Raw genomic sequence first — 56,875 nt, forward strand, 5'->3', positions numbered from 1 at the left:
CCATTGTCTACAGCCATCAGTCCCGGGGCACGCCCGAGCAGGGCGAAAGCTGGCTGCGCGAGTACGTACGCCATTACCCCGACCACAGCCTGGCCTGGCAGCGGCTGCAGCAGATTCTTGAGAACACTCAGCAGTTTCGCAAGGAAGCCGAAATCTGGGCAGAGATGGATAGTCGCTTTGGGCTGACCAATGCTCAGCGCCTGAGCTGGGCAGAGGCCTACTGGCAGCTGTTTGATGTGGCTTCGGCTTACGCGGTGCTTGAGGCCGTTGATGATCCGCAGGCAGCTGGCCCCGAGTACTGGCTGCTGCGCGGTGACCTTGCCTGGGAGCTGGAGCGCGACGACGAGGCTCTTGATGCCTATGAACATCTTCAGGCTTTCGACCGGCCGCTAAGCAGCACCGCCGAGGAACGCCTGATCACGCTGTACTCCACCCGGTCGCCGAATAAAGCGCTGAAACTGCTGACTGCCAGCTGGCAGCGTAGCCATGATCCGCAGCGCTTGAGTAGTGCACTTTACCTGGCCGAGCAACTGCAGGACTGGGCCGCATTGCAGGCGTTGGTCGAGCAGGCGCAGGCCACGCCAGGCGGCGAGCGCATCGCTCCACTGCTCAGTGCCCGCGCTCTGTTAGCCACCCGGGCCGGTGACAATGCCGAGGCAGAGCGCCTTTATAAACAAGGCCTGAAGCAATTTCCGTCGCAGGGCGTATTTCGCCAGGGCTTGCTCTGGCTGTACGTAGAGCTTGGCCGCCGTGAGGAGCTGCCTGCGCTCTTGCAGCGCTGGCAGCGTATCGCTCAGCAGGACAGCGGGTTGTGGCTGCCGTTTGCCGCCGCCAATCAGCAGCTCAATCGTTCCGGGCAGGCATTGGCCTGGTTCCGACTGTATCTCGACTCGAACCCACGTGACTGGCTGGTGCGGGCCGCCTATGCCGATGCCTTGGAAAACGCCGGCTATGCAGACAAGGCAATGCGGCTGCGTAACGACCTGCTCAAACATGCCAAACCGCAACCAGGCGCAGTAGTCGAGCGCTACAGCATGTACCTGCGCCTGATCAGCAGCGCGCAGTCACCGCTTAAAGCAGGCCGTCAGGCAGTGCGCTGGCAGGATGGCTCGCAGCCGATGCTGCAGGTTTGGTTCGAGCAGTTCATGGGGCAACTCGATAGCAACAACCAGCAGGCTGTGAAAGACCAGTGGCTGGCATGGGCGCGCAAGAAGGGGCTCCAGGTCAGCGAGTATGAGCAGTTGCAGGAGGCCTTGCGAAACCAGAACCGCGGTGTGCTGGAAAAGCTTCTGGCCGGTGGCGGTCTTGACGACGCCCAGCATGTCGAAACGCTGACTCGTCTGGGGCGCAGCGGTGAGGCGCTGGGCCTGGGGCTGGCGAGCCTGTCAGACGAGCAGCCCGCCGTGGTGCGTCAGCAGTTACTTAGACAGACAGTCGAACTGCACGAGCGGATGCCTCAGGGCATTCAGGTTGGCTGGCAGAACCGTGACTTTGGCGGTCTCGACGTTAAGGGTTCGGAAATAGAAGTTGCCAGACATCTGGGCAACGACTGGTACGCCAATCTGCACCTGAGCCAGGTTCGTTATGACGCGCAGACGCTCGACGACAAGGTTCTCGGGTCTGAGCGCAATGCACGTCTGACCCTGCAGCGTGAGGTTGCTGATGGCGCTTACGGCCTCACGCTCGATAGCAGCTGGCGTGACGACAAGGACCGGCTGGGCTTCGGCCTGTCTCGCACAGTGCAGCTTTCCTCCCGAGATGAGGTGCAGCTGGCGCTCGACTGGCACCGCGAAGCTGACACGACCGGACTGATGCGTGCGTTGGGTATGCGCGATGGCCTGTCCATCGCGGGCCGGCACAACCTGACGGCACGTGATCAAGTCATCTGGTCGGCGGCGCATAACCGATACGCAACCCGCCAGGGCGATGCGCTTGGCAGCGGGCAGCAGGTCAATGTCGAGCTTAACCATACCTTGCAGTTTGAAGGGCCAACCTGGCAGCTGCGCAGCGGCCTCAGCTATCAGCGCAATAGCGTGAACGCTCGTCTGGACGAGAGCCTGCTTTCTTCGCGCTTTGAGGCGGATGCCGATGGTGACGAGGTGATCACCCCGTTGGGCGGGGCGCTGCGTGTGCAGGATGGAACACCGGCCACGCTGCTCCAGGATCGCTATGGCGAACTGTATGTCGGCAGTAGCTGGCGGCGCGGTCTGCCGGGAGCCCTCAACCGAGGGAAGCCCCAGTACACCTGGTTGGTCGATACGCTGGCCGGCTGGCAGTGGCAGGAAAAGACGTTCAACTACGCGATCAACACAGGCCTCGGTATCGAGGTGCTTGGCAACGATGAATTGGCGTTCACCGTGGGGTATCAGTCGGCACCACAGAGTGGTGATGGCGAACCTGGCGGAACACTAGGCGTGACATACAGCACCCGTTTCGGGCGCTGATCGGGAATCAACAGAAGGAGCGGACGATGTTAGCCATACGATGTGTGACTCTGGTAGTCATTGGCCTGCTGGTCGCAGGCTGTTCCAGTTTTACCCAGGAAAATTCCACGGCCTTGCCGCGTGGTGCCCAGTGGGGGCTATTGCCGCTGGTGAACTATTCGCAGGCGCCGCAAGCCGGAGAACGCAGCGAGCAGATTCTGCTCAGTGTGCTGTCAGAAGAAGGGTTGCGACCACGCGTCTATCCGGTAGTCGCGTCCGTGGACGTGGCATTGCTCGATGACCGCGAGCGCTTCAATCAGGCGCTCTCGTGGGCGCGTGAGCAGAAGCTGGATTACGTCGTCAGCGGTAGCGTCGAAGAGTGGCAATACAAAAGCGGGCTGGACGGTGAGCCCGCGGTAGGTATCAGCCTGCAGATCATCGAGCCGGCTACCGGTCGTGTTCTCTGGAGCAAAAGTGGCGCGCGCGCCGGTTGGTCTCGTGAAAGCCTGGCGGGCACTGCGCAGAAAGTCCTGCGCACGCTTGTTGGCGATTTGTCTCTCGAGTAATGGCCATGGATTCTGCGCACAAGGATTTTACCCTTGCACCCCGTGCCACGGGGCCTGTGTCCTGGCTGGAAACCTTGGGGCTCAGCGGCCTGGCGCTTGGCCTGGGCTACTGGCTGTCGCCGCAGGATCCGCTGCTGGTCAACGAGACGTTCCCCTGGCTGGTTCTGGCGCCGCTGCTATTGGGCATGCGCTACGGTTTTCTGCGTGGTTTGATCAGTGCTGTATTGCTGGTGCTGGCGCTGTTCATCTACCGCAGCAGCGGCCTCGAGGCGTACCAGGAGGTTCCGGCGTCATTCATCGTCGGCATGCTGATCGCTGGCATGTTGGTCGGCGAGTATCGTGACATCTGGGTGCGCCGCCTGGAGCGCCTGGACATGGCCAATGACTACCGTCAGCTGCGTCTCGATGAGTTCACCCGCGCTCACTACATTTTGCGTATATCCCACGATCGGCTGGAAAAGCGCGTGGCGGGCAACGACCAGAGTCTGCGCAGTTCGCTGCTTGATCTGCGCAGTAAACTGCGCGGGTTGCATCAGGGCGACGACGCTCTCGCGGCGCTGTCTGAGCCGATACTCAACCTGCTGTCGCAATACGGGTCATTTCGAGTCGCAGGCCTTTACCCGGTTTCTCCAGGTGCGAAAGTGGGAGTGGCACCGCTCAGCGCGCTGGGTGCGTGTAAGCCGATGCAGGTCGATGATCTGCTGGTGCGCCTGTGCCTGGAGCGTGGCGAACTGGTTAGTGTTCGGGAAACTCTGCTGGAGCGTGATGAGCATCGCGAGCACACGCAATTCCAGGCCTGCATCCCGCTGATCGATACCGAAGGGCGTGCACTGGCAGTAGTGGGCGTGGAGCAAATGCCGTTCTTCTCGTTCAATGAGCGGACGTTAAGCTTGCTGACCATTCTTGCAGGCCATATCGCCGATCTGCTGTCCAGTGAGCACCACGTGCTGCGTCTCGATGACAGCGATGCTCAGCATTTCAGCCAGCATGTGAAACGCTGCCTGATCGACGCCCGTAGCCATACGCTGGATGCCGTGCTGTTCGCTTTCGAAATTAGCCCGTCCGCCCATGCCAATGAGTTGCAGCGGCTTATCGAGGACAGCCAACGCGGCCTCGATTTGCAGCTCAAGGTGACCAGCGCACGAGGCGCCAGCGTGCTGGTGCTACTGCCCCTGACATCCCCGGACGGAGCCCAAGGTTATCTGCAGCGCCTGCACGGGCTGGTGAGTGAGCGCTTCGGGCTGGAACAGAGCCTCGAACTCCTTGGCGTACGAACCCGCAGCTACGACATCGGAGCGAGCAGCGATAGCGCTGCGTTGCGCCATTTTCTATTCAACGAGTGCGCGTTAAATGATCAGCAAGTGGCTATTTAGCGGCGCGTTCCTCTTTGAAATTGGCAGCTGGGCGGCGCTTTTCAATCAAGTGCCCGATAGCCAGTCGACGCTTCTGTTTGTATTAGCTCATACGCTCAGCAGCGTAATGCTCACTGCTGGCGTGTGGCTGCTGCTGCCCAAGCGCTACAAGTATCCGCTGCCATGGAGTGCCGTATTCGTTTTCAGCATCGCCTTCTTCATACCGATGCTGGGTGCGATCGGCGTTGCGGCAGCCGTATTTCCTGCGCTCTACATGCCGAGAAAACAGCATGAGCAGGTGTGGAACTCGATGGGTATACCGGACCTGCCGTTTCAGCCGCAGGAAAAAAATCACAGCCTGATGTTTCATGACGGCGGATTGCAGGACGTGCTGCGCCATGCGCCTAGCGCCGAAATGCGTGCCACTGCGCTCTTCGCGACGCGCCGCATGGTCAGCAAAGATGCTGTACCGATACTCAAATTGGCCCTGCGCGATCCCGTGGACGATGTACGGCTGCTCGCCTACTCGATGCTCGATCAGAAGGAAAGCCGGATCAATCAGCGTATCGAGATCGCCCTGCACCGGCTTTCCACGGCAATGGATGCGGAGAAGCCCGCCCTGCACACCACCTTGGCCCGCTGGTACTGGGAACTTGCCTATCTGGGGCTGGCCCAGGGCAGCGTTCTCGATCACGTACTCGAGCAGGCCCGCAGCCACGCTGACACGGCACTGGAGCTCGGAGCGGGCGACGGTACCTTCATATTGGCCGGACGCATTGCCATGGAACTCGGCAGCCTTGATCGCGCCTTGGCTCATTTCAATAGCGCGCAGGCTGCGGGGATCGATGAGGAAAAACTGATCCCTTACCGTGCAGAGATAGCCTTTTTGCAGGGGCGTTACGAGGCCATTGCGGAGCAGCTGAACCAGCTCTCCGCGGACACATTGCAGCGGCCGCCATTCGCGGCGCTGGCGAGATACTGGTTATGAATACGCATTCCTCCGAACCTGTCGCCGACATTTGTCTTCTGCTCGAAGGCACCTGGCCTTATGTGCGAGGCGGGGTATCCAGCTGGGTCAACCAGTTGATCCTTGGTCTGCCTGAGCTGACCTTTTCAGTGTTTTTCATTGGTGGCCAGCGCGAAAGCTACGGCAGCCGGCATTACGCGATCCCGGCCAATGTCGTGCATCTTGAAGAGCATTTCCTGGAGAGCGCCTGGCGTCCCGGCGATGGCGTAGTGGCAGCCAAACGGGAGGGGCCGCGGCAAGTGATGCGTGAGCTGCACGCGTTTCTCCATCACCCGGAAGAGCCGATGGCAGAACAGGGCGAGCGGGTGCTCAAGCATCTGGTGAGCGGTGCGGCCAGCCTGGATGACGTTCTGCACAGTCGGGCGAACTGGGAAGCCATCACCGAGGGTTACGGCAGCCATTGCAGCGATCCGTCCTTCATCAACTATTTCTGGACACTGCGCACCATGCAGGCGCCGCTGTTGATGCTCGCCGAGGCCGCCCGAAAGATGCCCAGAGCACGGGTTTTGCACTCGATATCCACCGGGTATGCAGGGCTACTCGGGAGCATGCTGCAGCAACACTGGCAGTGCGCCTATCTCATTAGCGAACACGGTATCTACACCAAAGAGCGCAAGATCGACCTGGCCCAAGCCAGCTGGATTTCGGAAAGCCCGGATGAGGCGTTGCGTACCGGCCTGGACGCCGAGGTCAGTTATATCCGCCGCTTGTGGATCCGTTTTTTCGAGCGTATCGGGCTGCTCGCCTATCGCTCTGCCGATCCGATCATCTCGCTGTATAGCGGTAACCGTGATCGCCAGATCGCCAGATCGCCGATGGCGCCGACGCCAGTCGTACCCGAGTGATTCCCAACGGTATTCCCCTGCAGGCCTGGTCTGACGCACTGAATCAGCGGCCCGAGGGGATTCCCAAGGTCGTAGGTCTGATTGGCCGCGTGGTGCCGATCAAGGACGTGAAAACCTTTATCCGGGCCATGCGCAGCGTTGTGACGGCCGTGCCGGATGCCGAGGGGTGGATCGTGGGTCCCGAGGATGAGGACCCGGATTACGCAGCCGAGTGCCATCACCTGGTTGTGAGCTTGGGGCTCGAGGGACGGGTCAAGTTTCTCGGCTTCCGAAAAATCGATGAGGTACTGCCACAGCTCGGGGTGACTGTACTCACCTCGATCAGCGAGGCACAGCCGCTGGTCATACTCGAGGCTTGGGCGGCAGGAACGCCAGTCGTCAGCAGTGACGTCGGTTCTTGCCGCGAACTGATTGAGGGCGCACCGGGTGAAGATCGCTTGCTCGGCAATGCCGGCGAGGTGGTCGCGATCGCCGATCCGCAGGCGACTGCACGGGCGATCATCGGCCTGCTGAGCAGTCCGCAACGCTGGCAGTCTGCCCAAGCCGTTGGGCTTGAGCGGGTCAGCCGGTTCTATACCGAAACATTGATGCTGGAGCGCTACCGCAACTTGTACCGCGAAGCCATGAGGAGCATTTGATATGGCCGGTATTGGCTTCGAATTACGCAAGATACTGGCGCATGATTCCTACACGGCGACGCTGCGTGCCTATGTGTACGCAGGGCTTATCAGCTCGGGGCCCTGGGTGTTGTCGATCATCAGCGTGATGCTGATTGGGGTGATGAGCCTGGGTGTGGTGGTGCCGGATATCATCGTGAGGCAGTTTCTGGTCACCGTGACCTACCTGATGGCCTGCTCGTTGATCTTTACCGGCGGCGCTCAACTGTTCTTCACGCGATTCATTTCCGATCGTTTGTTTGAAAAGAAGAGCGATCGTATTTTGCCGAACCTGGTAGGCATCCTGACGATCGTTACCCTCTCCTCGGGCATTCTCGGGGCGCTGGTAATGGCTCTGTTGTTTGATGAGCCGTTTGCCTACCGCGTCTTGGTGCTGGCCAATTTCGTAGTGCTGTGCAATCTGTGGCTGGTAATCATCTTTCTCTCCGGGATGAAGGCCTACAACCGCATTCTGCTGGTGATGCTCACTGGCTACAGCGTGATGGTTGGCAGCGCGCTGGCGCTACGGTTTATGAAAATGGATGGCCTGCTGCTGGCGCTGCTGATTGGTCATGCCAGCCTGTTGTTCATATTCCTGTTCGATATTCTGCGCGAGTACCCTGCCAAGCAGCTGGTCGCGTTCGACTTTCTCAAGCGCCGAGACGTGTTCATCAGCTTGCTGGCGACTGGCTTCTGCTACAACCTGGGAATCTGGATCGACAAGTTCATTTTCTGGTTCAACCCCGTCACGTCCAGCCAGGTTATCGGCCCATTGCGTGCGTCGATCCTTTATGACCTGCCGATCTTCCTCGCCTATCTGGCAATCATCCCGGGCATGGCGGTTTTTCTGGTCCGCATCGAAACGGATTTTGCCGACTGGTACGAGCGGCTCTACGCGGCCATTCGTGGCGGGGAGACGTTGCAACACATTGGGCAACTGAAAATGCAGATGATCCTGGCGATTCGTCAGGGGCTCTTGGAAATCTGCAAGGTGCAGGGCCTGACAGTGGTGCTGTTGTTTCTGTTGGCGCCGCAGTTGCTGGCCTGGCTGGGGATTTCGTCCTACTACTTGCCGCTGTTCTACGTCGACCTGATTGGTGTCAGCATTCAAGTGGTGTTCATGGCCCTGCTCAACGTGTTTTTCTACCTCGACAAGCGCGCAATCGTATTGGCGCTGTGCTTGCAATTTGTGGCGCTCAACGCGGGGCTGACATTGCTTAGTCAGTACATGGGGCCAAGCTTCTACGGGTATGGCTTCACCTTGTCGTTGTTGATTTGCGTCCTTGTGGGGCTGAAACGACTTACCCGGTCTTTGGACGACCTGGAGTATGAAACCTTCATGCTGGGCCGCTGAGCCAGTGCTCGGTGCCGGGCTTTGCATTGCAGTCCGTTCGCGTAGTGTTAGAGCGTCTTTGGCGCACGCAGCCAGCTTGGAATGCGCCGCTCCAGGTAATAACCAGGCTGGCGCGGCGTGCCGTCGACGAAGCCGACATGGCCGCCCCGGGCGTGCAATTCGAAGGTGATGCAGGGCGCCAGTTCGTCGGCTTCCGGCAGGCTGTGCGGGTATACGAACGGGTCGTCGCTGGACTGGATCAGTAGCGTCGGCGTTTCGATGCGCCCCAGGTAATAGCGGCTCGATGAGCGCCGGTAGTAGTCCTCGGCATTCTCGAAGCCGTGCAGCGGCGCGGTGATACGGCCGTCGAAATCCCAGAAGGTACGCATGCCATCCAGCGGACCGAGCTTCTCCAGGATCGACAGGCGATCGGCCTGGCCCTGGTGAGCGAACAGGCGCTGCTTGTCCTTCACGTAAGCGACCATGGCGCGCATGAAGTGGGCCTGGTAGACCCGCGAGAAACCGACGCCAATGCGGTCCGCACACTGATCGAGCCGAAACGGCACCGACGCCGCCGCAGCGCCCTGCAGTCCGCTGTCGGCACCGCTCTCGCCGAGGTACTTGAGCAGCACATTGCCGCCCAGCGAGTAACCCACCGCATACAACGGCGCCATCGGCCGTTTGGCGCGCAGGTGGCGGACGGTTTCGGCGAGGTCTTCGCTGGCGCCGGAGTGGTAGCCGCGCGGCAGCAGGTTGGGCTCGCCCGAGCACCCCCGCCAATTGAGCGCCACGCTGGCCCAGCCCTGGAGGCCGAGCTGGCGTTGCAGGCCGAGTACGTAGTGGGAGTTCGACGAGCCGGTCAGGCCATGCAGCACCAGCACGACCGGTGCGTGCGCTTCATGAGGGCCGTACCAGTCGAGGTCGAGAAAGTCGCCGTCCTCCAGCCACAGGCGCTCGCGTTGGCGATCGAGGCTGAACGGGCGGCGACACAGCGAGCCCCAGAGCGTTTGCAGGTGCGGGCCTGGCAGCCACCAGGCGGCTGTGAAGTGCGGCGTGCTGGTCATCGGCAGGCCCCGGTTGTGCTCATTACCAACCGAACTCTTCGGCCAGCGACTGCGCCGTGCCGCGCTCACCCAGTATCGGCAGCAGGGCATCGATCAAACGGTCTCGGTGCACCGGGTTGACGCTGAAGTCGTCGAGAAAGATGTCTTCGCCAGCGCTGCGCCAGGTGGCGTCGAAGCAGGCAAGACAGGCGATCATCTGTTCGAGGTCGCTAAACAGCGGTGCCGGCTGCCAGGTGCCGCCGCCGTGGCGGTCATGCAGCACCCTGCCGCTGCTGATTTCGAAGATGAACGGATCACCGCCCTGGTCGGCCACCACCAGCCAGTCGTCGTGCCAGTCCGCCAGCCGCTCGCCGCTGATGCCATGCCAGCGGTAGCCGGCCTGCAGCCGCCACAGGCGGCTCAGCGAAGGAATGAAGAAGGGGTTGCCCGCGGTCTCCAGGTTGCAGTTGTCCGGGCCGATCTCACGGTAGAACCGCGCGACATCGGCAGGCAAAGGGATATCGCCTGGCCACTCCCCGGCATCCTGCGTGCGCAGGCTCAGGCTCAGGCTCAGGCCCTGGTCGACGAGGAACTGGCGCAGCGCCTGAGTGGAGTCATGCATGGCTGCGTTGCCACAGCGCGTAATGCACCTGGCCGGCTTTCTGCTCGCGGTGCAGGCGCCAGTTGCCGGGCATGCCCAGGCTCGACGGCGGCTGTTCACTCTCGGTGTAAACCCAGGCGTCATCGGCCAGCCAGCCGCGCTGCTCGAGCAGCTCGCAGGCCGGCAGCAGCAGGTTTTGGCTGAACGGCGGATCGAGAAACACCAGGTCAAACGGCGTGACGGGTTGGCTTTGCAGGTAGGTGAGCGCGTCGCTCTGCAGCACCTGGCCGTTGTCGCAGCGCAGGGTCGTCAGGTGGCCGCGCAGGCTTGTCACGGCGGCTGGGTTGAGGTCCAGCGCCAGGGCGCTGCCGGCGCCGCGCGACAGGGCTTCGAGAAACAGCGCACCGCTGCCAGAGAACGGGTCGAACACCTTCGCAGCTTCGACGTAAGGCGCCAGCCAGTTGAAAAGGGTTTCCCGCACGCGGTTAGGCGTGGGGCGTAGGCCGTGGGCCATGGGGAAGCCGAACTGGCGGCTGCGCCATTGCCCGGCGATGATGCGCAATTGCCCGTCGCCACTGTGGGCGGCTGGGATCTTGGCAGAAACGGGTCGCTTGGCCATTAGTGCTCCGGGACGCCGGTCGGTTGTTCGGCGGGTTTGTCGGTTGGCGGTGGCAGCTCTTTCTGCGCGACTTTCGGCCCGGCGGTGACGATCACCAGCGCCTCGGGGTCGAGGTGCTTGGCCATGGCGGTTTTAACCTGCTCGACGCTCTGCGCTTGCACCTGAGCCATGAAGTCTTCCAGGTAAGTCAGCGGCAGGTCATAGAAGCCGATAGCGCCCAGCTGGCCGACGATCGCCGAGTTGCTGGCGGTGGACAGCGGGAAGCTACCGGCCATTTCGCGTTTGGCCGCGTCCAGTTCTTCCTGGGTCGGGCCGTTGGCGATGAATTCTCCGAGCAGGTCTTTGACCAGCTGCAAGGTGCCGTCGCTGAGTTCGGCGCGGGTCTGCAGGTTGATCAGGAATGGGCCGCGCGCCTGCATGGCTGTGAAGCCCGAGTAGACGCCGTAGGTCAGGCCGCGTTTCTCGCGCACCTCGGTCATCAGGCGGGTGCCGAAGCCGCCACCACCGAATACCTGGTTACCCAGGTAAAGCGCCGCGTAATCGGGGTCGCGACGGTCGATGCCGAGCTGAGCGATCAGCAGGTGAGTCTGATTGGACGGAAAGTCGATGTGGGTCAGGCCAGCCTTGGGTGCGTCCGGTTCGATGGTCTTCGGCAGTGCCGGGCCCTTTGGCAGCGCCGCGGAAACTTCGGCAGCCATGGCCTCGGCTTCTTCGCGGGATAGGTCGCCGACCACCGCGATCACTGCGTTGCCGGCGGCATAGGCCTTGGCGTGGAAAGCCTGCAGTTGTTCACGGCTGATGCCCGGAATCGATTGCGCGTTGCCTTCGCTGGGGTGGCCATAAGGATGCGTACCGTACAGTCGCTCGAACAGCTCCAGGCTGGCCAGCTTGCCGGGGTTCTGCTTCTGAAACTCGAAACCCGCGAGGACCTGATTCTTGATGCGCACCAGGGAGTCGGCGGGGAAGGTTGGCTGGCCAATCACCTGCTCGAACAGCTTCAGGGCCGGCTCGCGCTGCTCGGCAGCGCTGAGGCTGCGCAGGCTGGTCACCGCCATGTCGCGGTAGGCGCCGTTCTCGAACTGGGCGCCGAGGCTTTCGAAGCCGGCGGCGATAGCGCCGACATCCTTGCCGGGCACGCCTTCGTTGAGCATGGCGTTGGTCAGCATCGCCAGGCCCTGTATGTCGCCATCCTGGCTGCTGCCCGCAGCGTAGGTCAGGCGCACGTCGAACATCGGCAGCTCGCGGGCTTCCACGAACAGCACCTTGGCACCTTCGGCGGTCTGCCAGCTCTGGATATCCAGCTTGCGGCGCGCGGGCGCTTTGCCGTCCAGCTCGGCCAGCGACTGCAACTGGGCGTCGTCAGTTTTCGGCGCATCGGCGGCGGCCGGGGCGGCATCGGGGTTGCGCTGCACAGTGAAGGTCAGGGCCACCAGCAGGGCAATCAGGAACAGCCCCAACAGGGCGTAGCGCGGGCCGTTACGCTTACTCATCGCGCTTCTCCTCGGGCAATACATGGGCGACGCTGAGGCGATCGCGGGTGAAGTAGGTCTTGGCGGCGTTCTGAATATCGGCCGGGGTCACGGCTTCCAGTTCGGCCAGTTCCTGATCGATCAGTTGCCAGGACAGGCCAACGGTTTCCAGCTGGCCAATGGCGGTGGCCTGACTGGTGATCGAGTCACGGTCGTAGACCAGCTCGGCGATCACCTGGGCGCGCACGCGGGCCAGCTCTTCGGTCGATGGCGCGTTCTTTTGCAGGTCCTGCAGCTCGCGCCAGATACCTGCTTCAGTCTGCTCCAGGGTTTTGCCGGTCTGCACGTTGGGCGTGGCCGAGACCATGAACAGGCTGTCGCCGCGGGTGTAGCCGTTGTACCAGGCGCCTGCCCCGGAAACCAGTTCCTCGCCGCGCTCCAGGCGGGTGGCCAGGCGCGCGCTATAGCCGCCGTCGAGCAGGGCGGCGATCAGCCGCAGGGCATGCACGTCGCGTGGCGACTTGGCGGTGGCCAGGCCAGGCACGTTGAAGCCCATCATCAGGCTCGGCAGCTGGGTCTTGAGGTACAGGGTGATCTGCCGCTCGCCGGGCGCCGGCAGCTCCAGCGGGATTTTGGCAGCCGGGACGTTGCGTTTTGGAATCGCCCCGAAATAGCGCTGCGCCAGGGCCTTGACCGCGTCTGGGGTAACGTCGCCGACCACCACCAGGGTGGCGTTATTGGGCACGTACCAGGTCTGGTACCAGTGGCGCAGCTCGTCCACGCTCATGCGGTCGAGGTCGGCCATCCAGCCAATGGTCGGGATGCTGTAGCCGCTGGCCGGGTAGGCCATGGCCTTGAAACGTTCGAAGGCCAGGCCCGAGGGTTTATCGTCGGTACGCAGGCGGCGTTCTTCCTTGATCACCTCGATCTCGCGGGCGAACTCGTCGGCTGGCAGGCGAAGGCTGGCCAGGCGGTCCGCTTCGAGTTCGAAGGCGACGCCCAGGCGATCGCTGGCGAGCACCTGGTAGTAAGCGGTGTAGTCATCGCTGGTGAAGGCGTTCTCTTCGGCGCCGAGGTCGCGCAGCACGCGAGAGGCTTCGCCCGGGCCAAGCTTGCGGCTGCCCTTGAACATCATGTGCTCGAGCGCATGGGACAGGCCCGTCTGACCAGCGGTCTCGTAGCTCGAGCCGACCTTGTACCAGAGCTGGGACACCACCACCGGCGCACGGTGGTCTTCGCGGACGATGACCTTTAGGCCGTTGTCGAGCGTGAATTCGTGGGTCGGTTGGGGCGCCGCAGCCTGGGCTGCCAAGGGCAGGGCGCAGGCTAACAGCAGGCCGGCGAGATGGCGGGCAACTGAAATGGACAAACCTCTCTCCTCGTAGAACCACGTGAACGTGGCGATGGCGACGACGGCTGGGCCGCGGTCGTGCAGCAGGTACCGCGCAGCGCCAGTTGGGCTGCTTGGCTTAGCCGTGGCATGTGCGGAGGTGCTAGGATACGCATCCGTTTTACTGGCGACCACGTCTGTGCAGCGATGGTGTGCGAATCCCCTGTGCACCTGCCACTCTGCACCGCCCTCAGCCCCATCGTGCGAGGGCCTTGGCGTTCGCCCCTCTGAGATAGCCGTCCTTCATGTTTGGTTCAAAAGACGACAACAAGACCCCGGCCCCCGACGCCAGCGCCGAGCAGGGCACAGAGAAAACCACCGAGAAGCGCGGCCTGTTCGGCTGGCTGCGCAAGAAGCCTGCAGAGCCCGCGCCCGCCGCGCCAGAGGCGCAAGTGCCGCAGAGCGCGCCTCAGCCTGAGCCAGTGGAGCCCGTCGTGGCTGATCTGCCTGCGCCCGTCGAGCAGCCGGTCCGTCTCGAGCCTGAGCCTGAGGTAGAGCCCGAACCGGCCGTTATCGACCCAGAGCCGACCCGTCATGGCCCCGAAGCGTTGGCCGAGCCCGTCGCCGAGCAGCCGGCGGCGACTCTCGAACATCCTGTCGACCTCGCCACCGGCAGTGACGTGCACCACGCCGTGCCGGCGACCCCGGCTGCCGTGGTCGCCGCGCCGATCGAAGTGCCCGCGACGGTGGTCGAGCAGAACAAACCGTCGGACAACAAGGGCGGCTGGTTCGCCCGTCTGCGTCAGGGCCTGTCGAAGACTAGCGCCAGCCTGGGCGAGGGCATGGCCAGCCTGTTCCTCGGCAAGAAGGCCATCGACGATGACCTGCTCGACGAGATCGAGACCCGCCTGCTCACCGCGGATGTGGGTGTGGAAGCCACCACGGCGATCATCGGCAGCCTGACCCAAAAGGTCGCGCGCAAGCAGCTGACCGACAGCGAGGCGCTGTACAAATCCTTGCAGGAAGAACTCGCTGCGCTGCTGCGCCCGGTCGAGCAGCCGCTGCACATCGACAACGGCAAGCAGCCGTTCGTGATTCTGGTGGTCGGCGTGAACGGCGCCGGCAAGACCACCACCATCGGCAAGCTGGCCAAGAAGCTGCAGGGCGAAGGCAAGAAGGTCATGCTCGCCGCTGGCGACACCTTCCGCGCCGCTGCCGTGGAGCAGCTGCAGGTGTGGGGCGAGCGCAACAAGATTCCGGTGATCGCCCAGCACACCGGCGCCGACTCCGCTTCAGTGATCTTCGATGCCGTGCAGGCGGCCAAGGCCCGCGGCATTGATGTGCTGATCGCCGATACCGCTGGGCGTCTGCACACCAAAGACAACCTGATGGAAGAGCTGAAGAAAGTGCGCCGGGTGATCGGCAAACTCGACGACACTGCGCCCCACGAGGTGCTGCTGGTGCTGGACGCCGGCACCGGGCAGAACGCGATCAACCAGGCCAAACAATTCAACCAGACGGTGAACTTGACCGGGCTGGCCCTGACCAAGCTGGATGGTACGGCCAAGGGTGGTGTGATTTTCGCCCTGGCCAAGCAGTTCGGCCTGCCGATTCGCTACATCGGCGTTGGCGAAGGCATCGACGATCTGCGCACCTTCGAGGCCGAACCCTTCGTTCAGGCGCTTTTCCAGCAACGGGAGCAGTGATGATCCGATTCGAGCAGGTCGGCAAGCGTTACCCCAACGGTCATGTCGGGTTGCATGAGTTGAGTTTTCGCGTGCGTCGCGGCGAGTTTCTGTTCGTGACCGGGCACTCCGGCGCCGGCAAGAGCACGCTGCTGCGCCTGCTGTTGGCCATGGAGCGCCCGACGTCGGGCAAGTTACTGCTCGCCGGTCAGGATCTGTCGCAGATCACCAACGCACAGATTCCCTTCCTGCGTCGGCAGATCGGCGTGGTGTTTCAGAACCACCAACTTTTGTTCGACCGCAGCGTGTTCGACAACGTGGCGCTGCCGATGCAGATCCAGGGTCTGTCGAAGACCGATATCGGTCGCCGCGTCGGCGCGGCGCTGGAGCGTGTGTCACTGAGCGACAAGGCCGAGCTGTATCCCGGCGACCTGTCGACCGGGCAGCAACAGCGCGTCGGCATCGCCCGCGCTATCGTTCACCGTCCGGCCCTGCTGCTGGCCGACGAACCCACCGGTAACCTCGATCCGCGTCTGGCGGCGGAAATCATGGGCGTATTCGAAGACATCAACCGCCTCGGCACCAGCGTGCTGATCGCCAGTCACGACCTGGCGCTGATCGCCCGCATGCGCCACCGCATGCTCACCCTGCAACGCGGTCGCCTGATCGGCGATGGGGAGGCTGCAGAATGAGCGCCTCACGCGTTCCACCACCGCAGCCGGCCCAGCGCGTCGGCGCGGCGCCGAAGAATGCCGAGCCCCAGGGCCCGAACAATGAGCCGGATTTCCGCACCCTGACCCACGCCTGGCTGGAAAGCCACCGTGCCAGCCTGGTCGATAGTTTGCGCCGCCTCGGTAAGCAGCCGATCGGCAGCTTCTTTACCTGCCTGGTAATGGCCGTGGCATTGAGCCTGCCCATGGGCCTGTCGCTGCTGCTCGGCAATGTCGAGCGTCTTGGCGGCACTTGGGAGCGCGCCGCGCAGATTTCGGTGTTCCTGACCATTGACGCCAGTGACAGCCAGGGCCAGGCCCTGCGCGAAGAAATCGCCGGCATGGACGACGTTGCCGAAGCCGAATGGATCAGCCGCGAGAAAGCGCTCGAGGAGTTCCAGCAGCAATCCGGGCTGGGCGAAGCACTCAAGGAGCTGCCGGATAATCCGCTGCCTGGCGCTGTGCTGGTCACGCCAAAGGAAGTCGACAAGGCAACGTTGGAGGCCTTGCGCTTGCGCCTCGCCGAACTGCCTAACGTGCAGCAGGCGCAGCTGGATCTGGTCTGGGTCGAGCGCCTCAGCGCGATCCTCAAGCTGGGTGATCGCTTCGTCTTTGGCCTGACCGTTTTGCTGATCATGGCGCTGTTGTTGGTCATCGGTAACACCATCCGCCTGCACATCGAGAACCGTCGCACCGAGATTGAAGTGATCAAGCTGGTCGGCGGCACTGACAGCTACGTGCGCCGGCCCTTCCTTTATATGGGTGCGCTGTACGGCCTAGGCGCCGGTGTGCTGTCCTGGCTGGTATTGGCCTTTGGGTTGAACTGGTTGAACGATGCCGTGGTGCGCCTGTCCGGATTGTATGGCAGTGATTTCGCACTGGCCGGTGTGCCGTCGGGCGACGGCTTCTCGCTCTTGCTGGGAGCCGTGCTGTTGGGGTATATCGGTGCGTGGCTGGCGGTGGCAAGGCATCTAAGGGAGCTTGCTCCGCGCTGAAGCGCAGAATTGACGCTTCGCCAAGTTATTGATTTGGTTAATATTGACTATTGATCGGTGAACCAGGATGGTGGCTTCCGGTCATATTGCGCAGTGCTACACTGGGTACGTTTCGTGAATCGGAGGATTCAAATGTCCACTTCTTTGCAACCTGTTCATGCTCTGGTTCCAGGCGCAAACCTGGAAGCATACGTGCATGCGGTCAACAGCATTCCGCTGCTGACGCCCGAGCAGGAGCGTGAACTGGCCGGTAATCTCTTCTACAGCCAGGATCTTGAGGCCGCCCGCCAGATGGTGCTGGCCCACCTGCGCTTTGTCGTGCATATCGCGCGCAGTTACTCCGGCTACGGCCTGGCACAGGCTGACCTGATTCAGGAAGGCAACGTCGGCCTGATGAAGGCGGTCAAGCGCTTCAACCCGGAAATGGGTGTGCGCCTGGTGTCGTTCGCCGTGCACTGGATTCGTGCCGAAATTCACGAGTTCATCCTGCGCAACTGGCGCATCGTCAAGGTCGCGACCACCAAGGCGCAGCGCAAGCTGTTCTTCAACCTGCGCAGCCAGAAGAAGCGTCTGGCCTGGCTGAACAACGACGAAGTCAACGCCGTGGCCGAGAGCCTGGGTGTCGAGGCGCGTGAAGTGCGCGAGATGGAAAGTCGCCTGACCGGTCATGACATGGCCTTCGATCCGGCTGCTGATGCCGATGACGAAAGCGCGTTCCAGTCGCCGGCTCAGTACCTCGAAGACGATCGTTACAACCCGGCCAAGCAGATGGAAGACGAGGACTGGAGCGATACCTCGAGCGCCAATTTGCACGAGGCGCTGGAAGCGCTCGACGAGCGCAGCCGCGATATTCTCCAACAGCGCTGGCTGGCGGAAGAGAAGGCTACGCTGCACGAGCTGGCGGCCAAGTACAACGTTTCGGCGGAGCGTATTCGCCAGCTGGAAAAGAACGCGATGAACAAGCTCAAGGGCTCCATCGCGGCCTGATTCCGCTACGCAGCACCAGAAACGCCCCGACTCTGTTCGGGGCGTTTTCGTGTCTGCAGTATTTTCCCTGGGTATCGCTGCGCTCAACCGCAGGCTACCGGGATGGGCTCAGACGTAGCGTGAACAACGCTGTTTTTGTCCACCATTGCGATGGTAGAGCGGTGGGCGGGTGAAGCGTCGTCCACCCTACGACAGGCCTCTACGCCCTTATGCAGCTCATTGAGAGAGCGCAAATCCCGGGAGCGACTATTTACTTGGGCCGCTAGTTTGGGCGCGGCGCCTCAAGCTGGTTCAGGTAGTGGCTGCCGCCGAGCTGGCGCATCTGTCGGCGGATCCAGCTGGCGCGCTGGTTGACGTAACCGCTGGGACGGCCGGCATCGAGCTGCAGCGGGTTGGGCAGCACAGCTGCCAGCAGGCTGGCCTGGCGCGCCGACAGGTAGGAGGCGCCGGTGTTGAAATGATGCTGCGCCGCCGCTTCCGCACCAAACACGCCATCAGCCCATTCGGCGCTGTTGAGGTAGACCTCAAGGATGCGCTGCTTGGACCAGAGCAGCTCGATCAGCCCGGTGAACCAGACTTCTATGCCCTTGCGCAGCCAGCTGCGGCCCGACCAGAGAAACAGGTTCTTGGCCACTTGCTGGCTCAGGGTGCTGGCGCCGCGCACTGAACCGCCCTGCTGATTGTGCGACACCGCAGCCTTGATCGCGTCGACGTCGAAGCCCCAGTGCTGTGCGAATTTCTGGTCTTCGCTGGCGATCACCGCGATTTTCAGGTCGTCCGGCAACTGATCCCAGGAACGCCAACTGCGCTGCAGGTCGATGGGCTTGCCATCGATCCAGGATTCGATCTTGCGCTCGACCATCAGTGCCGTGCCTGGCGGCGGAACCCAGCGCAGGGCGAGCACCAGCAGGAACGATCCGGCGATGAACCAGAACATCAGCTTCAGCAGGAGGCGGCGAATGGAGCGGAGCATGCGCAGGGAGCCAGGCTGGGTTGGCCGGCCATTATACGGTTCCCGGCGCCTTTGCGGGCAAGGCTACACATGAGTGCGGCAATCGTGAGCGCGCACCGGCGTATCTGTAGGCGTAAACTGGCGCATCCATTGCTGTGAACGGTGCTGAACGATGGTTCGTCTGTGGTTGCTGCTATCGGCTTTCGCTGGCTTCTCCGGTGTCGCGTTGGGTGCCTTCGCGGCGCATGGATTGAAGAGCAGGCTGAGCGCCGACTACCTGGCGGTGTTTCAGACCGGCGTCCAGTACCAGTTGATCCATGCGCTGGCGCTGCTGGGGGTGGCCATTCTTGCTCTGGTTGCACCTGGCCGGCTGGTCAATCTGGCCGGCGGTTTCTTCGCCGTCGGTATCCTGCTGTTTTCCGGCAGCCTCTATCTGTTGACCCTCAGCGGCATCAGCAAGCTGGGTATCGTCACACCCTTCGGCGGCCTGGCTTTGCTGGCCGGCTGGGCCTGTCTCGGGCTGCTCGCCTGGCGCATGGCCTGAGACGAATGGCCGGCCTGCGCCTTGGTCATCGCTGATGATCGGGCTAGAATGCCGGCCCTTTCTCCTGTTGTGACGTGTTGCCATGCATATCCAGTTGAACGGTGAACCCCTTGAGCTGCCCGATGGGACCAGTGTTGCGGACCTGATCGAGCGTCTGGAGCTGACCGGTCGCCGCGTGGCGGTCGAGCGCAATCTCGATATCGTCCCGCGCAGCCAATACGCGACTACCGCCCTGGCCGAAGGTGATCGTCTCGAAGTGGTACACGCCATCGGCGGCGGTTGAAGCCCTGCGCCGCATCCACCCCATCTCTTGTGCAGAGGAACTCCAATGAGCCACGTTGTCAGCGACAAGCCCTTCACCCTGGCCGGCCGTACCTATCAGTCCCGCCTGCTGGTCGGTACCGGTAAATACAAGGATCTCGACGAGACCCGCGCCGCCATTGAGGCGTCGGGCGCTGAGATCGTCACAGTGGCCGTGCGACGGACCAATATCGGCCAGAACTCAGGCGAGCCCAACCTGCTCGACGTGATTTCGCCTGACCGTTACACCATCCTGCCCAACACGGCTGGTTGTTACGACGCCGTCGAAGCCGTGCGCACCTGCCGCCTGGCGCGTGAGCTGCTGGACGGCCACAAGCTGGTCAAGCTGGAAGTGCTCGCCGACCAGAAGACTCTGTTCCCCAATGTGATCGAAACCCTCAAGGCCGCCGAAGTGCTGGTCAAGGAAGGTTTCGACGTGATGGTGTACACCAGCGATGACCCGATCATCGCCCGGCAACTGGCGGAAATGGGCTGCATCGCGGTGATGCCACTGGCTGGATTGATCGGTACCGGGCTGGGTATCTGCAACCCTTACAACCTGCGCATCATTCTCGAGGAAGCGACCGTTCCAGTGCTGGTGGATGCCGGCGTGGGTACCGCGTCCGACGCCACCATTGCCATGGAGCTCGGCTGCGAAGCGGTGCTGATGAACAGCGCCATCGCCCACGCCCAGCACCCGGTGTTGATGGCCCAAGCGATGAAGTACGCCATCGAAGCGGGCCGTTTGGCCTACTTGGCCGGGCGCATGCCGAAGAAGCTCTATGCCAGCGCCTCGTCGCCCCTCGACGGCGTGATTCGCTAAGTCGTCCACGATCAGCTGCGCGTCGGCCCTGCGGCGTTGAAAACAGGCTAGGAAAGCTCATGTACAAAAGTACAGTCGCCCGCGACTCTGACCATTCCTCGCCTGTTTTTGCGGGGCCGCCTAGGCCTTGCACGGCTCTGGCTCGCAAGATCGTTATACAACTGTTCTCCCTTTATCCATTTAACGCCTGCGTTGCTGAGTACCCCATGAGCGATATCGAACAAACCCCCGCCGATGAAACCCCACGGCACATGCGCGCGATCAAGAGTTTCGTGATGCGCGCCGGCCGCATGACCGAATGCCAGCAGCGCGGCATCGATCTGGGCTGGCCGCAGTTCGGCCTGGAGCTGGCCGATGGTGCTCGGGATTTCGACGCGGTATTCGGTCGCCAGGCACCGCGCACCTTTGAGATCGGTTTCGGCATGGGTCATTCCACCCTGGACATGGCGGCAGCGGCGCCTGAGCAGGATTTCATTGGCGTGGAAGTGCACAAGCCGGGAGTCGGCGCGTTGCTCAACGGGGTGATGACTCAGAACCTCAGCAATATTCGCGTCTACAGCTGCGATGCGCTGGAAGTGCTGCGCCAGTGCGTAGCCGATGCCAGCCTGGACCGTGTGTTGCTGTATTTTCCGGACCCGTGGCACAAGGCGCGTCATCACAAGCGTCGCATCGTCCAGCCGGCGTTTGCCGAGCTGGTGCGCCAGAAGCTCAAGGTAGGCGGCGTGCTGCACATGGCCACCGATTGGGAGGCCTATGCCGAACACATGCTGGAGGTGATGAACGTCGCTCCCGGCTATCGCAACCAAGCCGCAGACGGTCGCTGCGTAGAGCGCCCGGCTGAACGCCCGGTGACCAAGTTCGAGCGCCGCGGTGAGCGCCTGGGGCATGGGGTATGGGACCTGAAGTTCGAGCGGGTCGACTGAGCGGCGCCCGGGCACACTTTCGTAGCCTGTCACTGAGCGCAGCGATGTGCAGAGGGCAATCTCGGCTGTGTTCCGCGGCTTTAGCGAAAACTGCTCCCCGGGTTTCGCGGCGCTCTACCCAAGCTACGGGTCCGGGTGGCCGTCGATCAGGCGGTAGCGCCGCGCAATTGCCGCAGCAGACGTGCACCGAAAACGTTGATCAGCAAGCCGAGCATCACCACCCCAGCCCCGATCCATTGCGCAGTGCTCAGGCCTTCGCCAAGCAGCAGCCAGGCTGAGCTGAGGCCGATTACCGGCACCAGCAACGAGAAGGGCGCAACCTGGCTGGCCGGGTAACGCGACAGCAAGCGGCTCCACAAACCGTAGCCGAGCAGGGTGGCGATGAACGCCAGGTAGGCGATGGCCAGCAGCGAGTTGAGAGAAATGTTGCGCAGCGCCGTTTCTATCTGCTCAGGTCCTTCCAGCATCAGCGACAGCGCCAGGAAGGGCAGCGGTGGAATCAGGCTGCCCCATACCACCAGGCTGACCAGATTCACCTGGCCAACGCGTTTGGTGACGATGTTGCCCAGTCCCCACATGGCCGCTGCGCACAGGGTCAGTACGAAGCCGGCCAGAGTGAAGCTGCGGCCGCTTTCGCTGCCGATCAGCAGTAACCCCGCCGCAGCGATCATCAGCCCGATCAGATTGCTACGGCGCACTCTCTCGCCAATGAACAAGGCAGCGAAACCCAGCGTGAAGAACGCCTGCGCCTGCAATACCAGCGACGCCAGGCCCGCAGGCATGCCGACATACATGGCCGAGAACAGGAAGGCGAACTGGCCCAGCGAGATGGTCAGGCCGTACGCGAGCAGCCAGCGCAACGGCATGTTCGGGCGGCGTATGAAGAGAATGGCCGGGAAGGCGGCAAGCATGAAACGCAGCGCGCCGAGCAGCATCGGCGGCACGCCTTCCAGGCCGACCTTGATCACCACGAAGTTGACGCCCCAGGCAACGATCACCACGGCTGCCAGCAGAATGTCCTTGGGTGTCATGATGCGCGGCCTTGTATGGTGGTGGAATGCGGATTCGCAGGCTAGCGCGGATGGTCCTGGCTGACACGCCACAGTTGCTGGCGATTTTCCCCATACAGCCGCACACATGAAAACGCCCCGAACAGGTCGGGGCGTTTCAATGGCGACATCGGCTACATCACGATCAGACGGTGAGCGTCCAGTCGTAGTCGACAATCAGCGGCGCATGCTGCGAGAAGCGTGGCTGACGCGGCAGGCGCGCGGTGCGTACGCTACGGCGCATGCCCGGGGTGAGCAACTGATAGTCGAAGCGATAGCCCAGGTTGAGCATCTCAGCCTGTTCGTTATCCGGCCACCAGCTGAACTGGTCAGCCTCGCGATTGACCTCGCGTACGGCGTCGATATAACCCATCGCGCCGGTGATCTCGTCCATCCAGGCACGCTCGGGCGCCATGAAGCCGGGCGATTGCTGGCAGTCGCGCCAGTTCTTCACATCCAGCTTCTGATGGGCGACATACAGCGAGCCGCAGTAGATGTAGTCACGGCGCTTGCGGCGCTGCTTGTCCAGGTACTTGGAGAAATCGTCCATGAACTTGAATTTCTGATTCAGGTTCTCGTCACCGCCCATGCCCGATGGCAGCAGCAGCGTGGCGATACTCACTTTGTCGAAATCTGCCTGCAGGTAGCGCCCGTAGCGATCGGCTGTTTCAAAGCCGAGCCCGCTGATTACCGCCTTGGGTTGCAACCGCGAGTAGAGCGCCACGCCACCTTGGCTCGGCACTTCTGCATCGCAGGCATAGAGGAAATAGCCATCCAGTTGGAGGGCTTGGTCGTCCAGCTCAAAGGCGGAGGCACGGGTATCCTGCAGGCAGATCACGTCGGCATTCTGTGCTTGCAGCCAACTGAGCAAACCGCGCTCGACTGCAGCATGAATACCATTCACGTTCACACTAATGATCCGCATAAATGGCCCCCAAAAACACGTGCGTGTATGATACCTGAGCTAGACGCCATTTAGTAATTCCAAGCCACATCCAGTGCCGCCTCAGGGTCATTCATGCAAACGTATCAGCGCGATTTCATTCGTTTTGCCATCGAGCGAGGCGTCTTGCGCTTCGGCCAGTTCACGCTGAAGTCGGGGCGCGTCAGTCCTTACTTCTTCAATGCCGGCTTGTTTGCCAGCGGTTTGGCATTGGCGCGTCTTGGACGTTTCTATGCCGCCGCGGTAGTGGACAGTGGTATCGAATTCGACGTGCTGTTCGGTCCGGCCTACAAAGGTATTCCGCTGGCAGCCAGTACCGGCGTGGCGCTGGCCGAGCACCATGATCTCGACCTGCCCTGGTGTTTCAACCGCAAGGAAGCCAAGGATCACGGCGAGGGCGGCACTCTGGTTGGCGCTCCGCTCAACGGCCGAGTGCTGATCATCGATGATGTGATCACCGCTGGTACTGCCATTCGCGAAGTGATGCAGATCATTCAGGCGCAGAGCGCTCAGGCGGCAGGCGTATTGATCGCGCTGGACCGTCAGGAGCGTGGCCGCGGCGAGTTGTCGGCGATTCAAGAGGTGGAGCGCGATTTCGGCATTCCCGTCGTGAGCATCGTTTCGCTGCAGCAGGTGCTGGAATATCTGGCCGATGATGCTGAACTGAAGCAATTCCTGCCTGCTGTCGAGGCCTATCGAGCCGAATACGGCATCTGACCCGACAAGCCGAGAGAGCGCGTTCCATGTCCAGATCGCCCGTCCTGCGTCGTACTCTGTGGCTCGGCCTGCTGCTGCCCCTGTGGGTGGGCGCCACCGAGATGTATCGATACACCAATGCCCAGGGCGTCACGGTGATCGACCGTCAGGGCGTGCCTAGCGAGTTCATTGCCAAGGGTTATGAGGTGCTCAACGACCAGGGCCGTGTGGTACGCGTGGTGCCGCCAGCGCCGACGCCCGAGGAGTTGCAGAAGCTGCTGGCCGATCGCGAGCGTGCCAAGTCGGATGCCCAGTTACTGCGGCTGTACAGCAGCCCCGAGGACGTTGATCGTGCTCGCGCCCGCAAGCTGGCCGAACTGGACGGGCTGATCGGTGTGGCCACGGGCAATTTGCAGGCTGCTCGTCTGCAGCAAGCCAACCTGCAGAAGCAGGCAGCTGATCAGGAGCGCGCCGGGCGCCAGGTGCCCGAACAGTTGCTTGGCCAGATTGTCAGTCAGCGCGATGAGCAGGTCCGCCTCAAGCAGCAAATCGAACGGCATCAGGCGATGCGCAAGAAGGCTGAAAGCAGCTTCGCGGCGGATCGTTCGCGGATAGGTGAATTGCTCGGGCAAGGTCGCTAGACCCTCGCTGAGCGAATGCCGGCGTCACGCTGCGCTTGCCGACAGGGCGGCCACACAGCCCGTTCAATGCCTGGGCGGTCGTCGCTAGCGTCGAGCAGGTACTGCGCGAGTGCGGCCGCTGCCGTCGATGGCGACAAACACGAATACCGCTTCGGTAACCTTGCGCCATTCGCTGGATAGCGGGTCATCACTCCAGACTTCGACCAGCATCTGGATCGAGCTGCGGCCGATCTCCAGTGCCTGGGTATAGAACGACAGCTGTGCACCAACCGCGACCGGAACCAGAAAGGCCATGCGGTCGATGGCCACGGTGGCCACTCGACCCGCAGCGACCTTGCTCGCCATCGCGGTGCCAGCCAGGTCCATCTGCGAAACCAGCCAGCCGCCGTAGATGTCGCCGAAACCGTTGGTCTCACGGGGCAGCGCGGTGATCTGCAATGCCAGATCGCCCTGCGGTATCGGGTCTTCCTGTTCCAAATCTTTCATCTATTCACGGCTCGCGGCGCGTTGGTGGGCCCAAGAATGCGGGCTGGGAAAGTATACCGACTGGGTAGTCGCACCGCGACCTTAGCGCGTTGCAGGCGCGCGTGCACCCGGATTCTAACTTTTAGAAGCCTCTCATCGTCGTCATCCAACTGTCATATTACGTACATAGAGTGGTCACACCGGCTGACGATACTGGGCCCCGTTCCAACCAACACCCAACACGACCCAAATCGTGAGAAGGCGGTAGACCGGGCGCTACGACTACGGCAAGCCAGCCTTCCAATGATTACCACTCTGCTAGGAGCAAGGCATGAAACTGAAGCGTTTGATGGCGGCCATGACATTTGTTGCAGCGGGCGTTGCAACTGCCAACGCGGTTGCCGCTGTCGATCCGGCTCTGCCGACCTATGAGAAGACGTCGGGCGTATCGGGCAACCTGTCCAGCGTCGGTTCCGACTCGCTGGCCAACCTGATGACTCTGTGGGCGGAAGGCTACAAGCAGTCCTATCCAAACGTGAACATCCAGATTCAGGCTGCTGGTTCTTCCACGGCGCCACCCGCGCTGACTGAAGGCACCGCCAACCTCGGCCCGATGTCGCGCGCCATGAAGGACAGCGAAATTCAGGCCTTCGAGCAGAAGTACGGCTACAAGCCGACTGCTGTCCCGGTCGCCATCGACGCCCTGGCCGTGTTCGTGCACAAGGACAACCCGATCAAGCAACTGACCATGCAGCAGGTCGACGCGATCTTCTCCAGCACCCGTCTGTGCGGTGAACCCAAGGAACTGAAAACCTGGGGCGAAGTTGGCCTGACCGGCGAGTGGGCGGCCAAGCCTATCCAGCTGTTCGGTCGTAACTCGGTATCCGGCACGTACGGCTACTTCAAGGAAGAAGCTCTGTGCAAAGGTGACTTCAAGTCCAACGTCAACGAGCAGCCAGGTTCGGCTTCCGTGGTGCAATCGATCTCCAGCACCGTCAACGCCATCGGTTACTCGGGTATCGGCTACCGCACTGCCAGCGTCCGCGCCGTTCCCCTGGTCAACAAGAAGGGTGAAGTCGAGGAAGCCAACGAAACCAACGCTCTGTCCGGCAAATACCCGCTGGCTCGCTTCTTCTACATCTATGTGAACAAGGCGCCTAACAAGCCGCTGAGCCCGCTGGATGCCGAGTTCCTGAAGCTGATCCTGTCCAAGCAGGGCCAGGATGTCGTGGTCAAGGACGGCTACATCCCGCTGCCTGCCAAAGTGGTCGAGAAGACCCGCAAGGAGCTGGGCCTGTAAGCCTACTGCTCTGAGCAATCTCGCAGCCCGCCTCTCCTTTGGAGTGGCGGGCTTCGCTGCGTCACCTTGCTGTAACTTTTCTGTCACACAAGCAGGCTAGATTGACCGGGTTCGTGAAACAGACGAAAAATACGGCGCGCTCATGGCCGCGCAGAGACGCTCTCCACTATGAATGACTTGGCAAGTGAACCCATGACCGCCTCTCCAAATTCCCTCGGGCTGGACTTCAATACTCCAGCCCTGCAACGCAAGCGGCGTATACGCGCCTTCAAGGACCGCCTGGCACGCTGGTGCGTGTCGATCGGCGGCCTGGCCGTGCTGGGCGCCATCACGCTGATCTTCTTCTACCTCGCTTATGTCGTGCTGCCGATGTTCCAGGGCGCCGATCTGGAAAAGCGTGACGCCATTCAGCCCGCCTGGTTGGCCGATGCCGGCACGCCATTGCTGATGGCGCTCGAAGAGCAGAACCAGGTTGGTATGCGCCTCGGGCGTGACGGCAAGATTCAGTTCTTCGATGCCAAGAGCATGGAGGCGTTGAACAGTGTCGAGCTGCCACTGCCGGTCGGCGTGGAAGTGGTGTCTGTGGGTGAAGATCAGCCGGGGAGCCACCGGGTCGCCCTTGGTCTGTCCAATGGCCAGGCGCTGGTATTCGAGCACACCTATCGCATCTCCTACCCGAATGACGTCAAGACCATCTCGCCGGCGATCATCTATCCATTCGGTGAGGCGCCACTGACCATCGATCCGCAAGGTCGTCCGCTCGACCACATGGGCCTGAGCGTCAACAGTGGCACGTTGCTGGTCGCTGGCTCCGTGGGTAGCGAATTGCAGGCGCTGAGCCTGAGCCGCGAAGAAAACATGATGACCGGCGAGGTCGAGGTCAGCGAAGAGCGCCTGTCGCTGCCGCAGATTGCCGAGCCCATCAAGGAACTGATCATCGATCCCCGTCAGCACTGGCTGTACGTGATCAACGGCCGCGCCACTGCCGATGTGTTCGACCTGCGCAACAAGGCGCTCAATGGTCGCTACAAGCTGCTCAACGACGGCGCTCGCGAAATCACCTATGCGACCTCGCTGCTGGGCGGCATCTCCTTGCTGACCGGCGACAGCACCGGCGGTATCCAGCAATGGTTCATGGTGCGTGACGAAGACGGCAAGTCGTCGCTCAAGCCCGTGCGCGAATTCACCATGGCCGGCAACCCGGTTACCCAGATCATCTCGGAAGAGCGCCGCAAGGGCTTTATCGCCCTGGATAACAAGGGCAATCTGGGCATCTTCCACAGCACCGCGCACCGCACACTGCTGGTCGAGCAGGTCGCGGATGGTCATGACATAGCCGCGCTGTCACCGCGCGCCAACCGTGCGCTGATTGAAGCCAATGGTAAGATCGAACGCGTATTGATCGACAACCCGCACCCGGAAATTTCCTGGAGCTCGCTGTGGGGCAAGGTCTGGTACGAGAACTACGACAAGCCGGCCTATGTTTGGCAATCGACCTCGGCCAACACCGACGCCGAGCCGAAGATGAGCCTCGCGCCACTGGCCTTCGGTACCCTCAAGGCTGCTTTCTACGCCATGTTGCTGGCAGCGCCACTGGCCATTGCGGCAGCAATCTACACGGCGTACTTCATGGCCCCGGCCATGCGCGGCAAGGTCAAGCCAGTCATCGAGTTGATGGAAGCGCTGCCAACGGTGATCCTTGGTTTCTTCGCCGGCCTGTTCCTCGCGCCTTATGTGGAGGGGCATCTACCGGGCATCTTCAGCCTGCTGATATTCACCCCCATCGGTATTCTGCTGGCCGGATTCCTGTGGAGTCGCCTGCCTGAGTCGATACGTCTGCGCGTGCCGGATGGTTGGGAAGCTGCATTGCTGATTCCGGTAATCCTGCTGGTTGGCGTGGTTTCGCTGAGCATGAGCGGGTACCTGGAGAACTGGCTGTTCGACGGCAACATGCGCGGCTGGCTGAGCAATGACCTGGGCATTCCGTTCGACCAGCGCAACGCCCTGGTAGTTGGCCTGGCCATGGGCTTCGCAGTGATCCCGAATATCTATTCGATCGCCGAAGACGCCGTGTTCAGCGTGCCGAAGAGCCTGACTTTTGGTTCTCTGGCCCTGGGCGCCACGCCGTGGCAGACCCTGACCCGCGTCGTGATTCTGACCGCCAGCCCGGGCATCTTCTCGGCCGTGATGATCGGCATGGGCCGCGCCGTTGGCGAAACCATGATCGTGCTGATGGCCACCGGCAACACGCCAATCATGGACATGAACATTTTCGAAGGCCTGCGCACCCTGGCGGCCAACGTGGCGGTGGAAATGCCCGAGTCGGAAGTCGGCGGCACCCATTACCGGGTGCTGTTCCTCTCCGCCCTGGTGCTGCTGTCGTTTACCTTCGTCATGAATACCTTGGCCGAGCTGGTGCGTCAGCGCCTGCGCGTCAAGTACGCTTCGCTCTGAGGACTGAATGACCATGTCCGTGAAACAGAACAATCTAAAAACCTGGGTCAAGAGCGGTTCGCCGTGGATCTGGATGAACGCCGGTGCGGTATCGATCGCCATCATCATGACCCTCGGTCTGTTGGCAGTGATCGCCACCCGCGGCCTGGGCCACTTCTGGCCTGCCGACATCATCGAAGCCAGCTACCAGATCCCGGGGCAGGAAGCCAAGATCATGGCCGGCGAAGTGGTGCAGAAGGAAGAGATTCCCCGTGCCCGCCTGGCCTCTGCCGGCCTGCCGGTAAACGTCGATGGCGGCGAGTTCATGACCCGCGAGCTGCTCAAGGTCGGTAACCGCGATCTGTACGGCGCAGACTTCTCCTGGGTCGTCGGCGAATGGCTCGGTGAGCAACGCACGCCGGCCGACCTGACCGCCTTCGAACGTCGTGAGTGGGGCAACTTTTACGGCTACCTGCTCAACGTCAAGGAAGCGGGCAAGTTGGTTGCCGAGGGCGATGCCGCCTGGCCCGAACTGCAGAAGCGCATCGACCGCGTCGATGATCTGCACAGCCAGATCGTGCGCCTGGAGAAGCGTGATATCGGCCGCATCAACGCCGGTCTCGAGCGCGTCCGTCTGCAGACTCGCAAGCTCGAGCTGAGCGGCAGCCTGACCGACGCCGCTCAGGCCGATCTCGCCGTCGAACGTGCCCGCTGGGATGCTGAATACAAGGTGCTGGAGGCAGAGCTGAATGCCCGTTATCAGCAGTTCAACCGCGACAGCGTAACCGTGCGTTCGGCTGATGGCCGCGAGCTGGAAATCAGCCTGGGCAAGGTGGTACGCGCGTTCCGGCCGAATGCGATGTCCGGTTTCGAGAAGCTGAGCTTTTATGGCAGCAAACTGTGGGAATTCGTCAGCGACGACCCGCGTGAAGCGAACACCGAGGGCGGCATTTTCCCGGCAATCTTTGGCACCGTCATGATGACCCTGATCATGGCCGTCATCGTCACGCCGTTCGGCGTCATCGCGGCGATCTACCTGCGCGAATACGCCAAGCAGGGGCCGCTGACGCGCACCATCCGTATTGCGGTGAACAACCTGGCCGGCGTACCAGCGATCGTCTACGGCGTATTCGGCCTGGGCTTCTTCGTCTATGTGCTGGGCGGTTCGATCGACCGCCTGTTCTTCCCCGAGGCTGCACCGGCGCCGACGTTTGGTACGCCGGGCCTGTTGTGGGCCTCGCTGACCCTAGCGCTGCTTGCTGTGCCGGTGGTGATCGTCGCTACTGAAGAAGGCCTGGCGCGGATTCCGCGGGCGCTGCGTGAAGGCTCGCTGGCGCTGGGCGCCACCAAGGTCGAAACGCTGTGGCGCGTGGTGCTGCCGATGGCCAGCCCGGCGATGATGACCGGCCTGATTCTCGCCGTGGCGCGTGCCGCCGGTGAGGTCGCACCGCTGATGTTGGTGGGCGTGGTCAAGCTGGCGCCGAGCCTGCCGGTGGATGGCAACTACCCGTACCTGCACCTCGACCAGAAGATCATGCACCTGGGCTTCCACATCTATGACGTCGGCTTCCAGAGCCCCAACGTCGAGGCAGCACGGCCTCTGGTTTACGCCACCGCGCTGCTGCTGGTAATAGTGATTGCGACGCTCAACCTGACGGCCGTTTACCTGCGCAATCGTCTGCGCGAGAAGTACAAGGCCCTGGATCATTAAGGCGGCTGCAGGCCGTAGCGCGAGGCCCAGGCGAAAGCCGGCCCGCGCTGCTGCTTGAAGCCTGTAGCCCCCGAAGGAGATTATTCATGCAACACGAAACCGCTTCCCACGGCATCGATATCTCGGCCCTTGGCCGCGACAAGCAGAGCCTGAACCTGGCCAACGAAACCGTGGCCATCGAAGTACCGGGCCTCAACCTGTACTACGGCGACAAGCAGGCCCTGTTTGACGTCAAGATGAACATCCCCAAGCAGCGCGTGACCGCCTTCATCGGCCCGTCTGGATGCGGCAAGTCGACCCTGCTGCGTACCTTCAACCGGATGAACGATCTGGTTGATGGCTGCCGCGTGGAAGGCGAGATCAACATCGACAACCGCAACATCTACCGCAAGGGTGAGGATGTCGCCGAGCTGCGTCGTCGCGTCGGCATGGTGTTCCAGAAGCCCAACCCGTTCCCCAAGAGCATCTACGAGAACGTGGTCTACGGCCTGCGTATTCAGGGCATCAACCAGAAGCGCGTACTCGACGAAGCCGTGGAATGGGGCCTGAAGAGCGCGGCGCTGTGGGACGAGGTCAAGGACCGTCTGCATGATTCGGCCCTGGGTCTGTCCGGTGGTCAGCAGCAGCGTCTGGTCATCGCCCGTACCGTGGCGGTGCAGCCGGAAGTGCTGCTGCTCGATGAGCCCTGCTCGGCGCTCGACCCGATCTCCACCTTGAAGGTCGAAGAGCTGATCTACGAACTCAAATCCAAGTACACCATCGTCATCGTTACCCACAATATGCAGCAAGCGGCGCGAGTTTCCGACTACACGGCGTTCATGTACATGGGCAAACTGATCGAGTTCGGTGATACCGATGCACTGTTCACCAACCCGGCCAAGAAGCAGACCGAGGACTACATCACCGGTCGTTACGGCTGACAGCTGCAATGGGCCGCCAGCGTCACGCGGCCATCCTGGGTGAATTCGCAGACAATGACTTGTAGCTTGAAGCTCGGAGCTTGAAGCCTTCGCGGAGCGAAACAGATGATCAACAAAGACAGCCTGACCCATCATATTTCCCAGCAGTTCAACGCCGAGCTGGAGGAAGTGCGCAGCCACCTTCTGGCGATGGGCGGCCTGGTCGAGAAGCAGGTCAACGACGCCGTGACTTCACTGATCGAGGCCGATTCCGGCCTGGCCCAGCAGGTGCGCGAGATCGACGACCAGATCAACCAGATGGAGCGCAACATCGACGAGGAATGCGTGCGCATTCTTGCCCGTCGCCAGCCGGCAGCTTCGGATCTGCGCTTGATCATCAGTATTTCCAAGTCGGTGATCGACCTGGAGCGCATCGGTGATGAAGCCACCAAGATCGCCAAGCGCGCCATCCTGCTGACCGAAGAAGGCGAGTCGCCGCGCGGCTACGTTGAGGTCCGCCACATCGGCGATCAGGTTCGCAAGATGGTGCAGCAGTCGCTGGACGCGTTCGCCCGTTTCGATGCCGAGCTGGCGCTGTCGGTGGCGCAATACGACAAGACCGTCGACCGCGAATACAAGACCGCGTTGCGCGAGCTGGTCACCTACATGATGGAAGACCCGCGCTCGATCTCCCGTGTGCTCAACGTCATCTGGGCCCTGCGTTCGCTGGAGCGGATTGGTGACCACGCGCGCAACATCGCCGAACTGGTGATCTATCTGGTGCGTGGCACCGACGTCAAACACATCGGCCTGACCCGCATGCAGGAAGAAGTACAGGGCGGCGCCAAGGAGTGATACTGGCGGCCTTGTTGGACGGCGCATGTGTGAATGACCACTCCGGCCTGTTCATCTATGCGTGCTGCCGCTGCGTTACGCTTTAGTGTTGGCCTTAGGCCAGTGCTGGCGACTATGCTAATGACCATTCGAGGGAGTGGTCGATGAGCAAAGTCAGTGTATTGGTGGTGGACGACGCCACCTTTATCCGCGATCTGGTGAAGAAGGGGCTGCGTGACCATCTTCCGGGTATCCAGATCGAAGAGGCGGTCAACGGGCGCAAGGCCCAGCAAGTGCTCGGTCGTAGCCCGATCGATCTGATTCTTTGTGATTGGGAAATGCCCGAGATGTCCGGTCTCGAGCTCTTGCAGTGGTGCCGTGAACAGGAGTCGCTCAAGGGCGTGCCGTTCATCATGGTCACCAGCCGTGGCGACAAGGAAAACGTCGTGCAGGCCATCCAGGCCGGCGTCTCGGACTTCATCGGCAAGCCATTTTCCAACGAACAGCTGATTACCAAGGTCAAGAAGGCCCTGCAGCGCGCCGGCAAACTGGCCGCGCTGATGTCGGCCACGCCGCCGAAAATGCTCAACAGCGGAGCGTTCGCCAATGATTCACTCTCGGCACTGACCGCCGGTAAAGCCGAAGTAGTGCGCCCAACGGCTACCGCACAGCCGGCAGCAGCTTTCGCCAGCCCTGCGGCTGGCAAAGCGGCTGTGAGTGCGCCTTCGGGCCGTGGCCAGGGCCAGCTGCGCCTGCCAGGCGGAACCATGGCCTGCGTGATCAAGGCCTTGAGCCTCAAGGAAGCGCTGTTGGTGGTCAAGCGCGCCGAACTGCTTCCGCAAGTATTGGAAAGCGCGGTGCTGGACCTGGAGCAGGGCGAGTCCTCGGAAGTGGCGCGCCTCAATGGCTATCTGCACAGCGTCGCTGCGTTCGAGCCCAAGCCGGACAGTGAGTGGCTGCAAGTGGTATTTCGTTTCGTCGACCGCGACCCCCAGAAGCTGGACTATCTGTCACGGCTGATCGCCCGCGGGACCACCCAGAAGCATTTCACTCCCGGCGGCTGATCGTCGCCGAACAAAAATCCCTCTCGCTGGCGCCTGCCAGCTATACCGAGCGGCCCCTCAGGCCGGCTCGGCTCTCGTCGTCAGGCCACGTTGTTGAGGTGCTGCTGCCACGCTTCGGGAATTTGCTCCAGCCGCGGGTAATGAATCGCTTCGAGCTCCAGGTGCGGCAGCAGAAATGGCGTATGGCGCAGGTGCTCCGGCAGGCTGCGCAGCTCCGGTATCCACAGGCTCACGTATTCACCATGCGGGTCGTATTGGCGAGCCTGTTTAAGCGCGTTGAAGGTGCGCTTGAGCCGAGGATCACTGCCGACACCCGCAAGGTAGGCCCAGTTACCCCAATTGCTGGCCGGGTCATAGTCGATCAAATGCTCTTCGAACCAGGCGGCGCCGTGCCGCCAATCCTGTTGCAAGTCGCTGACCAGATAACTGGCCACCACCTGCCGGCCGCGGTTGGACATGAATCCCGTCGCGCTCAGCTCACGCATGTTGGCATCCACCAGCGGCATGCCGGTGCGGCCCTGTGTCCAGCGGTCAAAGCGCTCGTCAATGTGCTGTGGTGCTCGCGCGGTCGCCTTCAGGCCGCCGGCTTCGAAAAGCGCCTGGCCGTGCCGCTGTAAGGTGCAGCGGAAAAACTCGCGCCACAGCAACTCCAGCCATAACCAGTAGGTGGATTCATTGGCGCCATAGAGTGATTCGTGGCGGCGCAGCTCGGCAGCCGTGCGGCGTGGCGACAGGCTGCCGTTGGCCAGCCAGGGCGAGAACTTCGAGGAATACTCGCTGCCGATCATGCCGTTACGGGTTTCCTTGTACTGACGTACGCCCTGGCTGTCCCACAGGTAATCACGCAGACGGGCCTGAGCGGCGAGTTCACCTCCCGAGAAGGGGAATGCACTGGGCGCGATGCTGAGGGCGTCGCCGAGGCCGAACTGAGATTGCGTCGGTAGGCTGAAGGCGTGGGTATCGACGCTCTCTGGCAGCGGTGGCAGCTGCTCAGGCGCACCTTGTGGCTGGAAAACGTACTGGCGCGCATCGATCAACGCACGGAACTGGCTATATACCGCAGGCAGTTGGTCGAGCGGGCACGGCAACTCCGCTTCGCTGAACAAGGCGTTGCCCTGGGCTATTCGCAGGGGGACGCCGCCCAAGCTCTCACGTACCCGCGCGAGCGAGGCGCGCTCCTGCGGCGCGATCTCATCGAGGGTCAGTACTTGCTGCACGTCGAACTGTTCGACCATCCGCACGATCACTTCTTCCGGCTTGCCGGTTACAACCAGGAGCTTGGAGCCGCGCTGGCGCAGGGCACTGTCGAGGGCGGTCAGGCTCTCCAGTAGAAAGCGTGCACGGTGAACGCCAATGCGCCGGCTGCCAAACTCGTCGAGTTGCAGCAGGGCCGGGTCGAGCACATAGAGCGGCAGCAGCTGATTGGCACTGAGTGCGGTCTGCAGGGCGGGGTGATCATCGAGGCGCAGATCCTGTTTGAACCAAAGCAGAGCACGCATGAAAAGTCCCTCATAGTCGACTGCATATGGATCGCCTAGAGGTATGTCAAGTTCAGAACCGTCTAGCGGCGACTGGCGGCTGTTTCACCGGCAACAGGCGTTGCATTGCCGACTGACGGCAGCTGCCGTAACCACTAGACTGGGCGGCTTTTTCAAGGAACTGCGAACCATGGACATCTTCAGCATCGCCGTGCTGCTTTTTCTGGTCACCGACCCGTTCGGCAACATTGCCATCTTCATCGCCGCGTTGAAGAACGTTTCGCCAGAGCGGCGTCTGCGAGTGGCCGCGCGTGAGCTGTTGTTCGCCTTGGGATTGCTGCTGCTGTTCCTTACCTTTGGTGACAAAGTGCTGAGTGCCCTGGGCCTGTCACGCGAGGCAACTGCGATTGCGGGCGGTATCATCCTGTTCGTCATTGCCATGCGCTTGATCTTTCCGAGCCCGAACGGGGTGCTGGGAGATGTGCCGGACGGCGAGCCGATGCTGGTGCCCTTGGCTACGCCGGCAGTGGCCGGACCTTCGGCGCTGGCGGTGTTGATGACCTTGCGCAACACCCATGAAGGTGAGCTCTGGGAGCTGTACCTTGCGCTGATCCTGGCTTGGGCCGCGACGGCATTCATCCTGTTGCAGGCCTCGTTCCTGCAGCGCTTCCTAGGCCCGCGTGGGCTGACAGCGGTAGAGCGGCTGATGGGCATGCTGTTGATCATGCTCAGCGTCGATATGCTGCTGGACAATATTCAGAGCGTATTGCATATCCAACCATGAAATTACTCAGTCTTGTCTTATCCGCCCTCCTGCTGACCGCGTGCAGCAGCGGGCCACGTATCGATCACAGCTATACCGCCAGCGGCCAGAACAGCCGCGTGCAGTACATCGTGCTGCACTACACCTCGACCGATTTGCCGCACTCGCTGCAATTGCTTACTCAGGAAGAGGTCAGTGCTCACTATTTGATCAATACCGTGCCGCCAACCATTTACCAGCTGGTGGACGAAAATCGCCGCGCCTGGCACGCCGGGGTGAGCGAATGGCAAGGGCGCACCTGGTTGAACGCCACCACCATCGGCATCGAACTGATCAATCAGGGCTATTTCGACACGCCCAAGGGGCGTTACTGGCAGCCTTATGCGCAGCCGCAAATCGACGCGCTGATCGTATTGCTCAAGGACATCATGCAGCGCCACCAGCTGCCGCCGGGCAGCATCATTGGGCATAGCGATATCGCGCCGCAGCGTAAAGTCGATCCGGGCCCGCTGTTCCCCTGGAAGCAATTGGCCGACGCCGGCCTGATGCCCTGGCCGGATGCTGCCATGGTGGCGCGTGAACAAGCCGTTTTCACCGTCAGCCCGCCGGATGTTGCGTGGTTCCAGCAGCAATTGGCGGGGCTAGGTTACGAGGTGCCGAACACCGGCGAGCTTGATGACGCCACGCGTAACGTGATCCGCGCCTTCCAGATGAAATACCGGCAAGCGCTTTACGACGGCCAGCCGGATGCGGAGACAGCCGCGCTACTGCTGGTGCTCAACCGTATGGGCAAGGCGTAGCACGCGGTAAAGGAGCCAGTGAGCATTTATTAGCTGCGCACCGGCTTCGATGCGGTCTACAGCGGCAGCGCCAGATGGAAGCGGGCGCCCTGGCCGGGCTGGGATTCAGCACCGATGCGGCCACCGTGCAACTGGACAATTTCCTTGCACAATGCCAGTCCAAGCCCGGCGCCACCTTTTTTGCGGCCGACCTGCACGAAGGGTTCGAACAGCCTGGCCTGCTGGCCGTATGGAATGCCCTCGCCGTCATCTTCCACGCTGATCAACAGGCGATCATCCTGGCGTTGTGCCGAGAGTCGGATGGTGCCGGCTTCCGGGCTGTGGCGCAGGGCGTTGTCGAGCAGATGATCGAGCACGCGGTCTATTTGCGCGCGATCCAGATGAGTGCGCGGTAGCACCTCGTCCATTTCCAGTGAAAGCTCGACGTGAGCGGCCTGCGCCTTGCCGGCGTGCCGCTTGAGCGCCTGGCCGAGCAACTCGGGAATGTCGCAGGGCGCCAGCTCGAGCTTCTGCACGCCGCTCTGGTAACGGGAGAAGTTCAGCAAGTCCTCGATCAGATGCACCAGGCGCTCCATTTCCTCATCGACGATGTGCACCAGGTCGGCTTCGCGGGATTCGGCGGCGAATTTGCTGCGCTCACGCAGCAGCCCGAAGGCCATGTGCATGCCGGTCACCGGCGTGCGCAGCTCGTGGGAGGCGCGTAGCACGAATTCGTTGCGCGCTCGCTCGAAGGTCCGCTGTTTGGTGACATCATGCAGCACCATCACGGCGCCGAGGATATGTCCTTCGCTGTGGCTGACCGGCGTCAGGCTGTAGCTGAGCAGGCGTAGCTCACCGTTCGCCTCGACCTGCAGATCAGCCAGCCGCTGGTCCAGGCTGTGGCCCTGCAGCACGTGCTGCAGTTGCTCATCCAGCTCGGGGCGGCCGAGCGCCTGGCTTGGGCTCTGGCCAAGCGGCTGATCGTCCCAGCCGAGCTGGCGCTGGGCGACCGGGTTGAAATGCCCCAGCAGGCCATTGCGGCCGAAGATCAGCAAACCGTCGTCGATACTGTCGAGCACCGCCTGCAGGCGCCGCTGCTCGGACATCAATGCCTCGACGTTGCTGCTCTTGAGATGGCGCAGGCTTTCCGCCATCAGACCGAAGCGGCGGCTCAGCGCCGACAGTTCGGCAACCGGGGTAATCGGCAGGGTCACCTGAAAATCACCCTGACCAATCTGGTCGGCAGCGCGAGCCAGCGCTTCGATGGGTTGGCCGACCCGGCGAGCGATGCTGTGGGCCGTGATGAAGCCGATCACCAGTACCGCAAGGCCCACCAGCCCCAGCAGCCCGGCGATCAGCCAGGCACGCTCGCGAGCATGCGCCTCAGAGGCCTGCACCGCTGCCACATAGCTGACCTGCAGGGCATTGAGGCGATCGCGCACGGCTTCGATGCTATTGGCGAATTCGTCGTTGTTGAGCAGGTCGTTGCGTACCGCCTGTGGATCTTGCAATAGCAGGCTGAATTTCTGGTAGGCGGACTGGATGTCGAGGATTGCCTGGCGATCACCATCAGTCGGGCTTTGTGCCAGCGCCCGATCTATCCATTGTCGGAAGTTCTGGTCGGAGGTGCGTAGCGTCTGCAGCGCCTGCTCATCGAAACGCTCACCCAGCACCAGAAACAGCTGCTTGCCGAGCTCCTGACGCAAATCGAGGCTGTCGCTGATCACGTTCAGGTTGTGTGCCAGCGTGCGGTTCTGCGACTGAGTCAGCTGCAGCACGCTGAAGATTCCCAGCATCAGGCCCAACAGCGCAACGGTCAGCAGCGCAGTGGTGCTCAGGAACAGCTTGCTGCGCAGTTTCATAGGCCGAGCTGCTTGCGTTTCCGATAGAGCGTCGAAGCGTCGATGCCGAGCGTTCGGGCAGCCTGGTCGAGCGTTTCACTGTTGGCCAGAACCGCGGCGATATGCGCTTTCTCCAACTCTTCGAGGCTGAGATCGGCACCCACCCGTGGCGCGCTGTTGGTTGTCGGCGCGCTCATGCCCAAGTGAGCCAGCTCCACCCATTCGCCTGGGCAGATGATGCTCGCGCGCTCGATCACGTTGCGCAATTCGCGGATGTTGCCAGGCCACTGATAATCGAGCAGCGCCTTCAGCGCCTCTTCACTGAAGCCGCGGGCGGGACGCGCATAATCTTTGACGAAGCGGGCCAGGAAGCGGTCAGCGAGGGTCAGGATGTCATCGGCACGCTCGCGCAGAGGCGGCAGGTTCAGGGTGATGACGTTCAAGCGATACAGCAGGTCTTCACGGAAATGCCCTTCCTTGACCATCTCGGCCAGGTCGCGGTTGGTGGCCGCGAGAATGCGCACATCCGCATGACGAGTGACCGGATCGCCGGCGCGCTCGTATTCCTTGTCCTGAATGAAGCGCAGCAATTTAGGCTGCAACGTGAGCGGAAAGTCGCCAATCTCGTCGAGAAAAAGCGTGCCGCCGTCTGCCTGATTGACGCGACCCAGGGTGCTTTCACTGGCACCGGTGAAGGCGCCGCGACTGTGACCGAACAGCTCGCTCTCCATCAGCTCGGCGGTGAGCGACGGGCAATTGATGGTTACGCAGGATTTCTTCGCGCGGCGGCTCCAGCCGTGAATGGCACGTGCCAGCTCGCCCTTACCGGTACCGGACTCGCCGAGAATCAGAATGTTGGCGTCGGTGGCGGCGACCTGCCTGGCGGTTTCCAGAATCGCCATCATCGCCGGGCTGTGCGAATCGATGCCGTCGCTCGGCTTGCGCACTTCGCCTTCCAGCGCTTCCAGGCGCGCGGACAGCTGGCGGACTTCCAGCTGCTTGGCAGCGGCCAGACGCAGCTGATCCGGGCTGCACGGTTTGACCAGGTAGTCGGCGGCGCCGGCTTGCATGGCATCCACGGCACTGTCGATGGCCGAATGCGCGGTGACGATCACTACGCGCATCCAGGGCGCCTGGATGCGCATTTGCGCCAGTACGTCGAGACCGTTTTCATCTCCCAGGCGCAGGTCGAGAAAACACATGTCGAACACTTGGCGTTGCAGCAACGACTCGGTCTGCAACGCGCTGTTGGCGGTGGTGACTTGGTAGCCCTCGTCCTCCAGGCAATAGCGGAAAGTGCGCAGGATAGCCGCTTCGTCGTCGACCAATAGGATGCGCCCGCTCTGACCTGTTGCTTCCATTTCATGCTCCATGGGGGTGAATGGCAGAGATTAGTCCAGAAATCTTCGTGCAAGTTGCACGGCCAGTATGACGCGATCTTGCATCGTGCAAGCGGTCAGCTGCTACGTCTTCGATTTAAACGACTGATTTTAGTTGGTTTTTATTTTTTTGGGCGGCTGGCATAGCGCTTGCGATAACTCTTCAGCCGCTCTAATGCGGCTTTTTTGCATTAAACAGGAGCCGTTACATGCTGTTGAGACAATCCGCACTGGCCATTGCCATCACAGGTCTGATGACCCTGGCTCCGCTCGCACAGGCGGCTGAAGGGGGCAATTCCGGACAGTTGAGCGATGCCCGGCAGCTGGGTGCCATCGATACGGCATTCGCTCTCAATCGACATTTGAACCCCTTTGACATCGACGTTTCCGTAGAAGACGGCGTCGCCACCCTGCGTGGTGTGGTCGAAAGCACTGCGGAGCGCGATTTGGCCGCGGAACTGGCGAGCATCATCGAGGGCGTGCGCGAGGTGCGTAATGACCTCGAAATCGACCCGGCGCTCGACGTATCCCCGGTCGACGTCCAGACCCGACTACCGACCGACAAGAGTCTGGCCCAGCGCTTCGATGACGCCACGCTGGCGGCTACCGTTAAGTCCAAGCTGTTGTGGAACAGCAATACCGACGGCCTGGACATTCAGGTGCGCGCAGAAAATGGCGTGGTGGGCTTGAGCGGCAACGCCGGCACGCCGGTAGCCAAGGAATTGGCCGGCGAGCTGGTGGCCAACACCCCGGAGGTCCGTGAGGTACACAACCACTTGAGCATCAGCACGGCTGACAGCACCTCAGCCGAAGCCGAGAACGCCGCCACCGACGCTGCCGCTTCGATCAGCGACTCGTGGATCAACAGCAAGGTGAGGTCGAGCTTCCTCTATAGCCGCAATCTCGATGCACTGAATATCAAGGTCGATACCAAAGACGGCTTCGTCAGCCTCAGCGGCACGGTATTGAGTAACGCCGAAAAACGCCTGGCCGTGGAAACCGCACGCAACATTCGTGGCGTGCGTGGCGTTGATGCCGACGCGCTGCGCATCACCGGTTAACAGCGTTTCAAGGAAGGTGGTCTTGCCACCGCCAGTCATGCAGGGCGCCAGCGCCGCTGCCTAAATCGAGAAAGGAACATCACCATGAGTGACAAGACTGAGCAACTGAATGAGCTGATCGCCATCATCCGTGACGGTCAACGCTTCTATGAACATGCCCATGATGAGGTCAAGGATGTACGCCTGCAGGCACTGTTCCACGACATGGCACAGACCAAGAACCAGGTGATCCAGGCACTGTCGGTGAAAATCGCTGCCAGTCATGAAGAGCCAACCACCCACGGCACGGTGGTCGGCAAGCTGCGCGTAGCTTACGCCGACGCTCGCGCCACGCTCTCGAGTGATGAAGAAGCCACCTACGTGGCGCAGCTTGAGGAAGCGGAGGACCGCATTCTCGAAGCGTTCGAAGACGCCCTGGAAAGCGCCGAACCCGACGTACGTGCGCTTTTGGCCGTAGAAATGCCGAAAATCCGTGCCTGTCATGACCGCATCCGCGACCTCAAGCACGGCATGTAAGCGACTCGGCACAGGGAGGTGCCGGTTTTGGGTCGTGCATTACGCCCGAGCGGTAACTGGTGATCGTGCAGGATGCCAATGATGGCAAATGATTTTATTTTGTAAGCTATTGATTAATAAGAATTTTATTTTTTCAAAAAGCTGGCACGTTGGCTGCAATCTCTTCTCATGAATTTGAACGCTACGGCGTACAACAACGATTTGAGGAGCTTCCCATGAACCTTCACCGCGCCCACATCCAGATGCTGATTCTTGCCGTTGCGGCAGTAGTGTTTCTGCTGATGAGCGTGTCGTTGATGAAAGCTCCAGAACCCAAGGCCGCCACCGTGACCGTGTCCAGCCAGGTTCAGCAGGCCAGCTTCCAGTACGCAGCCGCCCATGCCGCATCCGCTGGGTTGCAGACTGTGAGCACGCAGAGCACCGGCGACTGGGTACGTGCAGATACCGTGGAAGCACCGGTCAAGCAAACCCGCTGGGTGTTCTGAAGCGCCAACCAATTTCTTTCAACTGTTCCACCCGTTAGATCTTAAAAAACCAAGGAGAAACGCCATGCTGAGTTGGGCCATTACCTTTCTGATCATCGCCATTGTCGCTGCCGTATTGGGCTTCGGTGGTATCGCAGGCACTGCCACAGGTATCGCGAAAATCCTTTTCGTGGTGTTCCTGGTCATGTTTATCGTTTCGTTCATCATGGGCCGTCGCCCTCGGGGCTAGGCACACCATGACGATGAATCGATTCAAGACGCTCGTTGCCGCTCTGATGTTGGGCGGTAGCGCGGCGGCCTTGGCTGCAAACACGGATGGCGAATTCCGCCTGAACGAGCTGCTCGGGAGTAACCCGGACTATCGCGAAGCGTGGCAGGAACTGATTCATGATGAGGAACGCTTACCCGAATGGGTAATCAACCTCAGCGGCGAGGCAACTCCCATGAAGACGTTGGAGGAAGACGGTGACCAGTATCTGGTCGGTCAGCTGTGTGAGGCATCCAATTGCTCCCATCAGCGCCTCTATGTCGCCTTCAGTTGGGACAAGGACGATGCCTATGCGCTCTGGGTTCAATTGCCTGAGGGTTTACCCAAGGACAAGACGCCCAGTGAGCATGCTGACCTACGCTGGCTCGGTGAGCCGGATGATGGGATCAAGCAATTGCTTCAGGAACAGTTGAAGAAAGATCCCGACTGGTACTGATGCTGCTGACGGCGCCTTCTGGCGCCGTTGTTCCATCTGCAAGACAGCAACAAGCTCTCCTTTCACAACACCGCAAACGAATCGGCATTGCCACTTCTCGAGCCCAGCCGCGCTATCATCGGCCGCTATGTTCTAGGGGGTGATTTATGCTCAACGGCTTGTGGCTGAGCTTTTTCGTGGTGGCGGCAGTGGCGGGGCTTAGCCGATGGCTGCTGGCCGACGACCCGGCTGTATTTGCAGCGATGGTGGAAAGCTTGTTCGCCATGGCGAAGCTGTCCGTCGAGGTAATGGTGCTGCTGTTCGGCACGTTGACCCTGTGGCTCGGGCTGCTGCGCATTGCCGAAAAAGCTGGTTTGGTCGATGCCCTGGCGCGCTTGCTCGGCCCCTTGTTTGCCCGGCTGATGCCCGAAGTGCCGCGCGGTCACCCGGCCCTTGGTCTGATCACCATGAACTTCGCTGCCAACGGCCTGGGGCTGGACAACGCCGCCACGCCCATCGGCCTCAAGGCGATGCGTGCCTTGCAGGAGCTCAATCCGAGCAGCACCACCGCGAGCAACGCGCAGATCCTCTTTTTGGTGCTCAACGCGTCGTCGTTGACTCTGCTGCCCGTCACCATCTTCATGTACCGCGCCCAGCAAGGGGCGCCTGATCCCACCCTGGTATTCCTGCCGATCCTGTTGGCCACCAGCGCGTCGAGCCTGGTCGGGCTGTTTTCGGTCGCCATCATGCAGCGGCTGCGCATCTGGGACCCTGTCGTGCTGGCTTATATGGTGCCGGGAGCCTTGCTGCTGGGCGGTTTCATGGCGTTGCTGGCCGGCATGTCCGCCACGGCGCTGGCCGGCTTGTCATCACTGCTCGGCAACCTGACGCTGTTCGGGGTGATCGTCGCCTTTCTGGTCATCGGTGCGCTGCGCAAGGTGCAGGTCTACGAACAGTTCATCGAAGGCGCCAAGGAAGGTTTTGACGTCGCCAAAAGTCTGCTGCCGTATCTGGTAGCGATGCTTTGCGCGATTGGCGTGCTGCGGGCTTCGGGAGCGCTGGAGTTCATGCTCGACGGTATTCGCTGGCTGGTGGCCTGGGGTGGTTGGGACACCCGCTTTGTCGATGCGCTGCCCACCGCGATGGTCAAACCGTTCTCGGGCAGCGCCGCCCGGGCGATGCTGATCGAAACCATGCAGACCCAAGGTGTCGACAGCTTCCCCGCGCTGGCTGCAGCAACCATCCAGGGCAGTACGGAAACCACCTTCTATGTATTGGCGGTGTATTTCGGCGCAGTAGGCATCCAGCGAGCCCGCCATGCCGTGGGCTGCGCGCTGTTGGCAGAGTTTGCCGGCGTGGTTGCCGCGATCAGTGTCTGCTACTGGTTCTTCGGCTGAAGGCAGTGTATGACGCTGCTCAACTGCCCGCTGGTGGGGTCGGCTGAGCCGTTGGCTCGGGCTCCGCTTCGAGGGGCGGCTCAGGCGTAGGGGCGGGCTCGGCCGGCGGTTCGGGCTCAGACTCAGGTTGGGAAGCAGGTTGGTCTTCAGGTGCCGCTTGTGGCTCCTGCGTGTCTGACGGCGCTTCTTCCGGCTTTGCTGCGGGGCTCGCCGGCGCACCGGCATCCGGTGTGACCTCGAAGCGCAGCACGCCAATCATTTGCCCGGCCTCGGTCAATACCTGAATTCGCCAGTTACCTTCCACGTCCTGCGGGAAGTTCTTTTTGTGCGTCCAGGCGCGATAGCCTTTCTCGCGGCCGCCGTGAATGTCCAGGGCGATACGCTCCAGTTCCTTACCGTTGTGCTCCCAGACGTGATAAATGCGCTCGTCCAGGCCACGCGGTGCATTGATCGCCGTGTAAGCGTACAGACCGGTGCTGCGCAGTTGGCTGACGGTGAGCGTTTCCAGACCTTTGCCAGGCGAGCGATTCTGGTTGTCGAACTCGGTGGTAATTGCCACTTCGGTCAGCCATAGCGTGGCCGGCGGCACCCAGACGCGCCCCAGCCAGCCGGCAGCACCGATGGCCAGCGTCAGGCCGATCAGCAACAGGCCCCGCCACCATTTGCGCACGGTGATGATGCTGAACAGACTGGGGAACGACAGCACAACTGCGGCTGCCAGCGCCAGCTGATAACTCTCGGTGGTGTTCAGCTTGAGGATGATCGGCAGCGCCGTCAGCAGTGCGGCGAACAACGCCAGCATGTGGTACGCCAGAAAGATCCAGCGTCGCGGCGCCAACCATTTGTAGTACAGCGGATCGATGATCGACACCAACGCGGCAGCGGCCAGCAGCCCGCTGAACATCAGCTGGCCGCTGTTCCAGGTGGTGGTGATAAAGAAAAACGGCAGGACGAAGAACAGACTTTCCTGGTGGATCATCTGCGTCGCGTAGCGCAGCAGCGGGCGCGGCAGCTCGAAGCCGAAGCGGGCGGCGATGCGCTCGCGCAGCATGTTCTCGAGAATCAGCCAGAGCCAGCTGACCAGCATCACCAGGGCCACCACCTTGGCCAACCCGGCCTGGCGATCGACCAGCACAAAGCTGGCAACCCCCGACAGAAAGCCGAACACAGCGATGACGCCGGGATGCCGTTGCATCAAGGCAATGATTCGCGCGAGGAGACTTTTACTGGAGGTGATGAGAGACAAGGCAATTCTGGCAGTGATCGAGCACGAGACGCAGGATACTGCATTTGCTCAGGCGTAAGGCTTCCGCCGATCAGGCGTGGATGGGTTAACCGTTTTCGCACTAGCCGATCAGAGCGGAGCAGGACGAAAGGTGGCGTAGCTGTGCGGGGCGCGTCACTAACGCTGCTTTGCCTACGATTGTGATCGTGAAGCGGTGAGCGGTGCGCCGTGTAGGTGATGTTCCGTGATGTGCACCGTCACGACGAGGGAGCTGGCGCTGCCTCATGTCGGTCCTGACGTGGGCTCACGTCGAAGCGGGCGCGGTAGCGGCGAGCGAAGTAGGACGCCGACTCGAAGCCGCAGGCCAGTGCCACTTCAAGCACGTTCATGTCGCTCTGGCGCAGCAGATGACGGGCCTTGTCCAGGCGCACACCGAGGTAAAAGGTCACCGGCGTGCTGCCCAGGTGGTGGCGGAACAGCCGTTCCAGTTGCCGGGCGGTGATGCCGACGGCAGCCGCCAGCTCACCGGGCGAGCGGGGCGCCTCAGTGCTGCGCTCCATCTCGCCGACTACCTGCACCAGCTTGCGGTTGTGGATGCCGTAGCGGCTGGTGATCTGCATGCGCTGATGATCCAGGCGCGTGCGGATACGCCCCAGCACGAATTGCTCGGAGACCTGAATCGCCAGGGCCTCGCCATGCTCGCGAGCAATCAACCCGAGCATCAGGTCAAGGCTGCTGGTGCCGCCGGCACTGGTGATGCGTCGGCCGTCGATCTCGAACAGTTCCTGGGTCGGTTGCAGCTGTGGATAACGTTCGCGAAAAGCATCCAGCGCTTCCCAATGCAGGGTCACTCGCTGGCCTGGTTTCAGCAGCCCGGCTTCGGCCAGCACAAAACTGCCGGTGTCGATGGCCCCCAGCACCCGGCATTCACGCTCGGCGCGGCGCAGGCGCGAGGCCAACTGAGGCGTGAAGCCCGCCAAGGGCTCGAAACCGGCGACCACGAACAGACTGACATCGCTCAGTGGCCCATCCAGCGCGCCGTCGACATTCAGCGACATACCGTTGCTGGCCTGCACTGCGGCGCCGTCGTCGCTGAGCAGGCGCCAGCTGTAGTGCGGTGCATGGAAACGGTTGGCGACCCGCAATGGTTCGATGGCCGACATGAGGCCCATCATCGAAAATCCCGGTAGCAGGTGAAAGCAGAAGGTATGTGACATGGCGGATTCCGCGTGTGTGGAGCCCGATCTAACGGCAGGTACACGCTGGAAGCAAGTCGTTATGATCTGGTTTTGTGTCGATATAGTGCGAATTAGCGCAATGGTAAATGAGTAAGGTGGGCTCATCGGAATCCCGCTGTTCCGGTCACGGTACTAAGAACCAGACTAAACCGTTGAGGAACCTACTCATGAAAGCACTCACCGCATTCGCTGCGTGTTGCACCTTCACGCTGATCAGCTCACCCCTGCTGGCCGCCGACGATGACAGTTGCAAGACGGTGCGCCTTGGCGCCGTCGGCTGGACCGACGTGGTCGCCACCACCGCCGTCGCTGCCGAGCTGCTGCAGGGCCTCGGTTATGAAACGACCCAGACCCAGGCGTCCCAGCAGATTATTTTCGCCGGCATTCAGAAGGGCCAGGTCGACGCCTTCCTCGGCTACTGGAAACCGATCATGGACGACAACATCAAACCCTTCCTCGATTCGGGCGCGGTGAAAGTGGCCGAGCAGCCGTCGCTAAACGACGCCGTGGCGGTGCTCGCCGTACCCAGCTACGCCGCTGAGCAAGGCTTGAAGACGCTGGCCGATATTCCACGCTTCAAGAACCAGCTGGAGGGCAAGATCTACGGCATCGAGGCCGGTTCCGGTGCCAATACCGCGATCCAGAAGATGATCGACCAGAACCGCTTCGGCCTCGGTGAATTCAAGCTGGTCGAGTCCAGCGAGGCGGGCATGCTCGCGGCCGTTGGTCGCGCCGTGCGCGCCGACAAGCCAGTGGTGTTCTTCGGCTGGAAGCCGCACCCGATGAACCTGCAAATGCCCATCACCTACCTGACCGGCACCGAAGGCGTGTTCGGCCCCAACGACGGCGCTGCGACGGTGTCCACCGTGACCTCGCCGGACTATGCCCAGCGTTGCCCGAATGCCAACCGCCTGCTGACCAGCCTGCGCTTCACCAGCGAGCAGGAGGCTGCGCTGATGCAGCCGATCATGGATCGCCAGGCGCCAGAGAAAGTGGCGCGTGAGTGGATCGCGGCCAACCCGCAAGCCGTCGCCGGCTGGCTGGACGGCGTGACTACCCTTGATGGCAACCCCGCCGCCGAAGCCCTGACCGCAACCCAATAACCCTCGACCTCGTCGCTACCGTGCCCTGCACGGTGGTGGCGTTCGCCCTGAAGAAAGGAGATCGACCGTGAACCATGAAGTCATCGTCACCTGCGCGGTCACTGGCGCCGGCGATACCGTCGGCCGCCATCCGGCGATTCCCGTCACCCCCAAGCAGATCGCCGAGGCGGCCATCGAAGCCGCCAAGGCAGGCGCTACCGTCGCCCACTGTCATGTGCGCGACCCGCAGACCGGCAAGCCGAGCCGCGACGTGGCGCTGTACCGCGAGCTGGTCGAGCGCATCCGCGAGAGCGACACCGACGTGATCATCAACCTCACCGCCGGCATGGGCGGCGACCTGGAGATCGGCCCCGGCGAGCAGCCGCTGGCGTTCGGCGCCGGCACCGATCTGGTCGGCCCGATGACGCGTCTGGCGCATATCGAAGCGCTGCGCCCGGAAATCTGCACCCTGGATTGCGGCACCCTGAATTTTGGCGACGGCGATTTCATCTACGTCTCCACGCCCGCGCAGCTGCGCGCTGGCGCCAAACGCATCACCGAGCTGGGCGTGAAGGCCGAGCTGGAGATCTTCGACACCGGTCACCTGTGGTTCGCCAAGCAAATGATCAAGGAGGGCTTGCTCGACGACCCGCTGATCCAGCTGTGCCTGGGCATTCCCTGGGGCGCACCGGCGGACACCGCGACCATGAAGGCGATGGTCGACAACCTGCCGCCGGGCCTGACCTGGGCCGGTTTCGGCATCGGTCGCCAGCAGATGCCCATGGCCGCACAGGCGATGTTGCTGGGTGGCCATGTGCGCGTCGGTCTGGAAGACAACATCTGGCTGGACAAGGGCGTACCGGCCAGCAACGGCTCACTGGTCGAGCGCGTGGTGGAGATCATCGAGCGCCTTGGTGGGCGTGCGCTGAGCCCGGCTGAAGGGCGCGAGAAGATGAACCTGAAACGTCGTTGAGCCAGCAAGCGGGAGCCTGCCATGTCCTTTGTCACCGATATCAAGATTTTTGCCGCCCTCGGCACTGGCGTGATCGGCGCCGGCTGGGTCGCTCGTGCCCTGGCCCACGGCCTCGACGTGCATGCCTGGGATCCAGCGCCGGGCGCTGAAGCAGCGCTGCGCACGCGCATCGCCAATGCCTGGCCAGCCCTGCAAGCGCAGGGGCTGGCGCCGGGCGCCGCGATGGAGCGGCTGCGTTTTTTTGCTGACCTCGACGCCTGTGTGGCCGATGCCGATTTCATTCAGGAGAGTGCACCCGAACGCCTCGACCTCAAGCTCGACCTGCATGCCCGCATCAGCGCTGCGGCGCGTCCCGACGTGATCATCGGGTCCAGTACGTCGGGCCTGCTGCCCAGCGAGTTCTATGCCCAGGTGCAGCACCCGCAGCGCTGCGTGGTCGGTCATCCGTTCAATCCGGTGTACCTGTTGCCGTTGGTGGAGGTGGTTGGTGGCGAGCGTACTGCGCCTGCCGCGGTGCAGGCTGCCATCGGCATCTACAGCGCACTGGGCATGCGCCCGCTGCACGTGCGCAAGGAAGTGCCCGGTTTTATCGCCGACCGCCTGCTCGAAGCGCTGTGGCGCGAGGCGCTGCACCTGGTCAATGACGGCGTGGCCACCACCGGCGAGATTGACGACGCGATCCGCTTTGGCGCCGGGCTGCGCTGGTCATTCATGGGCACCTTCATGACCTACACCTTGGCGGGCGGCGACGCCGGCATGCGCCACTTCATGGCCCAGTTCGGCCCGGCGCTGAAGCTGCCCTGGACCTACCTGCAGGCACCCGAGCTGACCGAAGCGCTGATCGACGATGTGGTCGCCGGCACCGGCGTGCAGCAGGGCCAGCGCAGCATTGCCGAACTGGAGCGCTACCGCGACGACTGCCTGCTGGCGGTGCTGGGCGCGATCAGGGAAACCAAGGCGCGCCACGGCTTCGTCTTCGAGGAATGAGCATGTTGCCGATCACCTACCGCACCTTGGTGCAAGCCGACTGGGTCGACTACAACGGTCACCTGCGCGATGCCTACTACCTGCTGATCTGCAGCTTCGCCACCGACGGTTTGATGGACCTCATCGGCCTCGACGAGGCGGGCAGGGGCCGTACCGGGCACACGCTTTATACGCTGGAGTGCCACCTCAATTTTCTTGCCGAGGTGAAGCTTGGTGTCGAGGTTCAGGTGCGCACACAATTGCTCGGCCATGATCACAAGCGCCTGCATATCCACCACCGGATCGAGCGCTGCGACGACGGGCAGACAGTGGCCGAAAGCGAACAGATGCTGATGAATATCGACACCGCGGCTGGACGCTCGGCGGCGTTCGATGCGCACGTCGCCGGTCGCGTCGTCGAGCTGGGCGAGTCGCAGCACGGGATGCCGCGCTCCGCCTATGTTGGCAGGACGATCGGGCTGCCATCCGCCTGATCGAAGGCCGCTCGGCCCGTTTTGCGGGCCGACGCGTGCTGTAGGAATGATTGACGCAGCCCTGGGTATCGCTGCGCTCAACGCCAGACTACGGTCGAGCTGTCCCGGCATCGCATGGACGGTCACCGGCCGCCCCGGTTGGGGCGGCTTGTTACCTTAGCCTCGCATCACCCGCCAGGCTGGGGTGTTGTCGTTGGGGTTGTACTTCAGCTCGCTCTTGTCTGTCTCTTCCACGCCGATGGCCTTCAACCAGGTTTCCAGGTCGCCGGTGCTGATCTTGCCGTCGCGCCGGTCGTTCTTGGCCAGGTTGTCGAGCTGATCGAAGAAGCCCGGGTTGTCGAGCAGGAAGCGCGCCGCTTCTTTCTCGGCCTCGCTGCCATCGCCATTGGCAATCTTCTCTAGATCCTTCTTGCTGACGATGGCGTCCTTGCCGTTCCAGTCGTCCCAGCGTTCGCGGATGGTCTCGATGATGCTCAGGTTGTCGTCATAGTAGGCGCGGTCGTACTGCTCCTCGTGAGCACCGACCATCTTCAGCCAGGTGTTGAGGTCGTTGGTGCTTACCTTGCCGTCTTGGCCGCCTTTGCCCCACTGGGTGTCGAGTTGTTCCCAGAACTCACTGTTCTCGAGCAGGAACTGCGCGGCTGCTTTCTCTTCGTCACTGCCGTCGCCATTGGCGATCTTCTCAAGGTCTTTCTTGCTGACGATCGCGTCCTTCCCATTCCAGTCATCCCAGCGCTCGCGGATGGTGTGCATGACCTCGCGATTTTCTTCGTAGAACGCCTTGTCGTACGTGGCCAGGTGCAGGTCGTCATCCAAACGATTGATGGACGAGCCGCCTTCTTGCGGCGTGTCCTTGAAATTCTCCCATTCATCCTTCTGGTAGTCGTAGATGCTCTGTCCGGCGGGGGCATCGCGGCCGTCGTACTCGTAGAAGCTGTAGCGCGCATATTCCAGCTTGTCGCCCCAGTCCTCCTGGGCCAGGCCCAGCTCGGCGAGGTCCTTGAACCACTGGCCTTCCTTGTCGGTGGCTTTCTGCTTCTTCTCGTGGTCGACGAAGATGCTGACGATACCTGCGACCAGCCCAAGCACCGCGGTAACCAGAAACAATGGCCCAGTCGCGCCTGCCAGAGCGCCGATGTTGGCAAACAGGCCGACGGTACCGATGATGCCGGCCGTGGTGCCTGCAACGCCGCTGACGACAAACAACGAGCCGCTGGCTTTACCCAGATCGCTACCGGTCTTGATTGCTTCTTTGATGGCGAGCGCGCCCATCACAATGTCACTGACACTGAGAATGTCAGGCGCCACACCCAGGACCTTGGTGACCGTGCCGGCAATGCGCGCTGCCGTGCCTGGCTTGATCGAAGGCACGTCCGGCTTGCCGCCGGAAGCCACGTCAATCACGTTGTCAGTCGTGACAAGGCCTGATTGTGCAGAAGTGGTTCTTACCGCTTCATTGACGCGCTCGACGGCACCATCAATAACGTCCGAAGGCGGCGGCGTGCGATTGTCGCGCTCGAACATCGCATTGATGGATTCTCGATCAAGGTCTACATCCGCGGAGAAACCATTGAACGGTTCGCTTCCAGCTGGCGCCGGTGAGCCAGAGCGGCGTGCACGCTCCTCCAGGGTGGCATCGAAGGACTCGCGGCTGGGCGGGGTGATGTTGCGTTGCTCGAAGTACTCCACAGCGTCTTCGTAAATCGTCGACACCGCATCGGTATAAGTCGAGTACCCCGAAGAGCTTACTGACGGCGGTAGCGCGCGGTTTGCGGCATCGTCCAGATGATCCGCGAAATCGCTTACAGAGGCGTCGTTCGGAACGTCTCCCAGACCATTCGCGGCGCGTTGCTCGTTGATGCTCTGGGTGATTGTTTCTTCGCTGATGGTGAGCTTCTGTTCGGTGGCAATATCGTTAAGGCTGCTGTACTTCGAGTAATCGGCAGGCGGCGTGCCGCCCGCCCGCGTGATGATGTCGTCGAGCAGCGCACGGCTTGCCGGGTCGTCCAGCGTGCCGAGGCCGGAGGCCTCACCCGATAGCCTTATCTGGTCTAACACGTCGCTGCCACCGCCATTGTTCAGCGAGGCCAGTTCGAGGGAGCCGTTTGCACGGGTCTGGGCTGCGTCGGGAATGCCTGAAATACCCTTGTCGCGCAGAAAGCCTTCAATCTTTCTGCCCCAGGTACTCTCCTTGCCCCAGATATCCGGCAAGGTTTTGCTCAGCCCCAGCAGGTCGGCCGTGTTGGTCTTGGTGAACAAGTCGAAGATGCCAGTCTTCTCGAATTGGGCGCCGTAGCTGAGGAACGTCATGAAGTCGCGTACGATAATCAGCCGCTCCATGGGTTCGTCCGCCAACTGGCCATTCTTCGCCGAGAGCATGTAGATCGCGCCACCCAGCGAGCCGAAGGCCGATACTGTGCCGAGAACGCCGTACTTGTTCAGCGTGCCGATGGCCTTGGCGAAGTCGTTCTTGCTGACCTCGGCTGGAATGTATTTACCCTGCAGCTGCTCATTGAAGTCCGCCTGACTGATGCTGCCGTTGTTGAGCTTTTCGCTGAGTTCAACAAAGTCGGCCATCTTGGTTTTGTCGTTGAGCAGCTCGTTGAAGAATTTCTCGATGCTGTCCTGAACGCGACGAGGGATGTCGGCTGCCCTGAGCGCAGTCTTGATCAGAATGCCCATATCCCGGTAGGCCAGCTCTTTGTATTCGTCGGGGATGGAATTCGGGTCACCGACCAGTGTGTCGATCTCGACAAGAATGCTGTTTTGTTTGAGCGCCGACTCCGCTTGCCTGGCGCGCTCGGGGTCGAGCTGCTCCAGGCTCGAGGTCAGGCGGGCAACTTCTGCTTGAGCCTCGGCGCCCATGCCCTGCTTTTTCATGTCCTGCAGGTATTTGACGAACTCGGTGCTGGTCAGGGTGTTGTATAGCTGGTCTTCGAGCTTGTCCTTGTCCTCTCCGCCGATTTTCTCGATGGCCTTGTCGATTTCCGCCTGGAACTCCTTGCCGATCTTGTCGCTCTCGCCTTGGCCCGTCGTGAACAGTTCACCGAGCATCTTGTCCACGGCGTTGCCGTCGAGAATGTCCTGCATGTCTTCGGAGCTGAGCTCCTCGCCGTCACTCTTGAACTGGCGCCACGTCGTGCCGCCACGCGGGTCCTCGATATACGGCGTGATGGTGTGGCCGCCTTCCATGGTCGCCTTGGCCTCAATGGCCTTTATCAGTTTGCCGATATCGCTGTCCTTTTCGACCTTGCCCTCTTCGATGAGCTTGCGGTATTTGTCGAGCAGGTTTTTGGTCGCCAACTCGACGACCGTCATGTCTTCCTTGTCGTCTTTTTTCGCTTTTTCACCGCTGCTCAGGCCGAGTAAATCCATCGCGTCGAGATCAGGCAGCTTGTACGTGTCGCGCAATGTCTGGATCGAATCCCCACTCTTGAGGTGGTCGCTCCACATTTCACTAACCCGGTCGTACATCTCCTTGTTTTCGTGTTGGGAAACGACGTACTTCTTGCCGTCCTTGGTCTCGAATTGAATAACGCCGTTACCGAACTCGTCCGGCGAGCCAAACCAGGAAATGTCATGTTTGGCGATGTAGGTATCAGCGCCGGCGACTTCACGACCCGCGTCTGCGCGCTGTACGAGGGTGTAGCGCGACAGCCCGATCTGCTGCAATTCGGCGAACAGCTCTGGGGTGAGCGCTTTGGAAACGGTGACGGTCTCGCCGTCGGCGTCCACGTACGTGATCACCTCGGCCTTTTCCAGGTTTCCTTCCCACTTGAATTGCGTGTAGTCGCCCCAGCTTTTCACTTCTGTGTTGCGATCGGCGACTGCGTGCTCGTCGGCCATTGCGGCGACCACTTGGGCTTTCTGCTCAGGCGACTGATTGAGGGCGTGCAGGTTGACCAAAAATTTGTATAGCTCGGGATTTACCGAACGCTCCACTACCACGCCTTGACCGTTCAGCTCATAACGGATTTTTCCGTCCTTGGCTGCCTCGACCTCGGTCGTGTCAACGGGCGGCCAGGTCTCGTTATCCGTGGCGGTGCGGTCTTGTTTGGGCTTTGGATTGCCTTCGGCTTTTTGGCTCAGCCGCACAATATTGTCGAAACGATGGCGATCGCTGCCAGGCTGTTCGATGCCGCCCTTGTTCAGTGGTTTCACGCTCACGATCAGTTCCTCGCGAAGTAAAGGCGATTGGCCGAGTCGCTCTGCAAGATCCGCATGGGCGCCTAAGGCCGGGATTGCCCCGATTGTTTCGCTTACCGGCGTGAAATGCTGTGAAACGTTCCTGTCATAAACCGAACCGCCATGGAGATGCCTTGCGAAGGGATCTTGGCGCGCAGGACAAGCGCGAGCCCCACGTAGATGGGCGGCGCTGTTGGTGCACAAACGATTAACAAGGTATGCACGGGTGATACGCAGCGCGTTCTACAAGCTGACGGAAATCGGCAGGGCCTATGGCGGCTCGTTTTCCTCGATGACAAGGTTGCGGCACTGATCGGGTTGCGGCAGGGCACAGAGTCCGCCCATCTCGGGCTGCGGGTATGCCCGCTGGATTTTAGCCGTGGGCAGAAAAACCGCCGGCGGGAGGTGCTGGCGGTCGTTTGATGGGGCAGGCGTTTACTGCGCTTGCACGTCTCGCAAATAAGGCGCTGGCGCCGCACCGAGATTATTCAGCATGCGGCCGCTGTACCAGTCGATGAAGTTGACCACGCCAAACTCGTAAGTCTGCGAATAAGGGCCGGGCTGGTAAGCGTTGGAGTTGATGCCACGCTGGTTTTCTTCCGCCAGGCGACGGTCCTGGTCGTTGGTGGCGTCCCACACCTCGCGTAGGCGCGCCACGTCGTAATCGACGCCTTCGACCGCATCCTTGTGGACCAGCCACTTGGTAGTGACCATGGTTTCCTGAGCGCTGATCGGCCACACGGTGAAGACGATGATGTGGTCGCCCATGCAGTGGTTCCACGAGTGCGGCAGGTGCAGGATGCGCATCGAGCCCAGGTCCGGGTTCTGGATGCGGCCCATCAGTTTCTTGCTGCCTTGCTTGCCGTCCATGGTCATGGACACGGTGCCTTTGAGCAGCGGCATGCGCACGATACGGTTACGCAGCCCGAAGCCGGCATGCAGGTAAGGGATCTTCTCGGCTTCCCATTTGGCCGCGGATTCGGCGACGTGATCCTTAAATGACTGACTGGCGCGCGGATCGTTGGTGTCGTCCCATTCCAGCAGGGTGTTGAGCAGTTCCGGGTGCGAGCCGTTGCAGTGGTAGCACTCGCGGTTGTTTTCCAGCACCAACTTCCAGTTGGCCTTTTCGAACAGGTTGGTCTGCACCGCGACCTTGGTGTTCTCCATGTCGTACGGCTCCATGTAATGAGCCAGGGTCGCCAGGAACTCATCAATGGCGGGCGGGTTTTCGGCAAGCGAGATAAAGATGTAGCCGCCGGCAGTCTTGCAGTTCACCGGTTTGAGGCCGAACTGCTTCATGTCGAAGTCGGCGCCCATTTCTGTACCGGCAAACAGCAGGCGACCATCGAGTTCGTAAGTCCACTGGTGATAAGGACAGACCAGTTTGGCCACCTTGCCCTTTTCGCTGGTGCACAGCCGCGAGCCGCGGTGGCGGCAGACGTTGTGAAAGGCATGCACGGCGCCTTCTGCACCACGGATGACGAGGATCGGGTTATTGCCGATCTGCAGGGTCAGAAAATTGCCCTTGGTGGGAATTTCACACGTCATGCCGGCGATCAGCCATTCCTTGTGGAAGATCTCCTGCATGTCGAGCTGGAACACGCGCTCGTCGTTGTAGAACGGCTGCGGCAGAGAAAACGTGCGCTCGCGGTTCTGCAGCATCTCGGCGGCAGCGGCGCGTGCCGGCTCCAGCGGATCGCCAAGGCTCAGCGTAGAGGTGACGGTCATCGGAAAACTCCTCGTGGCGCGCGCGCTGCGAACGCCGTAAAAGTGGCTAGATGCGGTGGTACGCAAGGTGGCGCGTCGCACGCCTGATCGCCTGCCGATAGGCGCTCTGCAAAGGCATTGCGGTTAGCGCTCTTATCCTGTTCGGCTTGGAGCCGAGTGTGGAGCCGGTCGCGTCGCGATCCTTATCCATGGGCGACATGCTCGAATCATTTCCCGACTCGGCAGGCCAGTGTCTACGGGGCAGGTCGCCGTAAGTATGTCGATGTCGTTGATAGGTAAATGACAGGTTTGATGGTTACGCACAATCGCGGCAAAGACGGGGCCGGTGAGCGGCCCGTGTGTGCGAGAGAACCGATATGTCTAACGACTTCCTGTATCCCGTCACTACCCAGACCTGGAGCAACGGCCGCCACGTGGTGCGTTGCGTCAAAGTCATTCAGGAAACATGGGATGTTCGCACCTTCTGTTTCATGGCCGACCAGCCGGTGCTGTTCTTCTTCAAGCCGGGGCAGTTCGTTACCCTGGAGCTGGAGATCGACGGCCTGCCGGTGATGCGCTCCTACACCATTTCCAGCTCACCGTCGGTGCCTTACAGTTTTTCCATCACCATTAAACGGGTGCCGGGCGGCAAGGTATCCAACTGGCTGCACGACAACCTCAGCGAAGGTCAGGAGCTGGCGGTGCACGGCCCGGTAGGGCTGTTCAATGCCATCGACTTTCCCGCCGAGAAGTTACTGTTTCTCAGCGGCGGTGTCGGCATTACCCCGGTGATGTCGATGGCGCGCTGGTTCTACGACACCAACGCCAACGTCGACATGGTGTTTGTGCATAGCGCACGTTCGCCAAAGGACATCATCTACCACCGCGAGCTGGAACACATGGCCGCGCGAATCAGCAACTTCAGCCTGCACGTGATCTGCGAGAAGCACGGTCTGGGCGAGGCCTGGTCAGGCTATCGCGGTTACCTCAATCAGCCGATGCTGGAGTTGATGGCGCCGGATTACCTGCAGCGGGAAATCTTCTGCTGCGGCCCCACGCCCTACATGAGTGCGGTCAAGCGCTTGCTCGAAGCCAAGGGCTTCGACATGAGCCGCTACCACGAAGAGGCGTTTGGCCCAGTGCCGGCGGAAGTCCGCCAGGACGTCAGGGAGCTGGCCGAGTTGGCAGCCGACGCACCGCAGGTACCAGCAGCCGATCTCAACCAGGTGTCCTTTACCAGCACGGGCAAAAGCATCCAGGTTGGACCTGCCGAGACCGTACACACGGCAGCGGCGAAGCTTGGGCTGCATATCCCCAAAGCCTGCGGCATGGGCATATGTGGCACCTGCAAGGTGCTGAAAACCTCGGGCGAAGTGGATATGGAGCACAACGGCGGGATCACCGA

Annotated in this window: 50 protein-coding genes and 1 pseudogene (2 of these 51 only partly in view); 35 read left to right on the forward strand and 16 right to left on the reverse strand. The window is 61.7% G+C overall.

Features of this window, described 5'->3' with window-relative positions; all coding sequences use genetic code 11:
* The 6 genes and pseudogenes from BLS60_RS12480 to pelG form a co-directional block, all read left to right on the forward strand.
* A protein-coding gene (locus tag BLS60_RS12480; protein ID WP_092368499.1) for a tetratricopeptide repeat protein crosses the window boundary here: on the forward strand, window positions 1-2,444 show its 3' portion. Its footprint begins 1,165 nt before the window's first position; 2,444 of the gene's 3,609 nt are visible here — the last part of the coding sequence; the start codon falls outside the window, past its left edge; its stop codon occupies window positions 2,442-2,444.
* Window positions 2,445-2,470: 26 nt separating this feature from the next.
* On the forward strand, window positions 2,471-2,989 hold the full coding sequence (locus BLS60_RS12485) for a penicillin-binding protein activator LpoB (protein WP_070881028.1): 519 nt from the start codon (window positions 2,471-2,473) through the stop codon (window positions 2,987-2,989).
* 5 nt (window positions 2,990-2,994) lie between these two features.
* Window positions 2,995-4,362, forward strand: a complete 1,368-nt coding sequence (locus BLS60_RS12490) for a PelD GGDEF domain-containing protein (protein ID WP_092368502.1) — start codon at window positions 2,995-2,997, stop codon at window positions 4,360-4,362.
* Entirely contained in the window at window positions 4,340-5,329 is a 990-nt protein-coding gene (locus BLS60_RS12495) for a tetratricopeptide repeat protein (protein WP_092368505.1), read from the forward strand. Before BLS60_RS12490 ends, BLS60_RS12495 begins: the two co-directional genes overlap by 23 nt.
* Window positions 5,326-6,851 (forward strand): annotated as a pseudogene (pelF, locus tag BLS60_RS12500) (GT4 family glycosyltransferase PelF). Before BLS60_RS12495 ends, pelF begins: the two are co-directional and overlap by 4 nt.
* Before the next feature lies 1 nt (window position 6,852).
* Complete coding sequence (gene pelG / locus BLS60_RS12505) at window positions 6,853-8,223, forward strand: exopolysaccharide Pel transporter PelG (RefSeq protein ID WP_092368508.1); 1,371 nt, start codon at window positions 6,853-6,855, stop codon at window positions 8,221-8,223.
* A 47-nt stretch (window positions 8,224-8,270) separates the two neighbouring features.
* Here the strand turns inward: pelG and BLS60_RS12510 are convergent, their stop codons facing one another.
* From BLS60_RS12510 to BLS60_RS12530, 5 genes are read right to left on the reverse strand one after another with little or no spacing between them, the layout of a single operon-like run.
* Window positions 8,271-9,266, reverse strand: a complete 996-nt coding sequence (locus BLS60_RS12510) for a hydrolase (protein ID WP_092368511.1) — start codon at window positions 9,264-9,266, stop codon at window positions 8,271-8,273.
* Between the two features lie 22 nt (window positions 9,267-9,288).
* Window positions 9,289-9,867: a hypothetical protein gene (locus BLS60_RS12515; protein ID WP_092368514.1), complete on the reverse strand. Its 579-nt coding sequence runs from the start codon at window positions 9,865-9,867 to the stop codon at window positions 9,289-9,291.
* Window positions 9,860-10,465, reverse strand: a complete 606-nt coding sequence (gene rsmD / locus BLS60_RS12520) for a 16S rRNA (guanine(966)-N(2))-methyltransferase RsmD (RefSeq protein ID WP_092368517.1) — start codon at window positions 10,463-10,465, stop codon at window positions 9,860-9,862. The genes BLS60_RS12515 and rsmD overlap by 8 nt, the downstream gene beginning before the upstream one ends.
* On the reverse strand, window positions 10,465-11,955 hold the full coding sequence (locus BLS60_RS12525) for a M16 family metallopeptidase (RefSeq protein ID WP_092368520.1): 1,491 nt from the start codon (window positions 11,953-11,955) through the stop codon (window positions 10,465-10,467). The genes rsmD and BLS60_RS12525 overlap by 1 nt, the downstream gene beginning before the upstream one ends.
* Entirely contained in the window at window positions 11,948-13,303 is a 1,356-nt protein-coding gene (locus BLS60_RS12530) for a M16 family metallopeptidase (RefSeq protein WP_092368523.1), read from the reverse strand. Before BLS60_RS12530 ends, BLS60_RS12525 begins: the two co-directional genes overlap by 8 nt.
* 266 nt (window positions 13,304-13,569) lie before the next feature.
* Between BLS60_RS12530 and ftsY the strand changes: the two genes are divergently transcribed.
* The 4 genes from ftsY to rpoH all read left to right on the forward strand — a co-directional run bounded on the left by ftsY (window position 13,570) and on the right by rpoH (window position 17,641).
* Complete coding sequence (ftsY, locus tag BLS60_RS12535; RefSeq protein ID WP_092368526.1) at window positions 13,570-14,970, forward strand: signal recognition particle-docking protein FtsY; 1,401 nt, start codon at window positions 13,570-13,572, stop codon at window positions 14,968-14,970.
* Window positions 14,970-15,641: a cell division ATP-binding protein FtsE gene (ftsE, locus tag BLS60_RS12540; protein WP_070881017.1), complete on the forward strand. Its 672-nt coding sequence runs from the start codon at window positions 14,970-14,972 to the stop codon at window positions 15,639-15,641. Before ftsY ends, ftsE begins: the two co-directional genes overlap by 1 nt.
* Window positions 15,638-16,654, forward strand: coding sequence for a permease-like cell division protein FtsX (gene ftsX, locus BLS60_RS12545; protein ID WP_092368529.1), 1,017 nt, complete (start codon window positions 15,638-15,640; stop codon window positions 16,652-16,654). Before ftsE ends, ftsX begins: the two co-directional genes overlap by 4 nt.
* 132 nt (window positions 16,655-16,786) lie before the next feature.
* Entirely contained in the window at window positions 16,787-17,641 is an 855-nt protein-coding gene (gene rpoH / locus BLS60_RS12550) for an RNA polymerase sigma factor RpoH (RefSeq protein ID WP_070881015.1), read from the forward strand.
* Window positions 17,642-17,903: 262 nt separating this feature from the next.
* Here rpoH and mtgA read toward each other — a convergent pair whose 3' ends face one another.
* Window positions 17,904-18,614, reverse strand: a complete 711-nt coding sequence (mtgA, locus tag BLS60_RS12555; protein WP_070881014.1) for a monofunctional biosynthetic peptidoglycan transglycosylase — start codon at window positions 18,612-18,614, stop codon at window positions 17,904-17,906.
* A gap of 151 nt (window positions 18,615-18,765) precedes the next feature.
* On the opposite strand from mtgA, the gene BLS60_RS12560 reads away from it, so the two are divergent.
* The 4 genes from BLS60_RS12560 to trmB all read left to right on the forward strand — a co-directional run bounded on the left by BLS60_RS12560 (window position 18,766) and on the right by trmB (window position 21,183).
* Window positions 18,766-19,137, forward strand: a complete 372-nt coding sequence (locus BLS60_RS12560; protein ID WP_092368532.1) for a DUF423 domain-containing protein — start codon at window positions 18,766-18,768, stop codon at window positions 19,135-19,137.
* Window positions 19,138-19,219: 82 nt separating this feature from the next.
* The gene (gene thiS / locus BLS60_RS12565; protein WP_092368535.1) at window positions 19,220-19,420 is read left to right on the forward strand and encodes a sulfur carrier protein ThiS; all 201 of its coding nucleotides are present in this window, start codon (window positions 19,220-19,222) and stop codon (window positions 19,418-19,420) included.
* Between the two features lie 45 nt (window positions 19,421-19,465).
* Window positions 19,466-20,260 carry a thiazole synthase gene (locus BLS60_RS12570; RefSeq protein ID WP_092368538.1) on the forward strand — a complete coding sequence of 265 codons (795 nt, stop codon included), beginning with the start codon at window positions 19,466-19,468 and terminating at the stop codon, window positions 20,258-20,260.
* Between the two features lie 206 nt (window positions 20,261-20,466).
* Window positions 20,467-21,183, forward strand: coding sequence for a tRNA (guanosine(46)-N7)-methyltransferase TrmB (trmB, locus tag BLS60_RS12575; protein WP_092368541.1), 717 nt, complete (start codon window positions 20,467-20,469; stop codon window positions 21,181-21,183).
* Between the two features lie 146 nt (window positions 21,184-21,329).
* Here trmB and BLS60_RS12580 read toward each other — a convergent pair whose 3' ends face one another.
* Window positions 21,330-22,214, reverse strand: a complete 885-nt coding sequence (locus tag BLS60_RS12580; RefSeq protein ID WP_070881009.1) for an EamA family transporter — start codon at window positions 22,212-22,214, stop codon at window positions 21,330-21,332.
* Window positions 22,215-22,377: 163 nt separating this feature from the next.
* Complete coding sequence (locus BLS60_RS12585) at window positions 22,378-23,157, reverse strand: exodeoxyribonuclease III (protein WP_070881008.1); 780 nt, start codon at window positions 23,155-23,157, stop codon at window positions 22,378-22,380.
* Window positions 23,158-23,250: 93 nt separating this feature from the next.
* Between BLS60_RS12585 and pyrE the strand changes: the two genes are divergently transcribed.
* Window positions 23,251-23,892, forward strand: a complete 642-nt coding sequence (pyrE, locus tag BLS60_RS12590; protein WP_092368544.1) for an orotate phosphoribosyltransferase — start codon at window positions 23,251-23,253, stop codon at window positions 23,890-23,892.
* Window positions 23,893-23,918: 26 nt separating this feature from the next.
* Window positions 23,919-24,512, forward strand: a complete 594-nt coding sequence (locus BLS60_RS12595) for a DUF4124 domain-containing protein (RefSeq protein WP_070881006.1) — start codon at window positions 23,919-23,921, stop codon at window positions 24,510-24,512.
* Between the two features lie 84 nt (window positions 24,513-24,596).
* Here the strand turns inward: BLS60_RS12595 and BLS60_RS12600 are convergent, their stop codons facing one another.
* Window positions 24,597-24,998 carry an acyl-CoA thioesterase gene (locus BLS60_RS12600; RefSeq protein ID WP_070881005.1) on the reverse strand — a complete coding sequence of 134 codons (402 nt, stop codon included), beginning with the start codon at window positions 24,996-24,998 and terminating at the stop codon, window positions 24,597-24,599.
* 310 nt (window positions 24,999-25,308) lie between these two features.
* On the opposite strand from BLS60_RS12600, the gene BLS60_RS12605 reads away from it, so the two are divergent.
* The 6 genes from BLS60_RS12605 (at window position 25,309) to BLS60_RS12630 (ending at window position 33,218) form a co-directional block, all read left to right on the forward strand.
* Window positions 25,309-26,277 carry a PstS family phosphate ABC transporter substrate-binding protein gene (locus BLS60_RS12605; protein WP_070881004.1) on the forward strand — a complete coding sequence of 323 codons (969 nt, stop codon included), beginning with the start codon at window positions 25,309-25,311 and terminating at the stop codon, window positions 26,275-26,277.
* 168 nt (window positions 26,278-26,445) lie between these two features.
* Window positions 26,446-28,731 carry an ABC transporter permease subunit gene (locus BLS60_RS12610; protein ID WP_092368547.1) on the forward strand — a complete coding sequence of 762 codons (2,286 nt, stop codon included), beginning with the start codon at window positions 26,446-26,448 and terminating at the stop codon, window positions 28,729-28,731.
* A 19-nt stretch (window positions 28,732-28,750) separates the two neighbouring features.
* Window positions 28,751-30,421: a phosphate ABC transporter permease PstA gene (gene pstA / locus BLS60_RS12615; protein ID WP_092368932.1), complete on the forward strand. Its 1,671-nt coding sequence runs from the start codon at window positions 28,751-28,753 to the stop codon at window positions 30,419-30,421.
* Between the two features lie 86 nt (window positions 30,422-30,507).
* Window positions 30,508-31,341, forward strand: coding sequence for a phosphate ABC transporter ATP-binding protein PstB (gene pstB / locus BLS60_RS12620; RefSeq protein WP_070881002.1), 834 nt, complete (start codon window positions 30,508-30,510; stop codon window positions 31,339-31,341).
* A gap of 105 nt (window positions 31,342-31,446) precedes the next feature.
* Entirely contained in the window at window positions 31,447-32,175 is a 729-nt protein-coding gene (gene phoU / locus BLS60_RS12625) for a phosphate signaling complex protein PhoU (protein WP_092368550.1), read from the forward strand.
* Between the two features lie 143 nt (window positions 32,176-32,318).
* On the forward strand, window positions 32,319-33,218 hold the full coding sequence (locus BLS60_RS12630) for a response regulator (protein ID WP_092368553.1): 900 nt from the start codon (window positions 32,319-32,321) through the stop codon (window positions 33,216-33,218).
* Window positions 33,219-33,298: 80 nt separating this feature from the next.
* Here the strand turns inward: BLS60_RS12630 and BLS60_RS12635 are convergent, their stop codons facing one another.
* Window positions 33,299-34,717, reverse strand: a complete 1,419-nt coding sequence (locus BLS60_RS12635) for a DASH family cryptochrome (RefSeq protein WP_092368556.1) — start codon at window positions 34,715-34,717, stop codon at window positions 33,299-33,301.
* Window positions 34,718-34,886: 169 nt separating this feature from the next.
* Here BLS60_RS12635 and BLS60_RS12640 point away from each other — a divergent pair, with 169 nt between their 5' ends.
* Complete coding sequence (locus BLS60_RS12640; protein ID WP_070880998.1) at window positions 34,887-35,480, forward strand: MarC family protein; 594 nt, start codon at window positions 34,887-34,889, stop codon at window positions 35,478-35,480.
* Complete coding sequence (locus BLS60_RS12645) at window positions 35,477-36,259, forward strand: N-acetylmuramoyl-L-alanine amidase (RefSeq protein WP_092368559.1); 783 nt, start codon at window positions 35,477-35,479, stop codon at window positions 36,257-36,259. The genes BLS60_RS12640 and BLS60_RS12645 overlap by 4 nt, the downstream gene beginning before the upstream one ends.
* Window positions 36,260-36,315: 56 nt before the next feature.
* On the opposite strand, the gene BLS60_RS12650 is transcribed toward BLS60_RS12645, so the two are convergent.
* Complete coding sequence (locus tag BLS60_RS12650; RefSeq protein WP_092368561.1) at window positions 36,316-38,100, reverse strand: KinB sensor domain-containing domain; 1,785 nt, start codon at window positions 38,098-38,100, stop codon at window positions 36,316-36,318.
* Window positions 38,097-39,440, reverse strand: a complete 1,344-nt coding sequence (algB, locus tag BLS60_RS12655; RefSeq protein WP_092368564.1) for a sigma-54-dependent response regulator transcription factor AlgB — start codon at window positions 39,438-39,440, stop codon at window positions 38,097-38,099. The genes BLS60_RS12650 and algB overlap by 4 nt, the downstream gene beginning before the upstream one ends.
* Window positions 39,441-39,667: 227 nt before the next feature.
* On the opposite strand from algB, the gene BLS60_RS12660 reads away from it, so the two are divergent.
* The 6 genes from BLS60_RS12660 to BLS60_RS12685 all read left to right on the forward strand — a co-directional run bounded on the left by BLS60_RS12660 (window position 39,668) and on the right by BLS60_RS12685 (window position 43,600).
* The gene (locus BLS60_RS12660; protein WP_092368567.1) at window positions 39,668-40,519 is read left to right on the forward strand and encodes a BON domain-containing protein; all 852 of its coding nucleotides are present in this window, start codon (window positions 39,668-39,670) and stop codon (window positions 40,517-40,519) included.
* Between the two features lie 84 nt (window positions 40,520-40,603).
* Window positions 40,604-41,035 (forward strand): PA2169 family four-helix-bundle protein, encoded by a 432-nt coding sequence (locus tag BLS60_RS12665; RefSeq protein ID WP_092368570.1) that lies wholly within the window; start codon window positions 40,604-40,606, stop codon window positions 41,033-41,035.
* Window positions 41,036-41,250: 215 nt separating this feature from the next.
* Complete coding sequence (locus BLS60_RS12670; RefSeq protein ID WP_092368573.1) at window positions 41,251-41,520, forward strand: hypothetical protein; 270 nt, start codon at window positions 41,251-41,253, stop codon at window positions 41,518-41,520.
* A gap of 64 nt (window positions 41,521-41,584) precedes the next feature.
* Window positions 41,585-41,749, forward strand: coding sequence for a DUF1328 domain-containing protein (locus tag BLS60_RS12675; RefSeq protein WP_013789335.1), 165 nt, complete (start codon window positions 41,585-41,587; stop codon window positions 41,747-41,749).
* Window positions 41,750-41,762: 13 nt separating this feature from the next.
* Window positions 41,763-42,224 (forward strand): inhibitor of vertebrate lysozyme family protein, encoded by a 462-nt coding sequence (locus tag BLS60_RS12680; RefSeq protein ID WP_420848461.1) that lies wholly within the window; start codon window positions 41,763-41,765, stop codon window positions 42,222-42,224.
* A gap of 146 nt (window positions 42,225-42,370) precedes the next feature.
* The gene (locus BLS60_RS12685; RefSeq protein ID WP_092368579.1) at window positions 42,371-43,600 is read left to right on the forward strand and encodes a nucleoside recognition domain-containing protein; all 1,230 of its coding nucleotides are present in this window, start codon (window positions 42,371-42,373) and stop codon (window positions 43,598-43,600) included.
* Between the two features lie 19 nt (window positions 43,601-43,619).
* Here BLS60_RS12685 and BLS60_RS12690 read toward each other — a convergent pair whose 3' ends face one another.
* Both BLS60_RS12690 and BLS60_RS12695 read right to left on the reverse strand, forming a co-directional pair.
* Window positions 43,620-44,837 (reverse strand): DUF5924 family protein, encoded by a 1,218-nt coding sequence (locus BLS60_RS12690; protein ID WP_276325652.1) that lies wholly within the window; start codon window positions 44,835-44,837, stop codon window positions 43,620-43,622.
* Between the two features lie 245 nt (window positions 44,838-45,082).
* Window positions 45,083-46,042, reverse strand: coding sequence for a GlxA family transcriptional regulator (locus BLS60_RS12695; protein ID WP_092368584.1), 960 nt, complete (start codon window positions 46,040-46,042; stop codon window positions 45,083-45,085).
* Between the two features lie 188 nt (window positions 46,043-46,230).
* Here BLS60_RS12695 and choX point away from each other — a divergent pair, with 188 nt between their 5' ends.
* From choX to BLS60_RS12715, 4 genes are all read left to right on the forward strand, one after another.
* Complete coding sequence (gene choX / locus BLS60_RS12700; protein WP_092368587.1) at window positions 46,231-47,166, forward strand: choline ABC transporter substrate-binding protein; 936 nt, start codon at window positions 46,231-46,233, stop codon at window positions 47,164-47,166.
* Between the two features lie 67 nt (window positions 47,167-47,233).
* Window positions 47,234-48,118 carry a 3-dehydrocarnitine:acetyl-CoA trimethylamine transferase CdhC gene (cdhC, locus tag BLS60_RS12705; RefSeq protein WP_070880986.1) on the forward strand — a complete coding sequence of 295 codons (885 nt, stop codon included), beginning with the start codon at window positions 47,234-47,236 and terminating at the stop codon, window positions 48,116-48,118.
* A 21-nt stretch (window positions 48,119-48,139) separates the two neighbouring features.
* Window positions 48,140-49,105, forward strand: coding sequence for an L-carnitine dehydrogenase (locus BLS60_RS12710; protein ID WP_092368590.1), 966 nt, complete (start codon window positions 48,140-48,142; stop codon window positions 49,103-49,105).
* 2 nt (window positions 49,106-49,107) lie between these two features.
* Complete coding sequence (locus BLS60_RS12715; protein WP_092368593.1) at window positions 49,108-49,578, forward strand: thioesterase family protein; 471 nt, start codon at window positions 49,108-49,110, stop codon at window positions 49,576-49,578.
* Window positions 49,579-49,734: 156 nt separating this feature from the next.
* Here the strand turns inward: BLS60_RS12715 and BLS60_RS12720 are convergent, their stop codons facing one another.
* A complete protein-coding gene (locus tag BLS60_RS12720) occupies window positions 49,735-53,745 on the reverse strand; it encodes a hypothetical protein (RefSeq protein ID WP_092368596.1) in 4,011 nt (1,336 codons plus the stop codon).
* 453 nt (window positions 53,746-54,198) lie between these two features.
* The gene (gene gbcA / locus BLS60_RS12730; RefSeq protein ID WP_092368601.1) at window positions 54,199-55,491 is read right to left on the reverse strand and encodes a glycine-betaine demethylase subunit GbcA; all 1,293 of its coding nucleotides are present in this window, start codon (window positions 55,489-55,491) and stop codon (window positions 54,199-54,201) included.
* 356 nt (window positions 55,492-55,847) lie between these two features.
* Here gbcA and gbcB point away from each other — a divergent pair, with 356 nt between their 5' ends.
* Window positions 55,848-56,875, forward strand: partial view of a glycine-betaine demethylase subunit GbcB gene (gene gbcB, locus BLS60_RS12735; protein ID WP_070880980.1) — the 5' portion only. Its footprint extends 73 nt past the window's final position; the window shows 1,028 of its 1,101 coding nt (coding positions 1-1,028); the start codon lies at window positions 55,848-55,850; the stop codon falls past the right edge of the window.

It is taken from the genome of Phytopseudomonas seleniipraecipitans (assembly GCF_900102335.1).
GTDB classification, from domain to species: domain Bacteria; phylum Pseudomonadota; class Gammaproteobacteria; order Pseudomonadales; family Pseudomonadaceae; genus Aquipseudomonas; species Aquipseudomonas seleniipraecipitans.

Bases quoted from the DNA above. Each gene is read 5' to 3' on its own strand.
- BLS60_RS12485 (WP_070881028.1), top strand. From the start codon at position 2,471: ATGTTAGCCATACGATGTGTGACTCTGGTAGTCATTGGCCTGCTGGTC.
- BLS60_RS12490 (WP_092368502.1), top strand. From the start codon at position 2,995: ATGGATTCTGCGCACAAGGATTTTACCCTTGCACCCCGTGCCACGGGG.
- BLS60_RS12495 (WP_092368505.1), top strand. From the start codon at position 4,340: ATGATCAGCAAGTGGCTATTTAGCGGCGCGTTCCTCTTTGAAATTGGC.
- pelG (WP_092368508.1), top strand. From the start codon at position 6,853: ATGGCCGGTATTGGCTTCGAATTACGCAAGATACTGGCGCATGATTCC.
- BLS60_RS12510 (WP_092368511.1), bottom strand. From the start codon at position 9,266: ATGACCAGCACGCCGCACTTCACAGCCGCCTGGTGGCTGCCAGGCCCG.
- BLS60_RS12515 (WP_092368514.1), bottom strand. From the start codon at position 9,867: ATGCATGACTCCACTCAGGCGCTGCGCCAGTTCCTCGTCGACCAGGGC.
- rsmD (WP_092368517.1), bottom strand. From the start codon at position 10,465: ATGGCCAAGCGACCCGTTTCTGCCAAGATCCCAGCCGCCCACAGTGGC.
- BLS60_RS12525 (WP_092368520.1), bottom strand. From the start codon at position 11,955: ATGAGTAAGCGTAACGGCCCGCGCTACGCCCTGTTGGGGCTGTTCCTG.
- ftsY (WP_092368526.1), top strand. From the start codon at position 13,570: ATGTTTGGTTCAAAAGACGACAACAAGACCCCGGCCCCCGACGCCAGC.
- ftsE (WP_070881017.1), top strand. From the start codon at position 14,970: ATGATCCGATTCGAGCAGGTCGGCAAGCGTTACCCCAACGGTCATGTC.
- ftsX (WP_092368529.1), top strand. From the start codon at position 15,638: ATGAGCGCCTCACGCGTTCCACCACCGCAGCCGGCCCAGCGCGTCGGC.
- rpoH (WP_070881015.1), top strand. From the start codon at position 16,787: ATGTCCACTTCTTTGCAACCTGTTCATGCTCTGGTTCCAGGCGCAAAC.
- mtgA (WP_070881014.1), bottom strand. From the start codon at position 18,614: ATGCTCCGCTCCATTCGCCGCCTCCTGCTGAAGCTGATGTTCTGGTTC.
- BLS60_RS12560 (WP_092368532.1), top strand. From the start codon at position 18,766: ATGGTTCGTCTGTGGTTGCTGCTATCGGCTTTCGCTGGCTTCTCCGGT.
- thiS (WP_092368535.1), top strand. From the start codon at position 19,220: ATGCATATCCAGTTGAACGGTGAACCCCTTGAGCTGCCCGATGGGACC.
- BLS60_RS12570 (WP_092368538.1), top strand. From the start codon at position 19,466: ATGAGCCACGTTGTCAGCGACAAGCCCTTCACCCTGGCCGGCCGTACC.
- trmB (WP_092368541.1), top strand. From the start codon at position 20,467: ATGAGCGATATCGAACAAACCCCCGCCGATGAAACCCCACGGCACATG.
- BLS60_RS12580 (WP_070881009.1), bottom strand. From the start codon at position 22,214: ATGACACCCAAGGACATTCTGCTGGCAGCCGTGGTGATCGTTGCCTGG.
- BLS60_RS12585 (WP_070881008.1), bottom strand. From the start codon at position 23,157: ATGCGGATCATTAGTGTGAACGTGAATGGTATTCATGCTGCAGTCGAG.
- pyrE (WP_092368544.1), top strand. From the start codon at position 23,251: ATGCAAACGTATCAGCGCGATTTCATTCGTTTTGCCATCGAGCGAGGC.
- BLS60_RS12595 (WP_070881006.1), top strand. From the start codon at position 23,919: ATGTCCAGATCGCCCGTCCTGCGTCGTACTCTGTGGCTCGGCCTGCTG.
- BLS60_RS12600 (WP_070881005.1), bottom strand. From the start codon at position 24,998: ATGAAAGATTTGGAACAGGAAGACCCGATACCGCAGGGCGATCTGGCA.
- BLS60_RS12605 (WP_070881004.1), top strand. From the start codon at position 25,309: ATGAAACTGAAGCGTTTGATGGCGGCCATGACATTTGTTGCAGCGGGC.
- BLS60_RS12610 (WP_092368547.1), top strand. From the start codon at position 26,446: ATGAATGACTTGGCAAGTGAACCCATGACCGCCTCTCCAAATTCCCTC.
- pstB (WP_070881002.1), top strand. From the start codon at position 30,508: ATGCAACACGAAACCGCTTCCCACGGCATCGATATCTCGGCCCTTGGC.
- phoU (WP_092368550.1), top strand. From the start codon at position 31,447: ATGATCAACAAAGACAGCCTGACCCATCATATTTCCCAGCAGTTCAAC.
- BLS60_RS12630 (WP_092368553.1), top strand. From the start codon at position 32,319: ATGAGCAAAGTCAGTGTATTGGTGGTGGACGACGCCACCTTTATCCGC.
- BLS60_RS12635 (WP_092368556.1), bottom strand. From the start codon at position 34,717: ATGCGTGCTCTGCTTTGGTTCAAACAGGATCTGCGCCTCGATGATCAC.
- BLS60_RS12640 (WP_070880998.1), top strand. From the start codon at position 34,887: ATGGACATCTTCAGCATCGCCGTGCTGCTTTTTCTGGTCACCGACCCG.
- BLS60_RS12645 (WP_092368559.1), top strand. From the start codon at position 35,477: ATGAAATTACTCAGTCTTGTCTTATCCGCCCTCCTGCTGACCGCGTGC.
- BLS60_RS12650 (WP_092368561.1), bottom strand. From the start codon at position 38,100: ATGAAACTGCGCAGCAAGCTGTTCCTGAGCACCACTGCGCTGCTGACC.
- algB (WP_092368564.1), bottom strand. From the start codon at position 39,440: ATGGAAGCAACAGGTCAGAGCGGGCGCATCCTATTGGTCGACGACGAA.
- BLS60_RS12660 (WP_092368567.1), top strand. From the start codon at position 39,668: ATGCTGTTGAGACAATCCGCACTGGCCATTGCCATCACAGGTCTGATG.
- BLS60_RS12665 (WP_092368570.1), top strand. From the start codon at position 40,604: ATGAGTGACAAGACTGAGCAACTGAATGAGCTGATCGCCATCATCCGT.
- BLS60_RS12670 (WP_092368573.1), top strand. From the start codon at position 41,251: ATGAACCTTCACCGCGCCCACATCCAGATGCTGATTCTTGCCGTTGCG.
- BLS60_RS12675 (WP_013789335.1), top strand. From the start codon at position 41,585: ATGCTGAGTTGGGCCATTACCTTTCTGATCATCGCCATTGTCGCTGCC.
- BLS60_RS12680 (WP_420848461.1), top strand. From the start codon at position 41,763: ATGAATCGATTCAAGACGCTCGTTGCCGCTCTGATGTTGGGCGGTAGC.
- BLS60_RS12685 (WP_092368579.1), top strand. From the start codon at position 42,371: ATGCTCAACGGCTTGTGGCTGAGCTTTTTCGTGGTGGCGGCAGTGGCG.
- BLS60_RS12695 (WP_092368584.1), bottom strand. From the start codon at position 46,042: ATGTCACATACCTTCTGCTTTCACCTGCTACCGGGATTTTCGATGATG.
- choX (WP_092368587.1), top strand. From the start codon at position 46,231: ATGAAAGCACTCACCGCATTCGCTGCGTGTTGCACCTTCACGCTGATC.
- BLS60_RS12710 (WP_092368590.1), top strand. From the start codon at position 48,140: ATGTCCTTTGTCACCGATATCAAGATTTTTGCCGCCCTCGGCACTGGC.
- BLS60_RS12715 (WP_092368593.1), top strand. From the start codon at position 49,108: ATGTTGCCGATCACCTACCGCACCTTGGTGCAAGCCGACTGGGTCGAC.
- gbcA (WP_092368601.1), bottom strand. From the start codon at position 55,491: ATGACCGTCACCTCTACGCTGAGCCTTGGCGATCCGCTGGAGCCGGCA.